At 43.0% G+C, this 57,671-nt stretch carries 45 protein-coding genes, 1 tRNA gene and 1 pseudogene (1 of these 47 running past the window's edge); 18 read left to right on the top strand and 29 right to left on the bottom strand.

Going from position 1 to position 57,671, the window contains the following annotated elements; translation table 11 throughout:
- The 3 genes from BTV98_RS07030 to BTV98_RS07020 all read left to right on the top strand — a co-directional run.
- Positions 1–550 carry the 3' portion of a TIGR01777 family oxidoreductase gene (locus BTV98_RS07030; RefSeq protein WP_075103274.1) on the top strand. The gene continues 410 nt to the left of window position 1, outside the view, so only the last 550 of its 960 coding nucleotides appear in the window; its start codon lies off the left edge, out of view; its stop codon occupies positions 548–550.
- A gap of 202 nt (positions 551–752) precedes the next feature.
- Positions 753–1,829, top strand: coding sequence for a metallophosphoesterase (locus BTV98_RS07025; RefSeq protein ID WP_058369785.1), 1,077 nt, complete (start codon positions 753–755; stop codon positions 1,827–1,829).
- Positions 1,830–1,977: 148 nt separating this feature from the next.
- Positions 1,978–3,105, top strand: coding sequence for a metallophosphoesterase (locus BTV98_RS07020; RefSeq protein WP_058369784.1), 1,128 nt, complete (start codon positions 1,978–1,980; stop codon positions 3,103–3,105).
- Here BTV98_RS07020 and BTV98_RS07015 read toward each other — a convergent pair.
- Complete coding sequence (locus BTV98_RS07015) at positions 3,082–4,488, bottom strand: alpha/beta hydrolase (protein ID WP_075103273.1); 1,407 nt, start codon at positions 4,486–4,488, stop codon at positions 3,082–3,084. The genes BTV98_RS07020 and BTV98_RS07015 overlap by 24 nt on opposite strands.
- A gap of 325 nt (positions 4,489–4,813) precedes the next feature.
- Here BTV98_RS07015 and grpE point away from each other — a divergent pair, with 325 nt between their 5' ends.
- Together grpE and dnaK are read left to right on the top strand one after the other, a co-directional pair.
- The gene (gene grpE, locus BTV98_RS07010) at positions 4,814–5,419 is read left to right on the top strand and encodes a nucleotide exchange factor GrpE (protein WP_058369781.1); all 606 of its coding nucleotides are present in this window, start codon (positions 4,814–4,816) and stop codon (positions 5,417–5,419) included.
- Positions 5,420–5,702: 283 nt separating this feature from the next.
- Positions 5,703–7,643 (top strand): molecular chaperone DnaK, encoded by a 1,941-nt coding sequence (dnaK, locus tag BTV98_RS07005; RefSeq protein ID WP_058369780.1) that lies wholly within the window; start codon positions 5,703–5,705, stop codon positions 7,641–7,643.
- A gap of 217 nt (positions 7,644–7,860) precedes the next feature.
- On the opposite strand, the gene BTV98_RS07000 is transcribed toward dnaK, so the two are convergent.
- Together BTV98_RS07000 and BTV98_RS06995 are read right to left on the bottom strand one after the other, a co-directional pair.
- On the bottom strand, positions 7,861–8,676 hold the full coding sequence (locus BTV98_RS07000; protein WP_058369779.1) for a methyltransferase domain-containing protein: 816 nt from the start codon (positions 8,674–8,676) through the stop codon (positions 7,861–7,863).
- A gap of 165 nt (positions 8,677–8,841) precedes the next feature.
- Positions 8,842–10,074, bottom strand: coding sequence for an 8-amino-7-oxononanoate synthase (locus tag BTV98_RS06995; RefSeq protein ID WP_058369778.1), 1,233 nt, complete (start codon positions 10,072–10,074; stop codon positions 8,842–8,844).
- A gap of 292 nt (positions 10,075–10,366) precedes the next feature.
- Here BTV98_RS06995 and BTV98_RS06990 point away from each other — a divergent pair, with 292 nt between their 5' ends.
- The 3 genes and pseudogenes from BTV98_RS06990 (at position 10,367) to BTV98_RS06980 (ending at position 12,787) form a co-directional block, all read left to right on the top strand.
- A complete protein-coding gene (locus BTV98_RS06990) occupies positions 10,367–10,906 on the top strand; it encodes a porin family protein (protein WP_058369777.1) in 540 nt (179 codons plus the stop codon).
- A gap of 223 nt (positions 10,907–11,129) precedes the next feature.
- Positions 11,130–11,585, top strand: a pseudogene (locus tag BTV98_RS06985) (NfeD family protein); the annotation flags it as partial.
- Between the two features lie 341 nt (positions 11,586–11,926).
- Positions 11,927–12,787, top strand: coding sequence for an SPFH domain-containing protein (locus BTV98_RS06980; protein WP_058369799.1), 861 nt, complete (start codon positions 11,927–11,929; stop codon positions 12,785–12,787).
- A gap of 89 nt (positions 12,788–12,876) precedes the next feature.
- On the opposite strand, the gene hemN is transcribed toward BTV98_RS06980, so the two are convergent.
- Together hemN and BTV98_RS06970 are read right to left on the bottom strand one after the other, a co-directional pair.
- Positions 12,877–14,418 (bottom strand): oxygen-independent coproporphyrinogen III oxidase, encoded by a 1,542-nt coding sequence (hemN, locus tag BTV98_RS06975; RefSeq protein ID WP_058369776.1) that lies wholly within the window; start codon positions 14,416–14,418, stop codon positions 12,877–12,879.
- Between the two features lie 288 nt (positions 14,419–14,706).
- Positions 14,707–17,157, bottom strand: coding sequence for a penicillin acylase family protein (locus BTV98_RS06970; protein ID WP_058369775.1), 2,451 nt, complete (start codon positions 17,155–17,157; stop codon positions 14,707–14,709).
- A 322-nt stretch (positions 17,158–17,479) separates the two neighbouring features.
- On the opposite strand from BTV98_RS06970, the gene BTV98_RS06965 reads away from it, so the two are divergent.
- Positions 17,480–19,066: a YifB family Mg chelatase-like AAA ATPase gene (locus tag BTV98_RS06965; protein ID WP_058369774.1), complete on the top strand. Its 1,587-nt coding sequence runs from the start codon at positions 17,480–17,482 to the stop codon at positions 19,064–19,066.
- 12 nt (positions 19,067–19,078) lie between these two features.
- Here the strand turns inward: BTV98_RS06965 and BTV98_RS06960 are convergent, their stop codons facing one another.
- The 3 genes from BTV98_RS06960 to BTV98_RS06950 form a co-directional block, all read right to left on the bottom strand.
- Positions 19,079–20,788, bottom strand: coding sequence for a formate--tetrahydrofolate ligase (locus BTV98_RS06960; protein ID WP_058369773.1), 1,710 nt, complete (start codon positions 20,786–20,788; stop codon positions 19,079–19,081).
- A 52-nt stretch (positions 20,789–20,840) separates the two neighbouring features.
- Positions 20,841–21,524 (bottom strand): phosphoglycolate phosphatase, encoded by a 684-nt coding sequence (locus BTV98_RS06955; RefSeq protein ID WP_082638081.1) that lies wholly within the window; start codon positions 21,522–21,524, stop codon positions 20,841–20,843.
- Positions 21,525–21,634: 110 nt separating this feature from the next.
- Positions 21,635–22,135: a DUF4385 domain-containing protein gene (locus BTV98_RS06950; protein WP_058369770.1), complete on the bottom strand. Its 501-nt coding sequence runs from the start codon at positions 22,133–22,135 to the stop codon at positions 21,635–21,637.
- 194 nt (positions 22,136–22,329) lie between these two features.
- On the opposite strand from BTV98_RS06950, the gene BTV98_RS06945 reads away from it, so the two are divergent.
- Positions 22,330–22,704 carry a hypothetical protein gene (locus tag BTV98_RS06945; protein WP_058369769.1) on the top strand — a complete coding sequence of 125 codons (375 nt, stop codon included), beginning with the start codon at positions 22,330–22,332 and terminating at the stop codon, positions 22,702–22,704.
- 74 nt (positions 22,705–22,778) lie between these two features.
- On the opposite strand, the gene BTV98_RS06940 is transcribed toward BTV98_RS06945, so the two are convergent.
- Positions 22,779–22,854: transfer RNA gene (locus tag BTV98_RS06940), tRNA-Phe, on the bottom strand.
- 125 nt (positions 22,855–22,979) lie between these two features.
- Positions 22,980–23,402 carry a hypothetical protein gene (locus BTV98_RS06935; RefSeq protein WP_058369768.1) on the bottom strand — a complete coding sequence of 141 codons (423 nt, stop codon included), beginning with the start codon at positions 23,400–23,402 and terminating at the stop codon, positions 22,980–22,982.
- A 300-nt stretch (positions 23,403–23,702) separates the two neighbouring features.
- On the opposite strand from BTV98_RS06935, the gene hisB reads away from it, so the two are divergent.
- The 4 genes from hisB (at position 23,703) to BTV98_RS06915 (ending at position 26,827) form a co-directional block, all read left to right on the top strand.
- The gene (hisB, locus tag BTV98_RS06930; RefSeq protein WP_075103272.1) at positions 23,703–24,329 is read left to right on the top strand and encodes an imidazoleglycerol-phosphate dehydratase HisB; all 627 of its coding nucleotides are present in this window, start codon (positions 23,703–23,705) and stop codon (positions 24,327–24,329) included.
- 79 nt (positions 24,330–24,408) lie between these two features.
- Complete coding sequence (gene hisH, locus BTV98_RS06925) at positions 24,409–25,044, top strand: imidazole glycerol phosphate synthase subunit HisH (RefSeq protein ID WP_058369766.1); 636 nt, start codon at positions 24,409–24,411, stop codon at positions 25,042–25,044.
- 105 nt (positions 25,045–25,149) lie between these two features.
- Positions 25,150–25,527 carry a hypothetical protein gene (locus BTV98_RS06920; protein WP_075103271.1) on the top strand — a complete coding sequence of 126 codons (378 nt, stop codon included), beginning with the start codon at positions 25,150–25,152 and terminating at the stop codon, positions 25,525–25,527.
- 373 nt (positions 25,528–25,900) lie between these two features.
- Positions 25,901–26,827: a DJ-1/PfpI family protein gene (locus BTV98_RS06915; protein WP_227511811.1), complete on the top strand. Its 927-nt coding sequence runs from the start codon at positions 25,901–25,903 to the stop codon at positions 26,825–26,827.
- Between the two features lie 76 nt (positions 26,828–26,903).
- Here the strand turns inward: BTV98_RS06915 and BTV98_RS06910 are convergent, their stop codons facing one another.
- Positions 26,904–28,250 carry a valine--pyruvate transaminase gene (locus BTV98_RS06910; protein ID WP_058369764.1) on the bottom strand — a complete coding sequence of 449 codons (1,347 nt, stop codon included), beginning with the start codon at positions 28,248–28,250 and terminating at the stop codon, positions 26,904–26,906.
- A 371-nt stretch (positions 28,251–28,621) separates the two neighbouring features.
- On the opposite strand from BTV98_RS06910, the gene BTV98_RS06905 reads away from it, so the two are divergent.
- The gene (locus tag BTV98_RS06905; protein WP_058369763.1) at positions 28,622–29,569 is read left to right on the top strand and encodes an NAD(P)-dependent oxidoreductase; all 948 of its coding nucleotides are present in this window, start codon (positions 28,622–28,624) and stop codon (positions 29,567–29,569) included.
- A 507-nt stretch (positions 29,570–30,076) separates the two neighbouring features.
- A complete protein-coding gene (locus BTV98_RS06900) occupies positions 30,077–30,841 on the top strand; it encodes a hypothetical protein (protein WP_075103270.1) in 765 nt (254 codons plus the stop codon).
- 90 nt (positions 30,842–30,931) lie between these two features.
- Here BTV98_RS06900 and BTV98_RS06895 read toward each other — a convergent pair whose 3' ends face one another.
- The 14 genes from BTV98_RS06895 to BTV98_RS06830 form a co-directional block, all read right to left on the bottom strand.
- Positions 30,932–31,645, bottom strand: a complete 714-nt coding sequence (locus tag BTV98_RS06895; RefSeq protein WP_058369761.1) for a hypothetical protein — start codon at positions 31,643–31,645, stop codon at positions 30,932–30,934.
- A 35-nt stretch (positions 31,646–31,680) separates the two neighbouring features.
- Entirely contained in the window at positions 31,681–34,290 is a 2,610-nt protein-coding gene (locus BTV98_RS06890; protein WP_227511810.1) for an ABC transporter permease, read from the bottom strand.
- On the bottom strand, positions 34,268–35,011 hold the full coding sequence (locus BTV98_RS06885; protein ID WP_058369759.1) for an ABC transporter ATP-binding protein: 744 nt from the start codon (positions 35,009–35,011) through the stop codon (positions 34,268–34,270). The genes BTV98_RS06890 and BTV98_RS06885 overlap by 23 nt, the downstream gene beginning before the upstream one ends.
- Before the next feature lie 67 nt (positions 35,012–35,078).
- Complete coding sequence (locus BTV98_RS06880) at positions 35,079–35,894, bottom strand: arylesterase (RefSeq protein WP_075103269.1); 816 nt, start codon at positions 35,892–35,894, stop codon at positions 35,079–35,081.
- A gap of 137 nt (positions 35,895–36,031) precedes the next feature.
- Positions 36,032–37,078 carry an alpha/beta hydrolase gene (locus BTV98_RS06875; protein WP_058369757.1) on the bottom strand — a complete coding sequence of 349 codons (1,047 nt, stop codon included), beginning with the start codon at positions 37,076–37,078 and terminating at the stop codon, positions 36,032–36,034.
- Positions 37,079–37,182: 104 nt separating this feature from the next.
- A complete protein-coding gene (locus tag BTV98_RS06870) occupies positions 37,183–38,439 on the bottom strand; it encodes a CynX/NimT family MFS transporter (protein WP_256713863.1) in 1,257 nt (418 codons plus the stop codon).
- Positions 38,440–38,802: 363 nt separating this feature from the next.
- A complete protein-coding gene (nqrM, locus tag BTV98_RS06865) occupies positions 38,803–39,048 on the bottom strand; it encodes a (Na+)-NQR maturation NqrM (protein WP_075103267.1) in 246 nt (81 codons plus the stop codon).
- A gap of 119 nt (positions 39,049–39,167) precedes the next feature.
- Complete coding sequence (locus BTV98_RS06860; RefSeq protein WP_143505688.1) at positions 39,168–40,262, bottom strand: FAD:protein FMN transferase; 1,095 nt, start codon at positions 40,260–40,262, stop codon at positions 39,168–39,170.
- Positions 40,263–40,470: 208 nt separating this feature from the next.
- Positions 40,471–41,706 (bottom strand): NADH:ubiquinone reductase (Na(+)-transporting) subunit F, encoded by a 1,236-nt coding sequence (gene nqrF, locus BTV98_RS06855; protein ID WP_075103265.1) that lies wholly within the window; start codon positions 41,704–41,706, stop codon positions 40,471–40,473.
- 124 nt (positions 41,707–41,830) lie between these two features.
- Positions 41,831–42,439 carry an NADH:ubiquinone reductase (Na(+)-transporting) subunit E gene (gene nqrE / locus BTV98_RS06850; RefSeq protein WP_058369755.1) on the bottom strand — a complete coding sequence of 203 codons (609 nt, stop codon included), beginning with the start codon at positions 42,437–42,439 and terminating at the stop codon, positions 41,831–41,833.
- The gene (locus BTV98_RS06845; RefSeq protein WP_075103264.1) at positions 42,439–43,110 is read right to left on the bottom strand and encodes an NADH:ubiquinone reductase (Na(+)-transporting) subunit D; all 672 of its coding nucleotides are present in this window, start codon (positions 43,108–43,110) and stop codon (positions 42,439–42,441) included. Before BTV98_RS06845 ends, nqrE begins: the two co-directional genes overlap by 1 nt.
- A gap of 1 nt (position 43,111) precedes the next feature.
- Positions 43,112–44,026 carry a Na(+)-translocating NADH-quinone reductase subunit C gene (locus tag BTV98_RS06840; RefSeq protein WP_075103263.1) on the bottom strand — a complete coding sequence of 305 codons (915 nt, stop codon included), beginning with the start codon at positions 44,024–44,026 and terminating at the stop codon, positions 43,112–43,114.
- Positions 44,007–45,242 carry an NADH:ubiquinone reductase (Na(+)-transporting) subunit B gene (locus tag BTV98_RS06835; RefSeq protein ID WP_075103262.1) on the bottom strand — a complete coding sequence of 412 codons (1,236 nt, stop codon included), beginning with the start codon at positions 45,240–45,242 and terminating at the stop codon, positions 44,007–44,009. Before BTV98_RS06835 ends, BTV98_RS06840 begins: the two co-directional genes overlap by 20 nt.
- Positions 45,243–45,247: 5 nt before the next feature.
- Positions 45,248–46,600, bottom strand: a complete 1,353-nt coding sequence (locus BTV98_RS06830) for a Na(+)-translocating NADH-quinone reductase subunit A (protein WP_075103261.1) — start codon at positions 46,598–46,600, stop codon at positions 45,248–45,250.
- 926 nt (positions 46,601–47,526) lie between these two features.
- Between BTV98_RS06830 and hisA the strand changes: the two genes are divergently transcribed.
- Complete coding sequence (gene hisA / locus BTV98_RS06825) at positions 47,527–48,264, top strand: 1-(5-phosphoribosyl)-5-[(5-phosphoribosylamino)methylideneamino]imidazole-4-carboxamide isomerase (protein ID WP_058369750.1); 738 nt, start codon at positions 47,527–47,529, stop codon at positions 48,262–48,264.
- An 80-nt stretch (positions 48,265–48,344) separates the two neighbouring features.
- Positions 48,345–49,970 (top strand): mechanosensitive ion channel domain-containing protein, encoded by a 1,626-nt coding sequence (locus BTV98_RS06820; RefSeq protein WP_075103260.1) that lies wholly within the window; start codon positions 48,345–48,347, stop codon positions 49,968–49,970.
- A gap of 106 nt (positions 49,971–50,076) precedes the next feature.
- On the opposite strand, the gene rnr is transcribed toward BTV98_RS06820, so the two are convergent.
- From rnr to thrS, 4 genes are all read right to left on the bottom strand, one after another.
- A complete protein-coding gene (gene rnr, locus BTV98_RS06815) occupies positions 50,077–52,344 on the bottom strand; it encodes a ribonuclease R (RefSeq protein ID WP_075103259.1) in 2,268 nt (755 codons plus the stop codon).
- Positions 52,345–52,468: 124 nt separating this feature from the next.
- Complete coding sequence (locus BTV98_RS06810) at positions 52,469–53,713, bottom strand: toxic anion resistance protein (protein ID WP_058369747.1); 1,245 nt, start codon at positions 53,711–53,713, stop codon at positions 52,469–52,471.
- 335 nt (positions 53,714–54,048) lie between these two features.
- Complete coding sequence (infC, locus tag BTV98_RS06805; RefSeq protein WP_178379370.1) at positions 54,049–54,576, bottom strand: translation initiation factor IF-3; 528 nt, start codon at positions 54,574–54,576, stop codon at positions 54,049–54,051.
- Positions 54,576–56,510: a threonine--tRNA ligase gene (gene thrS, locus BTV98_RS06800; RefSeq protein ID WP_058369745.1), complete on the bottom strand. Its 1,935-nt coding sequence runs from the start codon at positions 56,508–56,510 to the stop codon at positions 54,576–54,578. Before thrS ends, infC begins: the two co-directional genes overlap by 1 nt.
- Between the last annotated feature and the right edge of the window lie 1,161 nt (positions 56,511–57,671).

The raw sequence follows: 57,671 nt of genomic DNA, 5'->3' as shown, positions 1-57,671 counted from the left end.
GGATTTTGCTCATAAATTATGTGATGATTGGGAGCAGTTGGCGCTCAAAGCCACTCAATATGGCGTACCGGTAGCTATTGTGCGCACTGGTGTGGTGATCCATCCGGAAGGCGGTATGCTGGGCAAACTTCTAACACCATTTAAGATGGGCGTCGGCGGCCAATTAGGTGATGGTAAGCAAATCATGAGCTGGGTCAGTCGTGAAGACTGGGTGGGGGCTGCGATATTTATTATTGAAAAACATCTTACTGATAATATATCCAGCCAAGATATGCAGGACAATACGTTAAAAACCACAAACGATAAGCCCGCGTTGGTATATAACTTCACAGCGCCTAACCCAGTGACCAATCATACTTTTACCAAAGCGCTTGGATCTTGGTTAAATCGCCCAACGTTTTTTACGTTACCAGAGTTTTTACTAAAGCTTATGTTCGGTGAGATGTCGACATTACTCATTGATGGACAAAAGGTATTGCCGCAAGCTCTACAAAATGCAGGCTATACGTTTAAGCAGCCGACGTTAAAGCAGGCATTAGAAGAGCAATAGTAATAAGATAACAAAAGTCATAAAAAATGGCTTTGTTTCATGTGAAACATAGGGGGGGGTTAAGAGGGCAACTGTCTAAATAGTATGGCTAACCCAAATAAATATGCAAAACCTATGAGATTTAATGAAATAAAATATCTGTATCTAGCGCGTAAGAATACTGGCGTAAGATAGCTTCACCTTTATTTGATCAGATATTACTATGTGGGTTTTCTTTGTTGTTCTCACCCAATTACTAGCGTTAACGACTAGTGTCATCTTATGGTGGCTCATTAAACCAAAACGTTCGATAGTAAAAAAAGCAATTATAGCGTCCGTTTTTATTATTAATAATGTGATGCTTATTTATGGGCTTAGTGATTTTTGGCTTGCCCCTTTTCATGTCTATTTAGTCGTGGGTATTTTGCAAGGCTTTATGATCTATGCTGCGCTGATTACCGTATTTATTGCTCTGATATATGAGAAGTTATTGAACGCTCAGCGCAGGCCTACGCTTATACGTAGCGTTGGGATAATGATATATATTGGCATTGTGAGCTTAGCTGTATTTAATGCCTACTCGCCAGTGGTTCATCAACTGACGGTTACGACGACCAAACCATTAGATGAGTCGATAGATATTGCTTTAGTATCCGACACACACTTAGGTAGATGGTTTGGCAATCGACAGATAGATAAATTGGTCAGTCTCATCGATGCTCAGGATGCTGACATGGTGGTGCTGGCAGGCGACGTGATGAATGATACTACTATCTATTATGACAAAACCAACATGCATGAGCATTTATCAAAACTACGCGCACCGCTTGGCGTGTATGCAGTGTTAGGCAATCATGATTATTTGGGATACGAAGAAGCAATCGCAGAAGCGGTGACAAATGCAGGTATCATCGTACTTGATAATGAGAGTGTGTTGCTTAATGACTCGGTGTGGTTAGTGGGACGTTCAGACGATGTGGATTCGACGCGCTTATCAGCGTCAGAATTACTGACGAAGGTCGATACCGATAAGCCGACTGTGTTTTTAGAGCATCGTCCTACAGCGCTAGAAGAGATTAGTGATTTGCCTGTAGATTTGCACTTATCGGGACATACACATGGCGGACAGATATTTCCGTTGACGCTGTTAAAGCAGTGGTTTCAACCGCTAGTGCACGGCACCAAAAACATAGAGGCTACGCAGTTTTTGGTATCTTCAGGCTATGGGTTTGGTCCTGTACCATTTAGGTTGGGGACACGGTCTGAGATATGGATGATCAGGTTACAATCCGCTCTATAAACTGCTCCAATAAGTGACCTAACGTATATGTTAAAAGCCTCTACTATATAAGCATAGTAGGGGTTTTTTATACGTTACCAAACTTCCGCTTAAACTTCTTTGTCTAGTCTAAATCTCTTTACATACCAAAATCATTCTGGAACTACTCATGCGCAACGCGTTTTTTATCACTATTTTTGTACTGTTGCAGCTTTTTAGTTTAGGAGCGACGCTAAGTTTACAGTGGTGGTTACAGCCGTGGACGACGACCACTATACAAACTGTTGTCATGGTAACTATATTTATCATTACCAATGGTTTGCTGCTGCTGAGTGTCAAAAGAGTGTTTGCCAATAGCTATCGCTGGGTCAGTGGTTGGATGTTGTTCATGCATTTTCTCGTACTTACTGCGTTATTGACCAGCTTGTTATACGGTGGTTATTGGCTAATAGTAACCTTTACTGACTACCGCATTCTTAATCCTTCGGTCGTGGCAACGGGGTGGCGAGCACTTGCTCTGCTTATCTTTATCGGTTTGTTTGTTTATGCTTTATATAGCGCCTACGTACCTGTTGTACGCAAAAAAACGATTTATATCAACAAACCAATGGTAGGGCAATTACGTATCGCGGTCGCCAGTGATTTGCATATTGGTCGACTCTTTGGTAGCGGTGCGATAGATAGGCTACGCCACCTTGTCGTTCAGTCCGAAGCGGATATACTATTGATGCCAGGCGATATTATGGATGATAATACCGACGCATTTATTGCCTACGATATGCAGGCAAACTTAACTGAACTATGTGCTAGCCTGCCTTATGGGGTTTATGCGACGTTAGGTAATCATGATTTGTACGGGCATGAACAGCCCATTAGTCACTCGCTGCGTAGTGCTGGCGTGCATTTATTGAACGATGATGTAGTCTGCTTGACGCATCAAGGGCAACCGATTTGGTTGGTTGGTCGTTTCGATAATCATAAGCGTGAGCGCGTAGCGACGACAAAGCTACTGGCGCAAGTAAATGTAGATGAGCCCATCATATTACTAGACCATCGCCCTAGCGATATCGTTGAGCATAGCCAGTTATCCATTGATTTACAAGTGTCAGGACATACTCATAATGGACAAGTATTTCCCGCCAACTTTATCGTCAATGCGATTAACCGTCTAGGTTACGGTTATGAAGCGATTGGTCGTGGACACTTTGTGGTGTCCTCCGGCTATGGCTTTTGGGGTATCCCTTTTCGCTTGGGTTCGCGTTCAGAGATTTGGTTAATCACTCTTAGCGGTAAGTAGTTGGCGGACAAAGCTGGCAAACTTGTCAATAATATCAGTCGTCTCATGACCAACACCTTTATGAATACTCATTAAATGAATGAAGCCATGCGGCGCGCCTAGCACAGTGTAGGTCTTAGTCGCGATACGACTATCTTGTAATTGGTCAGCGTAAACGAGAGCCTCATCACGTAAGATATCTAATTCAGCCGCTACAATGTAGCTAGGACACATGTGCGCATTGTGACCATGCATGGGTGAAGTAAGCGGATGTGAGCCTGTCAAAGTACTATGTTGCATGTAAGCGGTGTCAAACACTTCGACATCATTGTAATCGAGCAATAACCCTTTACCATATAAGGCCCAGCTAGGGTAATTTGCCTCAATATCGGTGACAGGGTAAAGAGGTAGCTGAGCAAGTGGACGGGGTAAACGTTGCAACTTATTAATGATATCTTCTGCATCTAGCCCTAGATTAAGCCATTGCGTAGCGTCTGGCGCAGTGATCTGCTGGGCGACCAAGATGGCCAAGCAACCACCAGCACTGTCACCTGATAATACAATACGCGATGGCAATGCACCCAAAGTATGGCAGTGCTTAGTTAGCCATTCATAAGCAGCCAAGCAGTCTCTGAGGGCAGTTGGGGCAGCGTGCTCTGGCGCCAAACGATAGTCGACACTCACCACAGGCCAACCTGTTTGTCTGCAGACCGTGTGACAAAACTCATGATGAGTATCAAGGTCGCCAATACAAAACCCGCCGCCATGAAAGAACAGCATGACCGTTTTATCGCGATTAGTTTCATCATTACCTTGCTTATGCTGTTGGTAGCAACGCACCGTCATATCATCGCCTTCAGCGTTCGCTATTATGTCATCTTGCCAGCGAACCGTTGTGCCAGTTTTTGCATTGCGTTGTGTACGAGTTTTTGTGTTGAGCGCAATCGGCAGTCTTGACTGTTTATCTATCTGTTGCCAGACGTCTGGCGCTTGCATAGCGATTGCATCAGCTGCAAATTTATGACGCAGGGACGGCAAGCTATTGAGGCTTAACGGGCGTTTAAGCTTATTATTTAGCGCCATAATCAAACGCATGTGAGCATCAGCATGGGGATATTGCTGATTATCGGCACCATGAAGAAGAATATTTAGCCTCTCAAGTAAAGGCGTAGGTAGTGTCTCGAGGTTTTTTAATACATGATGGAGATGATGCTTTTTATAAGGTGCTGTTATATGACGAAACTCCTTAGGATAATGTTTATTTAGCTGATTGGTGAACAATCGGTTATCCTTTGATGAATGGTGTTCTGACGTGTCACAGCTTGTCCGTTTACGCAAAGACTTAATAGCATTGGTTGCTTTATTTGTCAGCACATTGTTAGATAATTTTGGTAGAACAGTCATAGTATTCCTTAGTAAATTCAATAAAAGAAAGATAGCTTGTAGAAGGCAGATTGGTAAAGGGTAGCGGGCAGTCAACTTGTGGTGCTACGCGCTACTTGTCGTTGGTTTTTGACGTCCTTTATGCTTGTCAGTATCTATGAAAACTCATTATTTCATCAAAAGCCAAAAATTCATCTCATTTAGGCTTGAAATTTGCGCCTAGGGTCTTTATCAAGCAGCTATCAGAACATAATTATACTGAGCGTTTATTTGTAAGAAATCCAAGATTCACGGTTTTATCTTATATTAAGTTTAAGACTCATTACTAAAATCATAAGGAGCTATTATGACTGAACAAGCACCCAATCACGAGTTTGACACCAATGATCCAAAAGCAGCTCAAAGCAATATTGAGCGTGAAGAAAGTCTTTTAGAGGAAACCATGAACGAGTTTGATCCAGAAAATAATTCAGGTTCAGACAATACAGTTAAAAACGATATTGATATCGATGCTTTTCATGCACGTATTGCTGAGCTTGAAGGTGAAGTAAAACAAGCCAAAGAAGGTACGGCTCGTGCCAACGCTGAAGCTTATAATGCGCAAAAGCGTATGGAACAAGAAACTGATAAAAGTAAAAAATTCGCTCTGCAAAAATTTGCCAAAGATCTACTAGAGATCGTTGATAATTTAGAGCGCGCTATCGAGAGCGCTACTGATAACGACCCGGTGACTGAAGGTGTGCAGTTGACTCATAAAGCGCTACTTGCGGTCCTTAATAGACATGGCGTAGAGGTGGTCGATCCACAAGGTGAAAAATTCAATGCAGACTTTCATGAAGCAGTCGGTATAGATGCTGATGCTGAAGCGGATACCGTTGGTACAGTATTGCAAAAAGGCTACAGTTTAAACGGTCGTCTATTGCGTCCAGCTATGGTACGTGTTGGTCAGTAAGTGGAGTAGAAATAGGTATAAGCCTTATTAAAAGTAGGGATATTCACAAAACTACACACAAAACCAAGTTATTGTACTGTCATTGACTTGAAAAACTACAAACACAAACCGATATAAAGCAACAAGTGACCAGTTAAGGTCTGATACCCCAAAACTAGTGGCTTATGTGAGTAACTTGGACTAATACTCAAACCGGTAATATAGTCTTGTTATTTAAACGGCTAGTGTGGGTAAGTAACAATCTTATAATCAGTAATTTAGAATAAATTTGGAGTAATTAATTATGGGTAAAGTAATTGGTATTGATTTAGGTACAACTAACTCATGTGTAGCCGTAATGGAAGGCGATTCAGTTAAAATTATCGAAAACGCTGAGGGTACACGTACAACGCCATCTATCGTCGCTTATAAAGATGACGAAACGCTTGTTGGTCAATCAGCTAAGCGTCAGGCAGTGACCAATCCAAGCAACACTTTGTTTGCAATCAAGCGTTTGATTGGTCGTCGTTTCGATGACAAAGTGGTGCAAAAAGACATCGGTATGGTGCCATACAAAATCGCTAAAGCAGATAATGGCGATGCTTGGGTCGAAGTTAACGGTAAAAAATTAGCGCCGCCACAGGTTTCTGCTGAAATCTTGAAAAAAATGAAAAAAACAGCAGAAGACTATCTTGGTGAGAGCGTGAGTGAAGCAGTTATTACTGTTCCAGCTTACTTTAATGACTCACAGCGCCAAGCAACCAAAGATGCGGGTAAAATCGCTGGTCTTGACGTAAAGCGTATTATCAACGAGCCAACCGCAGCTGCACTTGCTTATGGTATGGATAAAAAACAAGGCGATAGCACAGTTGCTGTTTATGACTTGGGCGGTGGTACCTTTGACGTATCAATCATCGAAATCGCTGATGTCGATGGCGAGCAGCAGTTTGAAGTACTAGCGACCAACGGTGACACATTCCTTGGTGGTGAAGACTTTGACTCAGCCTTGATTGAATACCTAGTTGCTGAATTCAAAAAAGAGCAAGACGTTAACCTAAAAGGTGACTCTCTTGCGATGCAGCGTCTAAAAGAAGCGGCAGAAAAAGCAAAAATTGAACTATCAAGCGCGCAAAGCACTGAAGTGAACTTACCTTACATTACTGCTGATAGTAGCGGTCCTAAGCATTTGGTAGTGACCATCAGTCGCTCAAAACTTGAGAGCCTAACTGAAGACTTGGTTCAGCGTACTATGGGTCCTTGTAAAATTTCTCTTGAAGATGCTGGTATCAAAGTTGGCGATATCGACGATGTAATCTTAGTCGGTGGTCAGACTCGTATGCCACTAGTACAGAAAAAAGTGGAAGAGTTCTTTGGTCAAGAGCCACGTAAAGATGTAAACCCTGATGAAGCGGTAGCCGCAGGAGCTGCTATTCAAGGTGCCGTATTGTCTGGTGACAAAACTGACGTACTACTACTTGATGTAACGCCATTGACACTCGGTATCGAAACGATGGGCGGTGTGATGACCCCAATCATTGAGAAGAACACAATGATTCCGACCAAGAAATCACAAGTATTCTCAACGGCCGAAGACAATCAGCCTGCAGTAACGATTCAGGTTTATCAAGGTGAGCGTAAAATCGCTAACCAAAACAAACAGCTTGGCCGTTTCGATTTGACAGACATTCCACCAGCACCACGTGGTCTGCCACAAATCGAAGTTACCTTTGACATCAACGCTGACGGTATCATGAATATTTCAGCGACTGACAAAGGTACTGGTAAAGCACAAAGCATCCAAATCAAAGCGGATTCTGGTTTGTCGGATGAAGAAGTCGAACAAATGGTGCGTGACGCTGAAGCAAACGCTGCTGAAGATGAGAAGTTTGCCAACTTAGCACAAGTTCGTAACGAAGCTGATGGTCGTATCCATGCGGTTCAAAAAGCCTTGAAAGAAGCAGACGATAAAGTGACTGACGAAGAAAAATCGACAGTAGAGGCTGCTATCTCTGATCTTGAAACAGCGACCAAAGAAGATGATCACGATGACATCAAAGCCAAGCTTGAAGCACTAGACAATGCATTCTTGCCAATCAGCCAAAAGATCTACGCAGATAGTGGCGCAGGCGCTGAAGGTATGGACCCAGGTCAGTTCCAACAAGAGACTGAATCAGCTGATGCCAGCCAAGCGAATGACGATGTAGTCGATGCTGAGTTTACTGAAGTAGACGAAGACAAAAAATAATACCAAACCCAAAAACGCGATTAGCTGTGGCAAACACGCTAAGTCTACTCAATGTAGTACTTATGCTTGTTTTCCTTGCTACTCAAGTTTTTGAAAATGGTAGAATCAATACGAATTGATAAGTAGTTAAATAAAAAAAGTTAAATGAAAAAACGCATCCTTTGGGGTGCGTTTTTTTATGGCCTCAATTTTATCATTACTACTATAGATTATAAGATTAAGGTCTAAAAGCGCTCACTATCAGTACTTCATAAGTCAAGCTGACACAAGCATGACCTTCTTCATCTGTTGCTGAAAAGTGTTGCCAATAGTCTCGCTCAAATTGTTGCAAACGCGCTTTTGTCCATATAAAGGGCTGAGAATTGGCTGATTGCGTTTGCGTTTGCGTTCGATTGGTTGACACTCCTGTGAGTTTCATATGTTTTAATACTGCATAAGGGGTTGCAAACAACAAATCAAAACGCTGAACTGAAAGCTCAATATTTTCAAAGCCAGTACTATCCAACGCTAACTGCCATTTATCATTATCTGGATAGGTAAGTCCTTGACCAGTGAGAGTCTTAATTTGCAAAAAGTTATTGGCGGTAAAAGTGCTAAACAGCAACTGGCCGCCAACTTTTAATCGAGGTGCTGATTGCGAGACAAAGCTCAATGGATTATCGAACCATTGCACCGCATTGGCACTAATTATCAAGCTATGAGCTCCTTCAAAATCTAAGGTTTCGGCATCGCCAATAGCAATCTGAGCGGTGGGTAGGATTAATTGCAAGGTCGCTGTCTGCTCAGTACATAACTCGTTGATTAGCCAATGCTGGCTTTGAATGTAGGCAGCTAGTAGGCGTGTCATTTGGCCAGTACCTGCCCCAATTTCTAACACACTGTCTTGCTTATCATGAGCAATATTAGCCAGTAAAGCTCGGCATGCTTGCTGCTGAATATGAGCATGCTGGTCATAGTCATATGCGTTGCCAAAATGGCGAGCGATGGTTTGTTTTCTGCTGCTAAAACGAGAATGCGTGGCAAGTATTTCCATATGGCTTAGTACATCCAATTTAGTCAATTGTTGCTTGATATAGTCAATCTTATAAAAATCAGCTACGGTTTGAGCATACTTTTACTGGCCTCTCTTGTCATCAAATTATTTTGAACCAGCTGGAGTAGAGGCTCTGTCAAACATCAGTCCTCAGTATCTTCTCAATCATAATTGTTGTATTAGCCGCTCACAGTCTTCACTTGTCAGTTTGGCATTCATAACCAGACGAATACGAGCGGTGTTGGAAGGAACCGTAGGCGGTCTAATAGGCAGCGCATAAAATCCTGCTGCTTGTAACTGCTGTGCTTTGGCAATCGTGCGCGCATTGTCCCCTAATAGGTAAGGCACAATAGGTGACTCATAGGTTACATTTTGACGGATAGGCGTTGTTTGCTGTGACTGATTGATGGCTTGGCTAATTTTTGTAGATAACTTGGTTAAGTGGTTGCGTTGGTCATTAAGTGTTGGCATTTTTGCTAAAATAAAGCGTGTCCATGCATGGTTTATTGGGGGTAGGGCGGTGCTAAATATCAAAGGACGCATATGGTTAATCAGCCATTGTTTGACGACATCATCACACATAATATAAGCTCCGACTGAGGCAAAGGCTTTGCCAAATGTGCCAACCAAGTAATCAATGTCTGCCAACGTCTGTGTCTCTTCTGCCAGCCCTAAGCCCGTCTCACCTAACACACCGATCGCGTGCGCCTCATCGACATACAACTCAATGCGAGCATCTTTAGCCTTTAATTGTACCAACTGAGGCAAATCCGCACGGTCACCATCCATACTAAAAACGCTTTCAGTGACGATAATGATGCGCTCAACAGTAGGCCCTGCTTGCTCAATAAACTTGGCCAGATGCTCATAATCATTGTGACGGTAGCGGCGATAGCTGACAAGTTTGTTTTGGCTTAGGCGTAGACCGTCAATGATACTGGCATGTACCAGTTTGTCTGCCAACACAAGCGTGTTGACTGGTAGAGTGGTCAATGCTGGCAAAATCCCAATATTGGCGTGATAACCACTATTCAATACCAATACAGACTTTGGGGTAGTTATTCCTTGCTGATACACGGCAGTCTGATACCATGCTTGCATTTCAGACTCTAACGCTTGTAACTGGGTATCGTTTCCTGTGAGTAGTCGTGATGAAGTCGCACTCATCCTAGGTAGTTGTGCCGCTGGCAATTGTGCTAGTTGCTCAAAAAATTCAGCTTGCATCTCACTATCACTGCCCAACCCAAGATAGTCATTATTGGCAATATTAAGCAGCGTATGACCATTATGCACCACGTAGCGCCCCTGATGCTCTAGGCTTGGCAGATGTCGATATTGCTGCTGAGACTTTAGATGCGTTAGTGTTTCATGCAGTTGCCCTACGATAGAACTGGTCATATATAGATATTCCTTTACCTTGTTTTTGTTTTTTTGACGTTAAATATGCAATCAATGAGTGGGAAGTATTGCACAAAATCGCTACTTGTAACAAAAAATTTCATATCATGGAGTTTGTAACCCATGTGATGACAAACACTTTCAAATCTTAACTCTCACACCATTAAACACTGACAGAGTGTTCGAAATAGTTTGTTATTATATATTCATCGTTAGCAAACAAGGCGATATGGCTATAACGGCCAACACTAATAACTAACTTGTTTGTCAATTTTGTTTGAAGGAGATAGCAATGAAAACTCTACAAAAAACGTTACTTGCACTAGCAGCTGGTTCTTTATTAAGCGTAAGTGCACAAGCTGCTGTATCATATGGTAATGGTTATACTGGTCAGCCGTATGTCGGTGTAAAAGTTGGTCAATTTGATTTAGACGTTAATGGTGCTGATGATCCTACCGCATATGGTGTCTATGGTGGTTACAACTTCGATCCTAACTTCGGTATTGAAGCTGAGTATGTAGGTTCAGATGACGCTGATTATAGAAATGGCGACATCGATGCCAAAACCTATGGCGCCTATGGTACTTACCGTTATGCTTTCCCAAATACTGCCTTATATGCCAAAGGTAAAGTAGGTATTGCTAAAACAGAAGTGGATCGCGATTACACAACAGCTCTAGGACGCGTTTCTGTTTCAGATGATGATACCAGTCTTGCAGGTGGCGTAGGTTTAGGCTATGCAATCAACCAAGATTTCAACGTTGAAGCTGAATATGCGGTAACTGGTAGCGATGCTGACCTTATGACAGTAGGTGCCCATCTAAAATTCTGAGTTTATTGATAAATAATTTTAGAAAACTAGATACTAAATCTTAGTAGAATAAAAAACGATCACTTTATGTGGTCGTTTTTTTTTGTTTATAGCTTTTAATATAAAATTATGTTTGGCATATAGTAGATAATGAAAACTATTGGTATCATGTTGATTTTTAAGACATTATCTATTGCCAAAATGTGCTACATTAAAAGTTAGAACTGCAAAGGAGGGTACGCTGATGATTGAGACTATTTGGATGATTGAACCTTGGCACTGGCTGGTATTGGGTTTTTTATTAATGATTGCTGAGATATTTATTCCCACCTTTGCAAGCCTTTGGTTTGGGGCTGCTGCCGTTATTGTTGCCGCTATATCATGGCTGCTACCTGTTCCTTTGATATTGCAGGTCGTTATCTGGTTAGCGTTGTCAGTATTGTTCATGTTTGCTTGGGTTAAGTATATAAAACCATTATCGATAGATCGTACCAAAGCTGGATTGGGCGGCGGGGTAATCATCGGTGAAACTGGTATGATTATAGTCAAACCGCAAGCAGGCAAGTTGGGGGTGGTACGATTCAATGTACCAATTGTGGGCGCAGATGAATGGTCGTGCCGAACAAATGATGAAACGGTTGAAGTGGGTGATCGGGTTGTGGTGACAGATATAAGCGGTAATGAGCTAATTGTCGCACCAACTAGGCGTATAGAAGCTCAAGCGATCAATCGTCCCAATATCGCTCCCACTGTTGAGAGTCCTTCTGTTGCAGTTAAAGCAAAGTCTAGCAGACTAAACCTTAATAAACCTGGACTTGATAGAGATCGATTGAAAAAAAAGTTTATGGATAAGTAGTTTAACGGACGATTTGATTATTCATATTCAATTAGTAGCATAGAGTATTATCTCCTTTTTATCATAGTCATTACTTGTCATACCATACGATACATCGGAGTTGTAAATATTAAATAAATAGGACGTTGCTGCTCCATTTATAGCAATGGTTCAAGGAGAGTGTTATGAATAACATCATAAATAGTATGAATGGGCTTAGTATTGTGATGGTGGTATTGATTGCCCTAGTCATTTTTACCGTTTTCAAAAGCGTGTGTATCGTACCGCAAGGGTACAAATGGGTGGTGCAGCGTTTGGGTAAATACCAGCAAACGCTAGAGCCTGGCTTTAGTCTCATTATTCCCTTCGTAGACAGAATTGCTTATAAGGTCACGACCAAAGACATTGTGCTCGATATTCCCTCACAAGAAGTCATTACTCGCGATAACGTGGTCATCATCGCAAACGCGGTGGCCTATATCAATATCATGCGTCCAGACAAGGCAGTCTACGGTATCGAAGATTATGAGCATGGTATCCGTAATTTGGTACAGACTTCCTTGCGTTCGATCATCGGTGAGATGGATTTAGATAATGCGTTATCTAGTCGCGATGAGATCAAAGCACTACTCAAGCAAGCGATCTCAGAAGACATTGCCGACTGGGGTATTACCCTCAAGACAGTTGAGATCCAAGACATCAATCCTTCCTCGACCATGCAAGCATCAATGGAAGAGCAAGCAGCGGCAGAGCGTCTACGCCGTGCAACAGTGACCCGTGCTGATGGTCAAAAGCAAGCAGCTATCCTAGAAGCCGATGGCCGTCTAGAAGCGTCACGCCGTGATGCTGAAGCGCAAGTGGTGCTTGCTAAAGGTTCAGAGGAGTCCATTCGCCTTATTACCGCTGCTATGGGTGACGAAGAGATGCCTATTGTCTACTTACTTGGTGAGCAATATATCAAGTCGATTCGTCAATTGGCTGAATCTGACAACTCAAAAATGGTGGTATTGCCAGCTGATATCTTAAGTACAGTTAAGGGTATGGTTGGTGATAAGTTAAAAGTTTAACAGACGATAGACGACTATGAACGTACACGAAAAAGACCTCAACTGAGGTCTTTTTTTATAACTGATAATTGGCCCTATGTTTCATGAGCCTAGATGACTTTTGAAAAGCGATCTTTATGTTTTGTCTCAAGATACTCATCAAATACCATGGCCACGTTACGCCCTAATAGGCGTCCTTTTGGTAATACACGAATGCCAGCTGCGTCCATATCAACAAGCCTATCTTTTTGCATCTCATCCAATTGTTGAATTTCCTCAATAAAGTAAGTAATAGCATCAATACCAAATTTTTGATTGACGTCTTTAAAGTCAATATAATCGTGACAGAGCAGGTTCATGATGACATACTCACGCAAGCGATCTTTAATAGAAGTCTTGATGACTTTTACCGCTGGCATGATAGCAGGGTTGCTCTGCGCAGCCTCGATACTGGCTTGATAAGCTTGTAGATCGGTATCGTTTTGTAGGATATAGCGGGTATTGGCATTGGCAATTTGACTGATGGATGAGACACCAAAACCTAGTAAATCGCAGTCACCCATGATGGTATACCCTTGGAAGTTACGATGCAGCTTGCCTTCGCGCTGTGCGACAGCCAACTCGTCATCAGGCTTGGCAAAGTGGTCGATACCGATATATTGATAACCCGCTTCGGTCAGCGTATTGATGGTATTGCCAAGCATAGTGAGCTTAGCCGCTGGATCTGGCAGGTCTTCCTCTTTAATTTGACGCTGAGCTTTAAAGCGCTCTGGCAGATGCGCATAGTTAAATACCGACAGACGATCTGGCGACATCTCGATGATACGGCGTACGGTTGTGTCCAAGGTAGCAGGCGTTTGATGTGGCAGACCATAAATTAGATCAATATTAATAGAGTGAAAGCCCAATTCGCGCGCTTCAGTGAGTACGTTTTCAATCAATTCTGCTGAATGCACACGATTGACCGCGATTTGTACAGTCTCGTCTAAATCTTGTACGCCCAAGCTGACTCGGTTAAAGCCAAGGCTGCGCAATACTTTTAAGGTCTCGCCACTTAACTCACGTGGATCAATCTCAATAGAATAATCACCTTCATTTTCAGGCAAAAACTCAAACTGGGTCTGCAAAAACTCCCACAGTTGTACCATCTCTTCATCACTTAGAAATGTTGGCGTGCCACCACCTAAATGTAGCTGCTTGACGAGTGGTTTATCACTACCATCTGGCACCGCTAATAAGCGACGTTTGTGTTTAATCTCTTTGATGAGATATTGTAGATAATCTCCTGAGTCGCTGTTTTTTTTGGTAATTATTTTATTACAGGCGCAGTAGTAGCAAAGGTGACGACAAAATGGAATATGAAAATATAGAGATAATGGAGCGCGAGCTTCACGGTTTTGCAGAATTTTTGTCTCAAGGCCGTCAGGTATAGGGGAAAATTCTAAAGCGGTTGGGTAGGAAGTATAGCGTGGTCCTGAGCGATTGTATTTATTGATAATCGCCTCATCGAATGCGGGTAGCTGCTTGGTCATTATGCTGCCGCGCGTACTGGCATACGGATTGTCTGGCTGCATGACAGGGCGTACTGTAGTCGGCTGCTCGTTAGCACGGTTATAAGGCTGCTGGATGTTTTGTTTTGAATAGTCCGTCATGCGACACTCCTCGTTTTGACCATAATATTGATGGCTGTTACATGGTTAACCGCTAACTATGTACCTATTTTATGCAAGTTTGACGACAGTTAAGAGAGTAGTTATTTATCGCAACGTTTGCATATAAATAAACAGACGTTAGTATAACAAGTCCTTACTCATAGTGGGGACTCGATAAGTTTTTTAATCACTTAAAGATTGCCTATTTTTTTTAATAAAAAAGACCCCAGCGTTTATCTGAGGTCTTATGTATGTCTTTAACAATACTTACTTCAATTTACCTAAGGGCTATTCTCTTAATTGAATCTTATTACCAACTGCTTGATTGGAGATTTCACTAGCGCTAAAAGGCAAACGAATCCAATCTTTATTTGAATAGCGTCGTGTTTGATCACGGTGATAAGGTCGCGTGCTATCTGAAGCTTGTGAATAAGCTAGTAACGCTTCTACGACTGGCCCTTTATCATCGAAGGTAACTGTCTGCATATACGTAGGACCATGAGTGATTGGCCCATATGTGCCATCGTCATTTTGGCTTGAGCTTGCGACATTAAATATGCCTTCACGGCCAAGTCCACCATGCATAGGAATCTTTTCACCATTATTACTAGCGTCGATGACATATTGTAAATCTGCCAATGACGCATCAAGGGCTATGTTTTTGTCATTGAAAAAGACAATAGCATCTCCCAATGCTGTACGTGTATTTTCATCAATGATAAGGCCACGAGGGGTATTGATAGGGTCGTTGATATCGAATTTTACCCTAAACACATCATCAGTGGTTTCATCGAAGTTGACGTTGCGCCAAAACTCTCTAAACACGTGAGCGCCTTTACTATCAAGATTGTCACGGCGATCCCAGTTACTTAGGACAGTACAAGCTTCTGTGCCGTTGATGGTACTCCCATTGGACAGTGACAGTACTGGGTTGGCTGTACAATCTGCCAATACATCATCAAGCACCAGCTCAGCTGCATAGCTGCGATTACCATAGACGACGTCTTGCATATTATCTAAGGTAAAGGTATTGCCGCCTAGACCGTCTGAGTTATCAAGGCGATCTAATATCTGCGTCAGACCCATACGAGAGCGCAGCAGCAGTGGTACGCCATCTACTGCGTTGGCACCTAAGAATGGAGCTAGGCGGCGACGTAGGAGCGGTGAAAACCCTGTCAATGGCTGCTCAGGATTGCTGAGCCAGTAGCTATCATTTGAGTTGGCAACGTAGTCATCACGAATCAAATAAGGTAGGTTTGAGCGTCCAAAAATGCCTGCCTGCGGTGAGTCGGCATCATTGCCCCACTCGCAAGCGGCTGTACTACCATTAAGAGCTGGCAAGTCTGCTGCAATCAAAGCACCAAGGACTGGGCCAAAATTAGCATTGCTACAGGCCTCTAGCTTAGCTTTAGTGACATGCGGTACGGTTGATATATCTGCATATAATGCTTTGCCATGGCGGTCAGTGGCGATGGTATTGACAAACCCAAGACCTAGTATGTCCTGCATTCTATCCTTCAGGTCTTCAACGCTACTCGCTTGGTTCATACTACGCCATTGATTCAATGCACGCGGATTCTCAGAAGCTGCATCACGAATGGTAAAAGCTAGGTTGTTTGCGCCCCATGCTGGCAGTTTGTCGTTCAGTAAGTTTACAGCGAGCATCGGCCCATACTGTGATAAATAGATAGGACGTACCAACGTCTGATCGTCGGGCAACTGAATGGTCACATCAACTTGCTCGATATCACGCTGCTCAAACACACCGTCGCTGTTTTGATAGTGGTACTTCATTGGGTTGTCATTTACCAAACTGAGCTGATAAAGGGTAAAGCGTTTGGCGGTAGAGACCGTATGACTCCAAGCCACATCTTTATTGAAACCAATATTGATGAATGGTTGTCCTTGTTGAGCGGCGCCCATCACATCAAGCTTGCCTGGCATGGTTAAATGAAACTCATAAAAACGCTGCACCCCCTCCCAAGGCTCATGTGGGTTGCCATACAAGATACCACTGTCAGTACCGGTGACCTCACTACCAAATGCATAAGCATTACTGCCGCCTTTCATCGCATTGATCGTAGACGTATCGAACTCAACGTCAGACTCTGGACTGACAGTACGCATTCTGCTACTGCTCATCACAGTATTTGGATCAGGAGGCGCTGCTGCTACGATTGGACCCACGAAGTTAGACAATCCACCTCGTAAGTTGGCTTTACCATAGAGCGCTAATAAATCATCGATTGTGATCTCACGCACCCATTCTGCCCCAGCACAGTCAGGGTCAATATTGTTTTTACCTGTATCGCGTAGATAACGGCTATAACCAGCGGCATAACCAGTCACCGCGTCGATAACTTCTGGATCTTGCGCAGCCAAAAAATTGGCACGCCTATCTGAAGCATTGTACCAAGTATAAAAAACATCGCTTGCTATATCACCTTCTTCACCTAGATACAGCATGCTTTGACCACTAGCCACGACGATTTCACGTGCCAGTGAGCAAATATTGTCTTCTGCAAAAGCATAGCCTACCCCATAACCTAAGCCTTTATAATCTTTGGCAGTGATATGGGGAATACCAAATTCAGTTCGCTGAATATCGGCTGAGTAAGTGAGTTGAGAGTTGACTGAATCATTGTCATTGTCTTTAAAACAACCAGACAGTGCAAGAGAGATTACCACTGCAAGTAGCGCAAGCCTAGGCGTACGCTGATTGAACACATGATTGCTCATAAGCTTATCCATCCATGGTTAACGGGTCTAGTAGAAAACCTTAGTATAAAGTCTCAGTGTCAAGCCTTAGTACAAAACTTTAGAAAAAGAGCCATCAACGAGCTTTATATGATCAATAAAATCCTTTTATTGCCAATACTCTTATTGTTGATAGAGGTCTTGTACCAATCAGACAAAACCAAGCATAAGAGCATCTGCTCATCATATAACAATATTGGTTGTCTACACCAGTATTGGTTATCTACACTAGTGATAAGACACGACATTTGCGCGCTGGTTAATAATACTTTATTATCAATATTCTCTCTATTAGGAAACGCCGATGTCATTTGCTCAAGTCTATACCCGTTCGGTCGTGGGCTTACATGCCCCCAAGGTCATCATCGAAGTGCATTTATCACAAGGCCTGCCAGCATTGACTATCGTAGGTTTGCCAGAAGCTGCTGTACGCGAGAGTAAAGATAGAGTGCGTTCTGCCATCTTAAATTCAGGTTTTCAATTTCCCAATCGCCGTTTGACCATTAATCTTGCGCCAGCAGACCTGCCCAAAGAAGGTGCTAGGCTAGATTTACCGATAGCTATCGGTATCTTGGCAGCCAGTGATCAGATTGATCCGGCGTCATTGACAGGATTTGAGTTTATCGGTGAGCTGGCACTGAATGGTGAGCTTCGGCAGGTGACAGGCAGCTTAGCAGTAGCGCGCGCGATAAAAGCGGAAGCGTTGGCCTTAAAATCGTCAAAAGCATCCAAACCGTCAAAAAATAATGAGCTACCACTGAATGAGCAACGCCAAGAACCACAAACCGTAGAATTGATAGTACCAATGGCTAATGGCGCTGAAGCTAGCCGTGTCGATGGTGTCACGATATTGGCCGCCCAAAACTTAAAGGCTGTCTGTGATCATCTGCAATCGCTAACAGATCCCAGTGCTACAGATACGCATTTAGAGGTGGTCCAGTCCAGTCCGGCACAGCAGCACATTGGCTATTCGGTAGACTTGGCGGATGTCAAAGGTCAGCATCATGCTCGGCGTGCGCTAGAGATTGCCGCAGCTGGTGGTCACTCGCTGTTATTTACAGGGCCACCTGGCTCAGGTAAGACGTTGATGGCATCACGGCTGCCGACTATCATGCCTGATTTGAGTGATGAAGATGCGCTAGAAGTAGCGAGCACTTATTCAGTTGCAGACAGTGACTACGATTATGGCACACGGCCATTTAGACAAGTGCATCACACCATATCAGCGGTGGCGTTGGTCGGTGGAGGTTCTCGCCCCAAACCTGGTGAGATTACGCTTGCCAATAAAGGCGTGTTATTCCTTGACGAATTACCAGAATTTGATCGTACCGTGTTAGAAGTATTGCGTCAGCCGCTAGAAGCCAAGCAAATCACCATTAGCCGTGCCAACTCGCAAATGAGCTTTCCGGCAAACTTTCAATTGGTGGCAGCGATGAATCCTTGCCCGTGCGGCTACGATGGAGACGGATCAGGCCGCTGTCGTTGTCGGCCTGAACAGATTAAGCGCTATCAAGACAAACTATCAGGTCCTCTACTAGATAGGATCGATCTACATATTACCGTGCCAGCGTTACCGATTTCAGACTTGCAAAACGCTCAGGCTGGCGAAACATCTGAGCAGGTACGCACGCGAGTAGTAGCTGCGCATAAGCAGCAATTACAGCGGCAGCAAAAAGTAAATAATGAGCTGAGCCCTAGCGAGATCGATAAATACATTCAGCTAGGAGAGAACGAACAGCAGCTATTACAGATGGCGCAGCAACGCCTAAACTTATCTGCTCGTGGTTATCATCGCGTATTGCGGGTCGCGCGTACCATTGCTGATCTTGCCGATAGTATTGATATTACCAGCGCTCACGTGTCTGAGGCACTAAGCTATCGCGGTAAGTGATTTATTATTAAGTTAAAACAGCCCAATAATATTACCAGCATCATCCAAATCAATATGTTCAGATGAAGGGGTTTTAGGCAGGCCAGGCATTTTCATAATAGGGCCACAGATCACCACAATAAAGCCCGCCCCAGAGGAAATGCTGATATCGCGTACATGGATATCAAAACCTGTAGGTCGACCAAGTCGCTTGGCATTATCACTAAGTGAATACTGGGTTTTGGCGATACAAATCGGCAACTTATCGAGATTGAGGGCTTCTAGGCGGCGTATTTTGACCTCGGCCAGACTGCTAATATCAATATCATCTGCCCCATAGATTCGCTGTGCTATCGTGCGAATTTTCTTTACAATACTCTGGTCACTGTCATAAGCCAAGCGGAATTGGCTGGGTTTATGACGGTTCTTACTGAGCAAATTTAGTAAAGTGTTTGCTAAATCTTCACCGCCAGCACCGCCTTTCTCCCATACTTGTGTTAGCGCAACTTTTACGCCTTTTGCTAGGCAAGCTTGGCGCACAAGCTCAATCTCAGCGTCGGTATCACTGGCAAACTGGTTAATGGCGACGACTACGGGCAGACCGTAGACTTCTTGCATATTTTCGATATGCTTCATAAGATTGGGCAGACCTTGCTCAAGTGCGATTAAGTTTTGATCAGTGAGCTTGTTTTTAGTTACGCCACCATTATATTTTAATGCACGAATGGTGGCGACGATTACGGCTGCATCTGGCGTCAATCCTGACAAGCGACACTTAATATCACAAAACTTTTGCGCCCCAAGGTCAGCGCCAAAGCCTGCTTCGGTGAGTGTATAGTCTGCCAAATGCATAGCAACTCGGGTTGCGATAACGGAGCTACAACCGTGGGCGATATTGGCAAATGGGCCACCGTGGACGATGGCAGGTGTGCCCTCAATCGTCTGTACAAGGTTGGGTTTGATGGCTTCTTTTAGGAGTACTGCCATTGCTCCATGAGCGTTAAGGTCTTTAGCGTAGATGGGCTGTTTGGCTTTGTTATAGGCTATTAGGATATTGCCTAGGCGCTGTTTTAAATCGTTCATATCTGTCGCCAAGCAAAAGATAGCCATGACTTCAGAAGCGACAGTAATATCAAAACCATCTTCACGCATTACGCCATCAGTGGTTTTGCCGATACCGCTGATAATATTGCGCAGTTGACGGTCGTTCATATCTATCGCACGACGCCAAAATACTTGTTTTGGGTCGATATCTAGCTCGTTACCTTGATAAATATGGTTGTCTAATAGTGCCGCCAGCAGGTTATTCGCTGCTCCAATCGCATGAAAGTCGCCGGTAAAGTGTAAGTTAATATCCTCCATCGGTAGTACTTGTGCGTAACCACCGCCAGCTGCGCCGCCTTTAATCCCAAACACGGGACCGATGGATGGCTCACGTATGGCAACCGCCGTTCTCTCACCGCTGTTTTGTTGCTTATGAATGCGGTTTAAGGCATCAGCTAAGCCGATAGTGACCGTAGTTTTACCTTCGCCAGCGGGTGTCGGGTTAATAGCAGTAACCAGTATCAATTTGCTCTGCTGATTTTTAACTGGCATGGCAAACACATCGGCTGAATTTATTTTTGCTTTATCATGGCCGTATGGTTCGATATTAGCAGTGGTTAAACCAAGTTTTTGTGCGATGTCGTTGATAGGTTGTAAGGTAGCATTTTGGGCGATGGCAATATCGCTGGGTACGATCATGTCAAAGGTCTCGTCACAATTTTAAAGGGTAGTGTAGGATAGAGAGGTCTATTTACTTATTTTTTAAAAGGTAATCAACCAAAGCGGCAAAGTCATCAAAAGCTCGAGTAGGATTTAGCTCTCGAATATCTTGCCCATAGTTATAACCATAAGACAGTCCAAGGGTATCCATATTGGCTTTTTGTCCAGCCAATATATCGTTTCTTGAATCACCAATCATAATCGCTTGTTCTGGCGTAGCATCTAGTGCCTCACAGACGTGTAATAATGGCGCAGGATCCGGCTTTTTGAGAGTTAAGCTATCACCACCGAGCACGGCACTAAATAAGTCCTGCCAGCCAAAGGTTTGCAGGATTTTCGGTACAAAACGTACAGGTTTATTGGTCACTAATGCCAACGTATAGCCTGCTGCCTTTAGCTTTTTTAGTCCATTGTCTACATCTGGGTAGGCGACGGTTTTGCTACCGCTAATATCTTTATAAGCGGCAAAAAATACTTCCTCTGCATGATCGGCTTCATCAATCTTCAATTCACCTTCTAATACTTCGATCTTCCCTACCAACGCGCGTTCAACCAACATTCTTGAGCCATTGCCGACCCAATTACGTATGGTGTCGAGAGGGTAGGTTTCTTTGCCAAGCGTAGTCAGCATTGTATTGGTCGCATCAGCCAAATCGGGCACACTATCAATTAAGGTGCCATCAAAATCAAAAATTAGCAGTTGTTTGTCTTGCATAAAATTTTTACTCATCAGTGTATATATAAAATGTCTTTGAATGCGCCTTATCTAGGTCCTAGCCACTAAGCATAGCAAAGATTTAAGATTAGAATATATATTACGCTGACTTATTCAACCTCTTTATAGCGCGCGCAGTGTTCCTTTTTCATCTTTAGATAGGTTTCATTTTTGCGGCATTCATCCCATTTTTGTTTAAAAATACGGGCAGATTCTGCTTTAATTGGATCTTCCTCTTGCCGTGGTAGCTCTTCTCGACCATGGGCCCCGCTTTGACCTTTTTTATCATCAGGTACCGCCCCTTTATACTTTTTGCCGCCTTTATGATTGGCATAGCGGCGGGCGCGGGTATAGCCCATCTGAATAAATTTGCGCGCCATATCCGCACCGACAAAGTCATCGGCAGCCAGATAATCTAAAAACATCTGATAAATAGTCTCGCTGCTTTCAGTTGCAATATCAGGCGTGGCAAAGCGCCAATGGGGTAATATTTCGGACTTATAAGGCTCAACCAATAGGACGCCTTGCTCACCGCGACCAACACGGTATAGCTCAGGATGCGCGCGCAGATCTAGGTTTTTATAGTCCAAATCATAATCAAACTCTCTCATCGTTTTTTCCTATTCGTAGTCATCTTTTTAGTATTTAGCTATCAAATTTATCATTATCAAGACTATCGAGTATACTGAGCACCCCTGTCTAAAAAACAGCACAAAAATGTTATGCAACCGTGACAGTAAGCGTTTAGCATGAGAAGCGTCATTAGTAGAAACAATCATTGAGCAGGTCTGAGTAGGTAGAGATCATGACAGTTAGTAAAAATAGCATAAATAAAATCGGCCTAGCTGGCTCGACTTTCACGATATCATTAAAACGCGCATTCATCATATCAGCGCTGTTACTCACAAGTGTACTAAGCACTAATGCTGCCCATAGCGCTTGGTTTGAGCGTTTGATACCGCAAGACGAGACCTACACAGTACGCGAGATAGATCGCGATCTGGCATTTGTAATTGATGGTTTTATCTACGATGCGCGTACTTCTTGTTTTTTAGCAGTGGGCGATCGGGTAGTATTTTTTGAAGGGCGTCACAGTGTTGATTACCGCGCAACGGTGTATGATTTGGATTCGCGTGAGCGTTGTCAGCTGCTATTACGCGACCGGTTGTATCAAGAATAAATTTAACCAAAAATTAAGCATAAAAAAAGCCCTAAACATTGCTGTTTGGGACTTTTTAGTATTCGATAAACGAATGGTGGCTCGAGGCAGGATCGAACTGCCGACACACGGATTTTCAATCCGTTGCTCTACCTACTGAGCTATCGAGCCGTCTCGTTGAGGTCGCTATTAAACTAAATATACGCGTTGCTGTCAAGCTATTTTTGCATAATAATGAGAAAAGCTCAAAAATAGGCAGATATAATGAGTCAAAATAAGAACAATATTACTTTTGCTCACTCTTTAACACGTAGCAGCTCATACTCGCTCATAATACGATGAATGTCTGTATCAACAGGAACAAACTCACGGACGCCTTTTTTGACCTCAGCATCATAAACCAATTTAATGAACTTGGCATCAATGGCGCGACCTTTGTTTTGTGAGTGTACAGTCAAATACTGCAAGCGTTTGGCGTTGGTTTGCCCGTCATCGAAGCAGGCAACAGCGGCGATGGGTTTGTCATTAAACATACCGACGTATAAATATTGCCCGCGTTTAAAACCTTGCGCAACGATGTTTAATACCTCGAGACCACTAGGCTGTGTATCATCGCTATCATAGAGGGCGTGCAAGCGCTCAGATAGCTCATTGTCGCGGGCAGGTTTTTTGATAAGTGGAGCGTCCAAACTATTGATAGCGATGGCTTCTAAAGGCATGGCAAATTCCTGTTGCTATTGTTTGATACAGCATTGCTTTATAGGGCGTGGGTAATCATGATTGATAAAACTTGATACAGCATTTTAGCAGAATCGGAGGATTTTGTACGTGGTTTAACGCGTGGTCATGGCAGTAAATCGTAGGGTTTGCTATGATAAGGATATTATTCTTTTTTATCGCTATTAATAATAGCTATTAGATTTTTTGGTTATTTATATTTTATCGTTCTCATATTTGGAACACGTCGGGCTTTTGTAAGCCTGTTTTTATTGTTTGCTTTTCATTGATAGAGAGTAGCCATGACAACCGATTCAAACCTAAATTTACACGGCCGCCCAGCACGCACGGCCACCGTTGAGCGCAATACTGCTGAGACGCAAATCACTTGCACAGTCAATCTTGATGGCACCGGACAAGGGATTGTCGATACTGGCGTGCCGTTTTTGGATCATATGATCGATCAGATTAAACGTCACGGCTTGTTTGACCTTGATATCAAATGCACTGGCGATACTTATATCGATGATCACCACAGTGTTGAAGATACTGGCATTACCCTTGGACAAGCCTTTAATAAAGCCCTAGGCGATAAAAAAGGCATCCGTCGTTATGGGCATTTTTATGCGCCACTTGATGAAGCTTTAACGCGCGCAGTCGTTGATCTCTCAGGTCGTCCGGGTTTGCATATGGACATTCCTTTTACCCGTTCACATGTCGGTAAGTTCGATGTCGATTTGTTTAGCGAGTTTTTCTACGGCTTCGTTAACCATTCGTGGATGACCGTGCATTTAGACAATCTCAAAGGCAAAAACAGCCATCACCAAATCGAATCTACCTTTAAAGCCTTTGCTCGTGCGCTGCGTATGGCGTGTGAATATGATGAGCGGGCGTTGAATACCCTGCCGTCGACCAAAGAGGCGTTTTAAGGCGCACTTAAAGCTTTTCTATAGAGTGTCAGCAAAGCTGAGTAGATTATTAAAGCGATTCAAAAATGAGAACCAATTAATGACCAAAGTAGCATTATTAGATTATGGCATGGGCAATTTGCACTCAGCTGGCAAAGCACTATCAGCGGTAGGTGCAGACGTCTCTATCACCAATGACCCAAAAGTCGTCGCTGCTGCCGACAAGATTGTTTTCCCTGGTGTCGGTGCCATGCGCGATTGCATGATCGGTATGCACAAAGCGGGTATTGATGACGTCGTACGTCAGGCGATATTTAATAAGCCTGTGATGGCTATCTGTGTCGGTATGCAGGCATTGTTTGAGCAGTCGGCGGAGAATGGTGGTACGGACTGTTTGGGCATCTTAAATGGCACGGTAGAAGCTTTTGACCCGACATGGAAAGACGAGCAGGGCGCCACGATTAAAGTACCGCACATGGGCTGGAATACCATTAACGGTATGGATTTTGACCATCCGTTGTGGAATGGTATAGGCGACAACGCGCACTTTTACTTTGTACACAGCTACTACTGCGCACCTGCCGATAGCGCACAAGTGGCGGCCGTTTGTGACTATGGCCAGCCGTTTTGCGCCAGCATTATTCAAGACAATCTATTCGCCACCCAATTCCATCCGGAAAAGAGCCACACTGCTGGCTTGCAACTACTAAAGAACTTCGTTGAGTGGGACGTGTAGTCGGACAAAACAGTATATAAGTTTGAGAGGTGAGTTAACGTCAGCGTAGCTCACCTTTTTATTATTGGCCTCAGCTATTGTTAGCTATTATGTACGGAAAACTCAGTGGACTTTACCACCTTTAAACTAAACATCGTTGATATGACAGGCCTCGCGAAAGACGCCTTACATATCTATGTCGGCGTCGGCGTCTATCTGCTTTGCTTGTTTATATTGCGCCCTATCATTAAAAGTCAGAATATCAGAGCCTTTATCGCTCTTATTGTCGTGATCGGTGTTGCCATAGCAGGTGAATATTTAGACAACCGCCATATTATTAGGCCAAGAGGGTTTGTTGCATTAGGAATGATAGACATAAAGGCAAGTCTGCATGATTTGGTCAATACTTGCCTACTGCCTTTTGTGCTGTTTGCGCTTAGTAAATGGACGACCATCTTTCAGGCTACCAATTCACCAAGTAAGCTGTTAAAGAAAACCCGTTAAAAATAGCTAATACTTAACTATAGTCAGCTCGAAATAAAATCGTTACGCTCATACTAACGTGCAACTGGTATAAATTTTCCTTGCTTGCTGTGTCTACGCTGACAGAGGCTGCGCAAAACTCATACCAGCTGCATTGTATCGGTTTTAAAATGAATTAACTATAGCCCTCACTATTCAACCGCTTAGCATTTTCGCAACCCGCGCTTTACAAAGTTTACGAAAGTTAAAAAGTCTTGTCTGTTTAACGCTTCTTCAGTTTGTTACCTTAAAATTAAAGGATAACGTTATTTACTTGTCTCTTTGATTTGTAGATTTTGACTATTGATCAATTCGTTATCCGTACAGCATAACCAATAATATAATAGGAAAAGCTATGAATATTAAAGACTTGAATATCCAAGAAATATTAGACAAAGCCAAAGACACGTTAGGATTAGAGCCACAAGAAACAGAAGCAGGGATTTATATTCCTTCCAAGTCGTCGCTAAAATTGGCAGCGCCAAGCAAAACCAACTACGACAATACCGAGTATGATACGCCGTATACAGGCAATAAAAAAATCCTCATGGTCTGCACTGAAGAGCAATATATGACTATGGAAAACGGCAATAAGTTCGATACTGGTAACCATCCCGTTGAGATGATGGTGCCTCTATTACATTTTAAAAAAGCAGGTTTCGATGTGGATGTTTTTACGTCAACAGGGGAGTCTGTCAAAGTTGAACAGTGGGCGATGCCGGACAACGATGATGACGTTAAACAAATCTATAGCGATTACGAGTCAAAGCTGCAAAACCCAAAAAGTATTGCCGACTTTGTCAAAAATGACATGGCAGATAGTCATGATTATGCAGCGATCTTTATTCCGGGTGGTCATGGCGCAATGTTAGGCTTACCTGAAGACGAAAACCTTGGTGAACTGCTCCGTTGGGGCTATGATACGGATTTATTTACCTTAGCGATTTGCCATGGACCTGCAGCTTTACTGGCTGCTAATTTGCAAAGTCCAGACAGCTCCGATGAAGACAACAACTCTGAGCGCGACTTTATTTTTAGTGGCTACAAGATAGTGGCGTTCCCAACGGGAATGGACAAGCAAATGCCAAAGTTAGGTTATCTGCCTGGCACAATGCCGTGGTACTTCGGTGAGAAACTAGAGGATTTAGGCGTCACTATCGATAATAAACTCGCCTCAGGACAGACGCATCAAGATAGAAAGCTCATCTCAGGTGATGGCCCTCTAGCGGCCAATGAGTTTGGTAAGATGAGTACTAAAGCGTTGCTAAAAGAGCTTAGCTAAAGAGTGTGTAAACATTCACAGCACAAAAAAACGGACTATTAGCTAGTCCGTTTTTTACGTTTAAGGCTAGGGCTTTTTATTTAGCCTTATCATACAGCTCACGCACCACCTCACCAATTACTGCTATACCGTCAGTGAGCGTCTGCTCGTCTGCAGCGATACTCATGCGAATACATTCGTGCGCGTGCCTATAATTATCAACATCTACACCGGGGAAGAAGAACTGACTTGGTACGACGAGCGTGCCTTTTTCTTTGAGACGCTCGTACAGCTCAAGCGTGGTAATCGGCAAGTCTTTAAACCATAACCAAAAGAATATCGCACCCTCAGGCTTATGAATCATCAATGGATAATCACTCAACGCTTCTTTTAAAAGTCTCACGGCCAGTGTTGCTTGCTGCTGATAAAACGGCTTGATGTCGTTATCCGATAGCTGCTTGATACGATCATTCTGCACCAATGGCTTGGCAATGGCGGCACCAAAGCGGGTAGGGGCTAGATTGACCACCGCATTCATGGCGCTGACTGCTGCTATCACTTCAGGATCCGCTACGATGATGCCAGTGCGCACGCCCGGCAAGCCAATCTTGGAGAGACTAAAGCAAAGAATCGTATTGTCATCCCACGTCAGATGCGCATCTGAATAAATGATATTAGGAAACGGCATACCATAAGCATTATCGATAATCAGTGGCACATCATAGCGCCGCGCAATCTCAGCTAAGTGTGCCATTTCATCATCAGTCAACACGTTGCCCGTTGGATTGGTCGGACGCGAACAGCAAATTGCCCCAATACGACCTTCTTTAAGCGCAGGCAAATTCTCTAATGCCTCAAAATCCACGCGATACTTAAAGAAGCCTTCCTCACCATCATGCGTCACTTCATCGATATGCGGTAATACGGCGGTGAAATGCTGACCATCGATGTGCACGTCGCTATAGCCAATGTACTCAGGGGCAAGCGGTAGCAAGATGGATTTGTCTACAGACTGACTTTTTTTCTCTTGACCGTGCTCATCAAGCTTATTATCACTAAAGGCCCCGCCGAATAGATTGAATAAGAAGAAAAACGCATTTTGTGAGCCATTGGTCAGCGCGATATTTTCCGCGCTCAAATTCCAATCATAATGACGGTTAAAAAAGCCAACTAAGGCATCAATAAATTCAGCATCACCTTGCGGGTTAGAGTAATTTGCCATACTAATAATGGCGCTACTATCAGGATCACTAGCGTTACTGTCATTGCCAAGCGCTTGATAGGTCTGCAAAAACACTTCATTGACCGCCGCAATCTTGGCAGGATTGCCGCCGCCAAGCATATTGACTGGCTGATCGCTTTTGAGCGCATCGCCCAAATCATCCATCAATTGCGAGATGCCCGTGGGCTGAATAAACTTTTGACCAAACTTGGAGAATTTCATAAGGGTACCGTGCTGTTTTGGAAGGGGTTATCAGGTTATTTCATAGATAAAGTGGCGCTAGTATAACAAATGCCGACGGTAAGGTGAGTAAACAACCTGGCTTGATACAGCGCTTACTATATAGTCGATACTAAATAAAATAGATACACTGCATTAACACGCTAGACTGGGATAAATTTTTCTTGCGTGCTGAGCCTGCGCAGACAGAGGCTGCAAAAAATTTATCCCAGTCTAACTGTATTCTTTTTATGCTGACCTGACTATACAAGAGCTTGTCCGATACCCAACAAACGCTAACACATCAGCCGCCGCAACCCTTATATAGTAAGTGCTAAATACCAGACCCACTACGATTAAAAAAGGAGTCCTTCATGAAAGCCGTATTACTCGATGAAAAAAGATTTATCGCCGACCTAGAGCGACCTACCCCCGAAAAAATAACCGACTACGTCACCTTTGAAGAAACCCCACAAGACAATAAAACCATCATTGAGCGCTGTCAAGATGCCGACATTATGATGAATGGCTCCCTACGTATCGAGCGTGAAGTTATTGAGGCGCTACCCAATCTCAAGCTCATCCAGCTCCTCTCTGTCGGCTCCAACCACATTGACAAACAAGCCTGCGAAGACAACGACGTCAAAGTCCTTAACGCACCAGATTTTGCCAGCGCCACCGTCGCCGAGCACACCATGATGCTACTACTCAGCGCCATGCGTGCCAGTATCCATTATCACAACAAAGTGAAAAGTGGCGAATGGAAGGATAAGGGGCGAGCCGACATCATCGATGCTGAGGCTATTGATCTCGAGGGTTTAACCATCGGTATGATAGGTATCGGTGATATTGGCAAGCGGATTACCAAGCTTGCCAAAGCCTATGACATGAACGTCCTATGGGCAGAGCGCCAAGGTCGCAAGCCTCGTAATGATGACTACACCGACTTTGAAACCGTTCTGAGCAAGTCTGATGTCATCACTATACATTGCCCGCTCACCGAGGAAACCAAGCATCTCATTAACCAAGACACCCTAAGCAAAATGAGCAAAAAACCGCTACTGGTCAACGTCGCCCGTGGCAAGATTGTCGATAGCGAGGCCTTAGCTAGCGCAGTCAAACAGGAGCAAATACTTGGCTATGCTACCGACGTATTTGAACAAGAACCTGCCGGCGAAAATGACCCGATTGTCCAGCTTGCCAATGAAGGTCATCCTCGCATCATTCTAACCCCGCATATGGGTGCAGGCAGCCGAGCCTCGCAAGTCAAACTATGGAAGATAATCACTCGGCAAATCAATGATTTTATTGAAAACAACTAGAGTTAAAGTGGTTGGGGTTAGAATAACTGAGATGTGAATTGAGAGGGTTTGGTATTTGGGGTTTTAGGGGCTTAATGTTTTGGAGCTAATCTCGCCATCCGTTCATATCTTATATGCCCACTGGCGCGGTGACTAAAGGCTGATAGTGTTCCTATTGCCTCGATATGAGGAGGGAAACAGTAAGTATCTGGAAGACACTTGCCTCGACGCAAGAGAAAATCTATGATTTTCTGGAAAGCCAAGTCCCCGCAGACCAGTGGTCACATAAGTATACCCGCTACTGTCGAGGCTAAACCGCACCCTAAGGCGACTATTGATTAGTTAAGCGAAGTTTTGGTAAGAGTTAGATTTGGTGTAGGGTGGGTTAGACTTTTCAAATTCTCGTAGAAGATGTAGATAAGGCGTAATCCACCGAATAAGCTCTGCTATTATGTTCAGTAAACTTTATGAAAATGCTATGGCAGCGTGCTTCAGATAGAACTATTTTAGATGATAAAAGGAATTACAGTGAATAATGTACAGCAATCACTTGATGAGGTTAACCTCAAAACTAAACCATCAAAAAATAATGGCAACAGTATTGCAGACCAAAATATTCAGCTTAAAGCTACTAAATCGACAGGCTCAAAATATTCTATACCAGATGATATTATCAACGACTGGAAACTAAAAACACAATTTAAAATATATAATCCTAAAGGTGACTTTAGCGTACCTTGTTGCTGCGCTTTCTTTTTATTTGACGATGAGTGGAATGAAGAAGGTCTTAGTGCATTAAAAGAACAGTCAGGTGCAGAATTGTTGATTGGCATAAGAACCAGTTGTAGATTTATGGAAATTAATAATGTCATAGATGGTGTGGTTTGCTGTGAGCTTAAGCAGGTTGATAGGATTGTACATCAGTTCCAAGCTATGTTGAGTGTGCACGGGAGCTATATCGCTATGGATCTGAATGACATTATCAGTTTTTTTAATCAATGCCCATATACTCAATATGCAGAATCAAAATTTTATTTATCAGACGATTTTTTCAAGCAAAATAAACAGGAGGTTGAAGAATTTATAGGTAACCTTCCTATAAAAGACGTTAGAAGTCTATTGCTTTACATCCATACAATTAACCCTGGAAATCTTGAGCAATCTAGTGAAATTATAGAAATGGTTAATCGGAAAATGAATCACTCTGACATGGTGCTTTATGGCATGGCAATGAGTACATTAAATAATGCTTATATCAGTGTAATATACCCCGACGAGCCATCGCAAAATTAACGAATCATGACTCGCTTCAACACATAAAAGGCTATAAAGTTTTTTTTGTTCCAGACAATGCCTATAAGGTAATTGACTAACACTTAATAATTATATGCTCGGCAATATTTCAATAAGTTTTTGTCTTGCTTGCCTTTTCTCATTACTAAATGAACTAGGGTGGTGTATGCGATAACACTGAGCGTCATAATCGGGTAATTTAAAAGCCCATAAATCCTTTGAGGGGTAGCCTTCAATAGCTGTACGTTCTCTCAACTCCGAATTTGGGAAGTATCTACGTCTTGCTGCAATGCCCTGACTGCCTGTAGCGAATATGATGATATCGGGATTTAGTACCTCAATTTGAGCGACAATAATTTTTCTAGAAATAGTTTCTATCTCTTTTATCATGTCCTTATCTTTTATGTGATTGATATGCCCGCCCTTATAGTCAGAGGCATAGATGTTAGCCCATAAAACACCATTATCGCCACTTTTTTTCGCAACATCACGTACAAAATTAAAGAATGATTTACCACGAGTATCTTTTTTCTTTTCTTTTAGCTGGTCTCGTACGAAGTCTTTACTCTCATCCATTGACCGCTTAATTCCATTTTTATCATATTGGAAGTCATTCAAACTCTTTAACCAACCCTTAGTTTCTCTACCAACAATTAGTATTTTATTAGGCGCTTGTTCGTATTCATCAGGTACACTGCCCAAAAGTAGTTTTGCTAAATCGTTATAGGATAAGGACTTTTCTAAAAACTCTTGATGCTCTTCAGCAATACTCATATAACGGTCAAACAGCTTTTCTTGTAACATTTCCTTCTCCTAATAAAAAATATATTCAATAACCTCTAAATCATCGCCCGAACTCTCGCCATAATCCCGCGTCCAATCACCAATCTCACATAAATAATAGCAATAGCAAACAGCAATACAACTAATGCCGCACCACCAATAGCCAAGCTCGTCCACGGCACACTAAACTGTAGATTAAACCATTGCGTGATAGCCGCCCATGCGCCAACGCTGGCGATAACCACCGCAAATGTCGCCGCACTAATACCAAGCACTCCAAGCTCTAAGATATTGAGCATATACAAGTCACGCTTTTGCATACCTAATAGCCTAAACGAAGCGCTTTCTTGCATGCGATCTTGCGAGGTAGAGAGGAGCGAGCTAATCAACACCATGACACCCGTCAGCAATGCCAGTAGCGTAAAGACATAGACCAAGCGGCTCATTTGTACCACCAGCTCTTGGACTTGCTCAGCGATTGCCGTACCGTCGATGGTAGTGACGGCAGGGAATTCGCGTACCAGTTTGCCTTGCAGCTCTGGGATAGCATCTTCTGCCACATGAGCGGTGGCAAATTGGATTTGCGGAGCAGCAGATAGCACCGATGGCTCAAACAAGAAATAAAAATAAGGGCTTGGGCCACGCTCGTAACGTGAGCGAATACTGGTAATTTGACCGACGATTTCGATACCTTGGATATTAAAACGAACCTGATCGCCCATGCCGACATTGAGCATACCTGCCGCGGTATCTAAAATAGACAGAGGTGCAATCTGTGGCGTTTGGCCTTGTTGACCATCAGCTTCGATAGGCGAGTACAGCTCGTTATCTTCTACTGCATCAGTAATAAACTCAGTGTCCATCACCGTATCTGCGTAGCTTAAGTTAAAGACACGAGTAGGCTCATCAAAGCCATCCGCAGGTTCGATATCTTGCGCGGGTACATCATTTGCGGTGACCACACGGGCGCGAATGACCGGATAATAGCTCACTGGCGCGCCAATTAAGGCATCAATATCCTCATGTTGATCGCTTTGTACATCTAATAAAAATAAATTGGGCGCATCTTCAGGATACGCATTAATAAACTGGGCATTGATACTATGATTGAGTGTGGTGATGAGCGTGAGGACAGCCACTGACAGCGATAAGGTGACAAAGAACAGCGCAGACTGGTTACCTTTACGCGCAAGGTTATGAATAGCAATGCGCTTCATCCAACTGATATCAGTATTCATTGCCAATTTGGTCAGCAGCCATAGCCAAGCGCGTGCCAATAGCCAAAATATCGCTACGAAACCAATTAAGCCAGCAAGTAGCTGAGCGCCGAATGTTAATGAGCCAACTTCATAAGCAAAAAACGCATACAGTCCTACCAGCATCAGCCCGTACCATAATAGGGGTAAGCGTCGATACCAAGGCAGGTTTTGTGATTGCTGACTAGCACCTTGATTGAGTAATGTTGCAGGCTTAGTAGTGCTAAGGGTGCTTAAGCCACGCTGGGCAATCAGTAAGGTCAGCACTAGAGCAATGATGATGGTTTTAATTATACTGATAGGGTTGATGGCAAGGCCCACGTCTGCTGGCAGGATGGCAATAAGATACGGCTGACCAATTTGTAGTAAGCCGAAACTCAGTATACTCGCTGCGATACAAGCGATAACTGTGGTCGCTATCAATAGTTGATAATAGCTACGTTTGAGAGATTTAAGAGGCTCACCTAAGGCCAAGCGAATCGCATTATTAGACTGCTGCTTGGTCACAAAAGCCGTGATGACCCCATACATCGCCACCGCAGAGAGTAGCAATACCGCAATGACCAGTAGTTTTAAAAACATCAACACATTGTCAGAGATGCGCGATATCTGCGTGTCCTCTGAATCGATATCAGACAGTCTAATATCAGGGTAGCTGGTCAAGGTCTGCTCTAACTGCTCACGTAGTGGTTCTATGGTTTCAGCGTCTCCTGCCATCTCAATGCGATAACGCACGCGGCTACGTTGACCGAGTAAGTTGGTTGCCTCCAGTGCGTCTGCTTGCATGAGTACATGCCCGCCAAAGTCAAAGGCACTGAGTGGACGATCCGGCTCTTTGGTCAGCACATCGCTGATCGTAAATTGCCCTTCGCCAATGGTAATGCTATCGCCAATACTCGCATTGATGCCTTGCAGGACTTCTGGCGCGACGACCACGGTGTCAGGCTTGAGCTGTTCCCATAACGGTTTGTTTGATGCCGTTTCTGCTGTTCCGTATAGCGGATAAGCCGGCGTAATGCCTTTAACGCGCACCAGCAAGGTTTGCTCGTCAGTGACGACCATAGAGCTGAACTGATGATCGTAGACGATTTGGTCGTCAGGCAGGGTTTGGACTTGCTTTAAAATGTCTGCTGGCCATTCTTGATTACTTTCAAGTATCAGATCACCACCGATTAGCGCGCGCTGATTGTCAGTGATATAGCTATCAACGGACTGCTGGATAGAATCAAGAGTGAGGTAGGTGGCAAGCGATAGCGTGAGCGTCAATAAATACAGCACCGGATATACCCAGCGCCGCCACCAGCTGCGACTTAACGCTTGCGAGCCTAGATCGCGAGTGAAAAGTTGGCGTATCATGCCACCAGAATAATTTGACTCTTTATCCATGTTATCCATTAACTTTCGACCCATCTATCATACCGTCATGCATGGTAATAACGCGATCTGCCATTTCGGCAAGCGCAGGATCATGAGTCACAACCACGAGTGCTGACCCCGTCTGCTGGCGTAAATCTAATAGCAGGTTCATGACTTGATCGGCATTTTGCTCATCAAGGTTGCCCGTTGGCTCATCAGCGAATACAATCTTTGGCTGCGATACCAGTGCCCGCGCCACCGCCGTGCGTTGTTGCTCACCGCCTGATAGTTGATTGGGCAAACTATGACGTCTATGACCCAAATCAACGGCTTCAATCAATTCGTTGACGCGTGTTTTATTCGGACGTCGAGCGATATCAAGCGGGAACGCAATATTTTCCGCCACTGTCAAAGTTGGCAGTAGGTGAAACGATTGAAAGACAAAGCCCATATCACGTTGACGAATCACAGCGAGAGCATCTTCATCAAGACTGCTTAATGTCTGTCCAGCCAGCTCAACCGAGCCGCTATCGGGATAATCTAGCGCTGCCAGTAAACCAAGCAAAGTTGATTTACCCGAGCCAGACTTACCCATAATGACCACGAATTCGCCAGCATCGACATGAATACTGACGTTCTTGATAATAGACAGTGATTGCTCACCGACTTGCACGGTTTTATTGAGATGTGAGGCGGTAAGTAGGGCTTGCTGTGTAGAATTCGATGTTGATTCTGATGCTGGTGTCGATGATAGTACAGTCGGATTTGATGTCATTACAGGGTCTCAGTTGACGTAGTGTCTGTTACTTGCGCTGGCTCGTTAGGTATTTTAATCAGTCGAATCAGTTATTTTCAGTCTCTACCATTGCTTCAAGCTTGGGCGCTAAGATGGGCAAAATATTATCATTAACGATAATTGTGTAGCCATCTTTGGTTGGATGAATGGCATCGGCTTGGTTGAGCTCAGGGTCTCCGCCCACACCATTTAAAAAGAACGGAATCAGCGTGACGTTCATATCTTTAGCGACGCGAGGATAAATCGCGGCAAACGACTCTACATAGTCAGAGCCAAGATTGTCATAAATCTGCATGCCGCCCAAGATGACTTCACTGCCGTTGTCTTGCAAGTGTTTAACCGCGGTACGGATGTTATCTTCAACGGTTGCGACGTCAATACCACGGATAGCGTCATTAGCGCCAATAGACAGTATGGTAATATCAGGCTTGGTTTGTGCCACCCAGTCCAAACGATTGACGAGGCCTGTACTGGTCTCACCGCTAAGACCTGAATTAACGACTTTGACATTGCTATAACCCATCTCTTTGAGCGTTACTTCCAATTGGGCAGGGTAATTGTCATCAGGGTTTACGCCCAAGCCTTCGGTCAGAGAGTCGCCAAGTGCTAAAATAGTAATAGGTTGCTCAATCGCCACGACATTATCTTGTTCATTCACTGTTTCACGTGAAACCTCGTTAGTAGTATTGTTAATGGCTTCTGTTTGAGGCGCATCTGTTATAGGCTCGTTCGCGTTAGCACTAGTAGTATCAGCATCATCGGCTGGACTACAAGCTACCAGTGCTAAGCTGGTCAGTAGCGCCAAGCTAAGTTTCTTTGATAAAAATTTAGATAAATAAGGCTTTATTAAAGGCAATGGCATAGTGGTTCCGTTACATATTTATTGGCATTATTTGCTTTATATTAGGGCAGGCTTAATATTCACAAGTAGCTGATACTATGATCAAAAAATACCTTAACAACTTTGAGAGCTGCTGGCTTGCCTGAGATTGGTTAGCATTATTCAGAACTTTTGCTAGCTAAAAATGCATTTATCGCCTGATAGGTTTGCTTGCAGATGTCAGGATTGAGATTTTCCATATTAAGGTAAGCATGAATGACCTTATCAAAAGTCAAGTGCTGCGTATTGACACCAGCTTCGCTAAGTTTGGCAGCATAAGCGACACCTTCATCATATAAAGGATCAACCGCTGCATTGATAATAAGAACAGGTGGCTGATGCGCCAGCTCGTCTAAACTAGCGAACAGAGCAGATTTTGACTTTCTGTCTTCACCGTGCTGAAAGTACTGGTCAAAATACCAGTTAATGCGCGCTTGGCTGAGTAGATACCCATTGGCGTATTTATTAATAGAAGGGCAGCTCATGGTAAAGTCGACGCTTGGATATATCAGTACTTGCGCGCTGATGTCACAGCTCACCTCAGATTGTTTTATCCTAGGGTCACGCAGTAGATTGGTAACTAATGCCCCACCATGACTGTCTCCTGCTACTACGAGCTTATTCGTGCTGATGTGACGGCGGGCGAGTAGTTTATTTAAGCCAAGCAAAGCAGTGCAAGCATCGTTTTGAGCACAAGGATAAGGGTTTTCTGGTGCAAGACGGTATTCTGGGGCAACCACAATGTGCCCTGTAAGCTTCGCTAAACGGCATAAAATTTGATGATAAACAGAGACACTACCCGCTGTACCACCGCCACCATGAAAGTACAGCATCACGGGTAGTGGTGTCTGCTCAGTCTGCTCTATTGAAGCATCCGGCAAGCTCGGATAAAAAAGGCGCACCGGCACATGATAAGCATCTTTAGTTGACGCATCACCTTCAATGATATCATCGACTATTAGCGCCACATTCACGGTCTCGGTGACAAAGGTATGGGTTAAATTTGCTAGGCCATCTCTAGCATTGATAGCATTAAGGATACTACCTGTTTGCACGAAGGCAGGAAGCAGTTGTTCATTTAATACCTTTAGATAATTAGCAACAGCAGGTAATAAATCGACTTTGTTTTCAGCATCAGCTTTGTTGGATTTGATAGAGTCGTTCATCTTCATTCCTCTGTATTTATCAGTATTAAAACGCGTTTAATAAATGACAAGTCGGTATTGCTAGTGGCTGCTGATAGCTAAAAACACATCAAACAGGCTTTAAGCTAAGCAGGGCGACCATCGACCATCACCGGACGACTGACCATCCAAGCAATCACGACGTTGATAATCATCAAGATTAACATAATAAAAAGCGGCAAATCCCAATTACCAGTCGCTTCGTGTAGCCAGCCGGTCCCTAATGGACCAAAAAACGCTATCAAATAACCAACGAATTGAGCCATGCCAGACAGCTCGCTAGATTGATTGGTCGTATAAGTTCGTAGCGAGAACAACATCATGCACAAAGTAAAAATCGCAGAGCAGCCGATACCCATCAGTCCTGACCATAACCAAGCAAGATCAGTAGAAAAATAACTGACCCCTAAAATACCAATCACATTTAAAGAGGCAGCAACCACAGCCAGCGCCTGAATAGGACGGCCACGGTTGACTAGCCACGTCAAACTTAAGATAGAAATAGGTGCCATAAATTGAAACACCGAACCCATCTGTCCCGCTTTAACGGCTGATAGTCCCTGACTTACCCAAATAGACGGTAAAAAACTGGCAACGGTATAAAACAGCAATGACTGTAAGCCCATAAAGACAGCGATTTGCCAAGCAAAAGACGTCCGCCACATAGAGATCTCTGAAGATCCTGACGTGGGTAGGGCGGCCGTTTGATGGCTAGATGAGCCAAGGCGCAAGCGTAAAAATATCCAAATAACAATCGCAAAGATACCTAATAGCGACCAACCGCCAAGCGCCCATTGCCAGCCTACCTGCTCAGATAGTGGTAATACAACTCCTGCTACAATACCCGCCGACACCGTCATCGTCAGGCTAAATAGACCAGTAATCAGTGGAATATGATTGGGTGTACGCTGTTTTATCACTGGTGCCGCTAGCGTATTGGCAAAGCCGATGGCTAACGTTAATAATAACGTACCACTTAAAAACCCAATCCAAGTGGGTATAACAGTACGAATAATCATACCCGCTGTTAATAGTGCAATCATCGCAATCAATGTATTTTCAAGTCCAAAACGCTTACCAATCGCTGGCGAGATAAGCGCGCCCACTGCAAAAGTTAGCATAGGCACAGCGCCCAACCAACCAATCTGAGTTTCAGAAATATTTAAAGCATCCTGTACCACTGGCGCAATAGAACCAAGTGCCACGATTGGTGCACGCATATTGGTGGCGAGCAAAACCATGGCACATAGTACGAGCCAAAAGGTAAAACGTGAGGAGGGCAACTTAGATGCGGGCGAAGTATCTAAATGAGACTTTGATTGCAAATTGGATGAAGTAGACATAGCAGCACGACTATCATTAGAATAAGAAAAAAGACACGTCATTGAACAGCGCCGATAGAGTCGTCGCTTGCACATAACACCGAAGAAAACGCACCTTGAGGATGGCTAAAATCGTCAATCAGAACTTAAGAAATACTTGCAGAATGCAAGACACGCGAGCTTATTACCCTGATAGACAGGATAAGTACAATATGCGAGTAATGAACTCGAAAAGTTAATGATAAGTCATTCTTATACAAAATGACTCATAAAAATTTGATAGCACAACTAAAAATAGCGTTCGATCATATTTAAATGACCGAACGCTATTATAGGAACAAATGATGAGTAAATACTACCAGCGTATGGTAACAAGCTTATAATTTATACCGATTTACCCAATTGAGCCGCTTTTAGTGCATTTTCTTGTTGTTCCGCGATAATGGAGTCACACTTGTTAGGATCATTGCCACAAAACGAGCAGTTTTCATCACCCATTAATTTAGCAACGCCACCGCAAGAGCCTCTGAGTGGTTTTTTCTTGACCATATAACCAATACCCATAAATACAAAAAACAGTATAAATACAGTAAAGGTAATAGCGAGCATAGGAAGCAGTTGGCTAAGCATAGAGGAGACCTCAAGTTTAGAAAATAGAGTCATCTTTAGTGATAACTATCTAATAGTATAGCAAATTTTTACGCTTTGCGTTTGTTGTTAATACATTCTCAAAACACTACAAACAAAACTTAAGGTTGCTTATCAGCACGTAATGCTTGCATCGCAGGAGTCTGGACTACTTGCCAATCATCGACATTGTCTAGAGAGTCATTGATCTGTACACCATCGGCCAATACGACAAACAATGCTGCTAAATTTTGCTTTTCAGCAAGTTTTAATGCTTTTTGATAAGGCATGGCAGTCAGCGCAGTTGCCCATGCATCTGCTAGTGCTACCGAGTCTGCTGCTACTGTCACCGAAGGGGCGCCACCGATAATAGGTTTGCCGGTCGTAGGGTCAATAGTATGACTATAGTGCTTACCATCAAATATGACAGAGTTACGATAATTTCCTGAAGTTGCTAGATGCATTTGATTATCAGTTTTTATCGGTTGTCGAATAGCTGTAATTGTCTGACGTTCGCTAACAGTGCTGCCTTCAATAGGCGCATCAATGGCAATCTGCCACGGCTGCTGCTTATTATTAACTCCCGAGGTCGCAATCTCACCGCCGATCTCAACCATATAGTTACGAATGTTGTAACGATCTTTGAGGACATCAGCGATGACATCGACACCGTAGCCTTTCGCTACTGCCGAAAAATCCAGACCAATACCATCTTTGGTCTTATAGAGAGTTTGGTCTTGCTTTACGACGCTATCAAAATCTACCAATGCTTGCGCTTTTGCAATTTCAGTTGCACTTGGTGGGCTTTGTAAGCGTTCGACAGTCATGGTACTACCAAACCCCCAAGTATTAATAAGCGGTATAACAGTTGGATCAAAGGCTCCGCCAGACTGTGCATAGACTTGTCTTGAGATATCGAGTACGTGACTAAAGTCAGCATCGATCGTAATAGGTGTGTCTTTGCCCAACTGATTAAACTTGGAAATAGTAGAAACACTTTGATAAGTCGACATGCTGTCATTGATTTGCTGTAAACGCTCATCAATTGCAGCTTGGACATCTGCCTCAGTTACCTTTTCTGGTAATTGATAACTGATATGATAGCTGGTACCCATCGTCTCACCGATCAAATAATTATAATCAGGCGGCTGTTGACAGGCGGTTAAACCAGCTAAACTAAATGCTGATACCGTAAATAATAGAGTGTTACCTGCCATCTTTCGTCTATCTTGAGACTTAATAGCAAAAAAACGTGTTTGAAGTTTATTTTTATTAAACATTATGAATTTATCCAACAGCGAAAATGGATTAAAAAAAAGAGCGCCACTGTTGACGCTCTTTTTTATGTTTTCATGTTGACCGTCAAAATAAACGTTAGTCAAAATAAAAAATTATTTGTTCAACTAACTATGGTTGCTAACCAATTTAACCACCGAAATCATCAAGCATGATGTTCTCATCTTCCACGCCAAGGCTATGTAGCATGTCGATAACCGCCGCGTTCATCATCGGTGGCCCGCACATATAATATTCACAGTCTTCTGGGTTTGGATGGTCTTTTAAGTAATTCTCTAGTAGCACGTTATGGATAAAGCCGGTCGGACCGTCCCAGTTATCTTCTGGTAATGGATCAGACAGCGCCACATGCCACTCAAAGTTATCAAACTCTTCTTCTAGCTGGTCGTAATCTTCGACATAGAACATCTCACGAATCGAGCGCGCACCGTACCAAAAGCTAATCTTACGCTTAGAGTTTAGACGTTTAAGCTGATCGAAGATGTGCGAGCGCATTGGTGCCATACCAGCACCGCCCCCAACAAAGATCATCTCAGCTTCGGTATCTTTGGCAAAGAATTCACCATACGGGCCTGATACAGTCACTTTATCACCTGGTTTTAGGCTAAATACCCAGGACGACATCTTACCCGGTGGTATACCTTCAGGGCCACGCGGCGGTGGACTTGCGATACGGATGTTAAACTTGATGATACCTTTTTCTTCTGGGTAGTTGGCCATCGAGTACGCACGAATGACAGGCTCATCGACTTTTGAGACGTATTTGAAGACGCCGAATTTTTCCCAGTCTTCGCGGTACTCTTCATCGATATCGAAGTCTTTGTAATGTACTTCATGCGGCGGTGCTTCTAGCTGCACATAACCACCAGCGCGGAAATTGACTTCCTCACCTTCTGGAATTTTAAGCACCAGCTCTTTAATAAAGGTTGCGACGTTATCGTTAGAGACAACTTCACATTCCCACTTTTGCACATCAAAAAACTCAGGATCAATCTCGATTTGCATGTCTTGCTTAACAGATACCTGACAAGCCAAGCGCATATGATTACGGATTTCACCTTGAGTAAAATAGCCTTCTTCGGTGGGCAGGATAGAACCGCCACCTTCAATAACACGGCAGCGACATTGAGCACACGTACCACCACCACCACATGCAGAAGATAAAAATATACCTTCACTAGCAAGGGTTTGCAGTAGTTTTCCGCCTGCTGGAGTCACCACATCATTATCGGGATTATCATTGATATGAATAGTAACATCGCCTGAACTGACCAGTCTTGAGCGTGCTGCCAAAATAATGGCAACAAGACCCATGATGATCAAGGTAAACATAGCAACGCCACCAATCGCCGTAGCATAATCCATGATATGTATCCTTAATCTATGGGGTAGGGGTGCGGGCGCATAAATTTATTGCTGTACCCGAACACCTACCGAATAAATGAATTAAATATGTCAAATCGCTAAATAAGTGTCTAAGCTTAGCGGTTTAAATGGACATGCCACCGAACGACATAAAGCCGAGAGACATAAGGCCAACCGTAATAAAGGTAATACCAAGACCACGTAGCGGTCCTGGAATATCTGAATACTTAAGCTTTTCGCGAATACCTGCTAGCGCAGTGATCGCAACTGCCCAACCAAAACCTGCACCAACGCCATATACTACTGACTCGCTAAAGTTGTAGTCACGCTCAACCATGAACAAGACGCCACCTAAGATTGCGCAGTTTACCGTAATTAGCGGTAAGAATACGCCAAGCGCGTTATATAGAGCTGGGACAAACTTGTCCAAAAACATCTCTAGAATCTGTACAGTCGCAGCAATAAGACCGATATAGCTTAGTAGACCTAGGAAACTAAGGTCGATATTAGGAAAGCCTGCCCATGCTAGTGCACCATTTTTCAGAATGAACTGGAACAGCAGGTTGTTGAGTGGCACAGTAATCGCCATCACGACAATAACAGCAACCCCAAGACCTATGGCAGTTGAGACTTTTTTGGATACAGCCAAAAAGGTACACATACCTAAGAAATAGGCAAGCGCCATATTCTCAATAAAGACTGAGGTTATAAATAAACTAATATAATGTCCCATTAGTGACCGCCTCCATGTGCCATGCCTTTAGACTGCGGCTTCATTACAAACTCGGCTTCTTCAATCTGTTCTGGCTTCCAAAGACGAACGATGGCGATAAATAAACCAATAATGAAGAACGCTGATGGTGGCAACAACAATAGACCATTTGGTAGATACCAACCGCCATCAGTAACTGGTTGTAAGATAGTGATACCAAACCACGTACCTGAACCTAGTAATTCACGAATAGTCGCAACGAACAGTAATACTGCAGAGTAACCAAGACCATTACCAATACCATCTAAAAAGCTTGGTACTGGTGGATTGCTCATAGCAAATGCCTCAGCACGACCCATAACGATACAGTTGGTAATAATCAAACCAACGAATACTGATAAGCCTTTACTCACATCATAAGCGACGGCTTTTAGCACCTGGTCGACCAAAATAACCAACGAAGCAATAATTGTCATCTGTACAATAATACGAATACTTGATGGAATTTGCTTACGAATAATTGAAATAAAGAAACTAGAAAAAGCGGTTACCAATGTCAATGCCACACACATTACCAAGGCATTCGACATACTCGTCGTTACCGCTAACGCCGAGCAGATACCTAATATCTGTAAGGCGATAGGGTTATTATCAAAAATAGGCGAGGTTAAAATACTTTTTGTGTCAGCCATGTTATGCCTCCTTGCCGTTTGCTACTGGTAGCGCTGCTGCCAGTTCGGTTGTAGGTTGAGCTGTCTGGTTGTCTGGTTGTGTTAACTGACTAGCCTGTGTATCAGCATTATCAATCGTTTTACCGCTCTCTTCACGTAGCGCGTCTAAGTAAGGTTTATAGCCTTGCTCACCCAACCAAAACTGAATCATATTGCTTACACCGCGACCAGTAAGCGTCGCACCACTGATACCATCGACCCAGTTTTCTTTTGGGTTACCAGCTTTGGTCACACCAGTAGCAACATCACCATTTTCATCATAAGAATGGATACCGCTCCACTTTGCGCGCCACTCTGGCTCTTCGATACGAGCGCCAAGACCTGGGGTCTCTTTGTGCTCATAAAAACTGATACCTTTAATGGTATTCATATCACTTTCAAGCGTCAAGAAACCGTAGATAGTACCCCATAATCCATAACCTTGAATCGGTAGGACCACCATCTCAGGCTGTCCGGCGTCATCACTTTTAACATAGACCTTTGCGTACTTAGGCACACGACCAATACCAGCAGGATCGTTATCACCTAAATCCTCACTCAATGCTTGATTCTTAGTTGCTTGACTGGCGTCATAAGCATTGCGATCAGGAATACCAGCCTCGTTTAAGGCATCATCATCAAGATAGTTACCTTTGCTTAAGTCAACAATTTTTACTTCAAAATCTTTAAAACGTTCGGCAACATCTTTAGGAGTATCAGACTCAGCATCATACATGCCAGCTGCTACTAGGATGTTTTTATTACGATCTAAGCGTGCATTTTCAATTTGTGATGGTTTAAGACCGACCGCAACTGCTGATACCAATACGGAACACACCAAGCATAGCGTCAATGCCACACTGATGGTTTTTGTATTATTACTTTTGGGCTTGGACATAACGAACCCTCCGAGCTGTTTGGCGTTTGATATTTGCTTGAGTCACAAAATAATCAAACAATGGAGCGAATAAGTTGGCAAATAAAATAGCGAGCATGATGCCTTCTGGGAAAGCTGGGTTGACTACTCGAATCAGTACTGTCATAAAGCCAATCAAAATACCATAAGCCCAGCGGCCTTTATTAGTATGCGCAGCTGAGACTGGATCGGTCGCCATAAAGACGGCACCAAAAGCAAAACCGCCGATCACTAAATGCCAATAAAACGGCAAGTTCATCATGAGGTTATCGTCAGAGCCAATCATATTAAAGATAAGAGACGTAGCAATCAGACCCACCACACAACCTGCCATGATGCGCCAAGATGCAATACGCGTCCATAATAGAACTGCTGCACCCATTAAAATGGCAAGCGTAGAGACTTCACCGATACTGCCTTGCATGTTGCCTAAGAATGCATCACTCCACGTAATGGCATTGCCGTAGACATCGACGAAGTCCTGTGGAACCACGCCAAGTGCTGCAAGGCCAAGTGGTGTTGCACCTGAAAAACCATCAACTGCCGTCCATACTGAGTCACCAGACATATACGCTGGATAAGCAAAGTATAAGAACGCACGGCCAGATAGGGCAGGGTTAAGGAAGTTTTTACCAGTACCGCCAAAGACTTCTTTTGCAACGACCACCCCAAAGATAATACCTAAAGCAACTTGCCATAAAGGAATATCAGGCGGTAGACATAGTGCATAAAGAACGGAGGTCACAAAGAAACCTTCGTTGACTTCGTGGCCACGCACGACTGCAAAGATAATTTCACAGAGAATACCCACGGCGAAGGTGACTATATAAATCGGTAAAAACTGCATCGCTCCATAGACAAAGCTTGCCCAGATACTATCTGGATTATAGCCTACCATACTAGTGATAATCGTACGCCAGCCTTCTGGTTGTAGGCCAAGTTGAGCAATAGCAGTTAAAGCTTGATGGCCGATATTGTACATACCCCAAAACATCGCTGGGAACGTACACATCCATACTGTGATCATGATGCGTTTGAGGTCAATACCGTCACGTACATGCGATGACGCATAAGTCGTCGTACCTGGCTGACGTAAAAACGTATCAAACATCTCAAAAATGGCGTAATACTTTTCGTGTTTGCCACCCTTGGTAAAAGACGGCTCCATACGATCGAACATATTGTGTAAAAATTTCATCGTGGTTAGCCCTCCAGCTCAATGCGCGTTAAGTTATCACGCAAGATATCACCAAATTCATATTTGCCAGGAGATACGAAGGTGCATAATGCAACATCTTCTTCATCCAGTTCAAGCACGCCCAAATCCACCGCAGAGACAATGTCTTCAACGATTAAAGCGCGTAATAACTGTGTTGGCAAATAGTCTTGTGGCATGACCTCTTCATACACCCCGATAGGTACCATAGCTCGCGGTGAACCATTACTGGTAGTGGTGAAGTTGTATTTTTTACCACCAAAAAACTGTGAAATATAGATAGGCAGTTTAGAAAAGCGGTTTTTACCTAGTGTAAAGAAGTGGAACGCTGGACGTTCACGGCCTTCAGGTAATACACTAACTTGATTGTGAAAGCGACCAAGATAAGCCACATTATCAAACAATTTACGTCCAGAAAGTACCGATCCTGAAATGATACGATTCTCGCCTGCGACCAATTGACCTTTTGTCAGTGCTGTCATATCGGCACCGCGTTCAGTCGCCACCAAGTGTGGGTCCTTAACTCCAGGACCTGCAAGGCTTAACAGACGACGCGTGTATAAGCGTCCAGTCGTAAAGAGCTTACCAATCGCAATCACGTCTTGATAACCAATCGTCCACACAGTCACGCCGCGGCTGATCGGGTGTAAAAAGTGAATATGCGTACCAGCAAGACCAGCTGGATGCTTGCCTGCAAAGCTATGATATTCAGTGACATTGTTAGCCGCAGTCTTTGCAACTGGTGACAGCTTAGCGTCACCATGATGACAGACAAAGGTTTTTGGGCTGAGTGTAGACAATACAGCCAGTCCGTCATTGAACGCTTGCAGCTCTTTATTGATCAGCAGCATTGGGTCGAACGCTAATGGATTGGTATCCATTGCAGTAACAAAGATAGCGTGCGGACGTGCACCGATTTCTGGAGCACGGCTATAGGGACGTGTGCGAAATGCAGTCCATTCACCAGAAGCAAGCAATTGGGTTTCAACAGCTTCAGAGTCTAAGTCAGCAAGTTGCTGGGAGTCATAGCGCTGAAACTCTACTTCTTCACCGTTTGGGTCAACCTCAATGACAAGACTTTCAAAGACACGACGCTCGCCACGTTTAATGGCAATAACTTTACCAGCTGCAGGGGCCGTGTATATAACACCAACTCGTTTTTTGTCTTCAAAAACAGGTTGACCTTTAGCTACAACGTCACCTTCTGTGACGTTCATCGTAGGTTTCATGCCTACATAATCGTAACCAATAAGTGCCACATGTGCTGGTCTGTGCTCTGATATCTCGCGGGAGGGCTCACCTGTGATGGGCAAATCCAAACCTTTCTTGATGGTAATCATAAGCGAAAACTTAGTCCATAGTCTAAAACGATACCAGACGTCCTGTTTGGTACGACAGCAGTATTCCAAAAGCATTATGACAGACCATCAAGCAGCAGCAGCCTAGGGCGGAGCTGTGATTGAGTGCCTTAAACATAACGCTTAAGTATTACTGCAAGTAAGAGTATTAACGCTGACCTTAGACTCCTTAACAACACGTTAACGTCTTATTCGAATTACCAAAGTGGCGACCGGCTACCAAGATGCATAATAAGCCTACCAAACCAGAGTGAATCTCTAAAACCAACCGCTTAGAGTAAACACTTTAAGTCATAGATGGGCCTACAATACGTTTTATTGAAATTTATAACATTGTCATACTAGTATCATGTAAATGGGTTCTGCGACAATCAAAAGACTGTCAGACGCAATATATGATAATTTGATTAAAGACAAACCAATTAATTAAATAAGGTACAATTCTAAATCGTACCAATCTACTCGTGATCAATCTGTCAAAATGATAGACAAGGGTTACGGTGCATACTCTACCGTCCTGTTGTCTGTTTTTTGTCATATCTTTATAACTGAGCAGTATTATAGCCAAACATGATCAATCAATGTAAAAGCTTAATGTGCATCGCTAAGATATAGAAACAAATACAAATTTACCTAGGATTATACGCTAAATTAACCTAAAATTGCCAGTTAGTAATTGAATTTATCTAATTGTAGTACCTAACTTAGAGGCTGAAACTTATAGTTATCAATCATCAGAACAGCTCAGATGGTTATAATGGCTCTAATCCAAAATATAAACTTAAGTTGTTTTTAAATACTAATATTTAGTGAAGTGCATACTTTATAGTATTTTCTTTCCATTTTTCAATTATTGATGATTCTGTTGTACTTTCGCTATCCATAAAACGTTTTATAAGGAGTGCTATATGTGTGCTGCGCCTGTGATTATTCCCGCTATCGATCTAAAAGATGGCAAATGTGTACGCTTAAAACAAGGTCGTATGGAGGATGATACTGTATTCTCTAACGATCCTGTCGCAGTAGCAGGACGCTGGGTAAAAGAGGGCGCGAGGCGTTTGCATTTGGTTGATCTCAATGGCGCATTTGACGGGGTGCCAGTCCATAGATCGGTAGTCAATGATATTGCCAAAGCCTATCCAAACTTGCCTATCCAATTAGGCGGTGGCGTGCGTAATATGAACACCATCGAGCAATATATTACAGCAGGACTTACCTATATTATCATTGGCACCAAAGCGGTTGAAGATCCCAATTTTGTCACTGAGGCTTGCCGTGAGTTTGCTGGACACATCATCGTTGGTATTGATGCTAAAGACGGTATGGTAGCCACCCATGGCTGGGCGAATGTCACGGACACCAAAGCGACTGAGCTTGCCAAGCGCTTCGCTGATGTCGGAGTGTCGTCCATCGTTTATACCGATATCGCCCGTGATGGCATGATGCAAGGCGTCAACATCGAGCAAACGGTCAGTCTTGCGCGTGAAGGCGGTTTGCCCGTCATAGCGTCAGGCGGGGTAACTGATATGCAAGATATCGAGCTCCTAAAGCCTTATGGTGATTGTATTGAAGGTATCATTACAGGACGTGCTATTTACGAGGGCACGTTGGATCTTGGAGAAGCACAAAGTTACCTAGACAGTTAACCGATTGTATAGCTGTATATAGGGTTGTCTGGATTGTTTATAAAGACAATGGTTGCTCACTACCTTAATCAAGGATACTTATGATAGCTGTTTTTGACTATTTACCTTTACGCAGATATTTGCCAGTTCTAGGTCAGCTATTATTATCAATAAGTATCTTTTATAGCTTGCCTACTTATGCTGCTGGCGAAGAGTTGACAAGTATTGTAGCTGCAACAGATATAGATAGTGGCGCCTTGACGAGTTCAGAAGCAGAGTCAGGTATAGAGCCTGAGGTAGAAGCGGAAAGTGGTACGCTACCGACAGCGCCAACACCGATAGAAGCACCTCCGGTTATCAGTGGTGAAAGTACCAATAATGCTCAAATTGAAACCAAGCCTACTTTGCAAAAAGACAATGATATCCGTCAACGTATCAGCGGTATTTTCTCCGAAATTGATGGCTTACAGGCAGTCAATGTAACGGTTACTCAAGGTGTCGTTACGCTAAGCGGAGAGACACCAAACGAAAAAAAAGCGCAGCAGGCGATTAATCTAACCAATCGCTTAACAGATGTAGTAACAGTTGAAGATAACATTAATCGAACGCTTGATGTGCAAGACAATGTCTCAACAGTATATCAAGGACTTAAGGCCCAAGGTACAAATCTAATCAAAGCCATGCCACTATTGTTAGTCGGCATTGTTTTGTTTGGCTTGGTAGCTTGGTTTGGTAGCTGGTTATCCAAACGTCAGGGCATATGGCAACGTCTAACTCCCAATCCTTTTGTAGCCGAGCTGTTATCGCAAACGATCAAAGTGATCTTTATTATCTTTGGTCTAATTTTAGCGTTAAGTTTAATAGGTGCAGAAACTATTTTGGGTACATTGCTTGGCGGTGCAGGGGTGATTGGTATTGCTGTTGGTTTTGCCGTAAAAGACTCTATCGAAAACTATATAGCGTCACTTATGCTTAGTATTCGTCAGCCATTTCGTGCCCGCGATCAGGTAAAAATCAATGAGCATGAAGGCATTGTAGTACGCTTGACCTCACGGGCGACGATTTTGATGACGTTGGATGGCAATCAATTACGTATCCCTAATGCTGAGGTTTTTAAAGGTATTATCTTGAACTACACAAAAAATCCTGAGCGCCGTTTTACATTTGAATTGGGTGTCGATGCCAATGATGATCCGTTAGCGGCAATCAAAGTCGGTTTAGACGCGATAGGTACGTTAGATTTTGTTTTAGATGAACCCAAGGCCATCGCTATCATTACTCATGTTGGCGATTCCAACATCGTGCTTGAGTTTCAAGTATGGGTAGATCAATCAGAGACTGATTTTGCCAAAGCACGCAGTATCGCCATTCGCGCAACTAAACATGCGTTAGAAAACCAAGGCTTTAGCTTGCCTGAGCCTATTTATCGTTTACGCTTCAACGATAAGTTAGAAACCGCTTTTGAGCATATGCAAGAAGGTAAGGGTAATACTAGTTCTGAAATGACGGTCACACCGATGACTCCTAGCGCAGAAAATAAGCAGACCACAGATGATAAGGATAAACAGCAAGCGAAGGCACGAGCAAAGCAAATTTTGAATGCAAATAACAGTGAGGATATATTTGATGCCCGACCTGATGAGAAGCTGATGGAAAAGGTTGAACAGGAGATTGCAGAGAATTCTGATGAGACTGACTTATTAGATAGAAATAGTCCACAAGAATAAGCTTTTTTTATGTAAACCTATCTTAGAACGGAACATAAATATAAGTATAAACATAAAAAAAGGCTAAAGTTAACTTTAGCCTTTTTTATTATTTCTAACGTCTTATTTAGCTCTTCTTGCTTGAACCTTTATTGCTTCGGCCACTATTTTTTTTAGCCGAGCTCTTTTTTGTCTGATCTTTCTTTGTTTGGTTCATTTGACTGGCTTGCAACTTTGCTTTTAAGTCAAAATCAATCTGAAGCAAATCCATATTCACGCCAGCAACTTGCACTTTAACCAAGTCGCCAAGTCCAAACAAAGTCCCTTTGTCTTTACCAATGAGCTGCTGCTGATTCTCATCATAAACAAAGAAATCATCACCGACGTTTGAGATATGGACCAGACCATCAATATATAGGTCAGTCAACGTCACAAATAATCCAAAGTTCGTTACTGTCGTGACCACGCCATTAAACTCTTCGCCAACGTGATCTTTCATATAGTGACACTTCAGCCAAGACTCGACAAAACGTGAAGCCTTTTCAGCACGGCGTTCGGTATCTGAGGTTTGGGTACCTGCCTCATCCAAAGAAAAGTCCATAACAGGCTGCTTACTATTGGTCACCTTAGCTTTAATCGCGCGATGTAACATAAGATCAGGGTAACGACGAATCGGTGAGGTAAAGTGACTATACTCATCGTAAGCTAAACCAAAGTGACCGATATTGTCAGGTGCATAGTTAGCCTGCATCATGGAGCGCAGCAGCATACTATGGATGCTGATTGCATCTGGACGATCTTTTGTCGCATCAATAATACGCTGATAATCGGCTTGCGTAGGGTTCTCTTCAGGGAAGCTTAAACCGAAATTCTTCGCATATTCGTGAATACGCATTGATTTTTCGCTATCAGGCTTATCATGATTACGGTACAAAACTGGCAGCTCATGTTTTAGCGCAAAGTTTGCTGCACAAGTATTGGCAAGCAGCATACACTCTTCAATGAGCTTATGAGCATCACCGCGTGTACGTGGTAATATGTCCGCAATACCGCCTTCTTCATTGAACTTTATATAAGTCTCAACCGTTTCAAACTCCATTGCGTGGCGATCTTCACGCTTTTTGATAAGCAGTTCATATAGTTGATGAAGTGTATCGACAGACTTTTTGACATCTTTATTACCTGTTAAAGATTCTGGCACGCTTTTATCTTTAGGATTAGCAAAGTAGTCATTTACTTGGTTATAGGTTAAGCGTGCTTGTGAATGCATAACACCAGGATAAAACTCGTAACCTGTTACCTTGCCTGCACGTGATATTTTAATATCAGCAACCATACATAGGCGATCAACTGAAGGGTTTAATGAACACAAGCCATTTGACAACACTTCAGGTAGCATTGGAATTACACGATGTGGAAAATAAACAGACGTGCCACGCTCATAAGCGTCTTGATCAAGTGGAGAGTTTGGCGTGACATAGTGACTGACATCAGCAATAGCAACCAACACTCGATAGTTACCACCAGAGCGTTTTTCAGCAAACACAGCATCATCGAAGTCGCGCGCATCTTCCCCATCAATAGTAATTAACGGCAAGTCACGTAAGTCCGTACGACCTTTAAAGTCTTTTTTGCTAGGTTCCCTATAATCGTTGGCTTGTTTAAGGGCTGCTGCACTAAATTCAGACGGTATATCGTAATTGAGCAGGGTAGTCTCAATAATAAGTTCACGGTCATTGTCGTCGTTTAGTACTTCTGTAATCTTACCAGTAGCAAACTCATGCTGATTAGGCCAGTCGATCACATCGACTTTGACTGGATCACCCAGCTTAGCACTTACCGCTTGTACATTATCATCAGTGACTGTAATCGGTTGATGGTTATTAGGACTACTAAGCTCAACACAGTAGCCATCTTCATCGCGAGCAAGCGTACCAATAAACTGGTTTTGATGACGTTCAGTCACATCAACAATACGACCTTCTGTACGCCCACGATTATCGGTCGTAGTACCCACAGCATTGACCATATCACCATTAAACACCCAGCGCATTTGTTTTTCATGCAAAAACAGGTCTGGCATATCTTCTAATACGACAAAGCCAAAGCCTTTAGGATGGGCGGATACTGTGCCAGTGACCACATCTTGTTGCGTGACTGCACGAAAGCGATAAGGGCGACCTTCGCGGTTTACTTGTCCATCACGGGCCATAGCTTTTAGACGGTTACCCAAGGCGTCAAATTGCTCTGGATCTTCAATCTTAAAGATCTGCGCCAGCTGCTGGTGTGTCGCTTCACCGTGTTCAGCGATCGTCTGTAGTATCAGCTCGCGACTCGGGATGGGATTCTCATATTTTTGTGCCTCACTTGAGGCGTTTGGATCATTCCAACTCATAAATTACCGTATCTATTTTTAAAATTATTAATAATGGCTATCTTAACACGAACGACGCTTCAATACCCGACGTCAATGAGGTTATATATATTCGATAGCTGACTGTTTTGGATAGACTGTTTAATCAAATATCGATATCAGTAGTGCTAGATTTGTCTGTAATCTTTTTACTATCTAGCTCTTTTGATACTTCAAGGACAGTCGTTTGGTTAGATTTGTCTAAATACTTTTGAGCTTTATCTACTTCGCTCGTTAGAGTATTGACCGTCTGCTTCATATTTTCTAAGGCTTCAACTTTATAATTACTAATCATATCCATCGTATCATAGACATTATTGAAGGCGTTTTGTAGTTTATCAAGCTCAATAGTACTACTGGTTGCTTGCTCATGGATTTCACCAGATTGACGTTTGAGCATCGCGGAGGTTGATTCAATCAAACTACTGGTGGTTTTATTTAATGCAGTAATCTGATCTAGGACCAGTTTTTGATTTGTCATGGCTTGTGCAACCACCACTGCTGTCCGTAATGCTGAGATGGTAGTTGTGGTCGCACGATCCACACCTTTGATAAGCTCCAAATTATTTTTGCGAATGGTATCTAATGCTAAATAACCTTGTACGTTGACAGCCAACTGAGTCAAAAAGTCAGTGTTTTTTTGGCGTACGTAAAACAGCATCTCTTCTTTAATAATACGTGCCTTTTCAGGATCGGTCGCTTCTAAAGAATAGACTTTTTGCTCAAGTTGCTCATCAATCTTTTTGCCGACATATATGTACTGGCGAATGGATTGCATCAAATCCCACATGTTGACTTTTTCTTGCTCAATCATCGCGTTGTCTTTGAGCAGCTCATCCTTACCATTATAAAGACTGGTCACCACCGCGTTGATATGCGATTGTGCAGATTCATATTGACGAAAATAATCTTGGACTTTGTTGCCAAATGGTATGATGCCAAACAACTTACGTGAATTGGTTAGCTCTTTTTTGCTTGGATCCAAGTCCTCTACAATACCGCGCAATTCTGTCAATGACTTGGCAATTGGTGAATTATCAAATAAGCTATCATTGATGCTTTTAGCAGGAAGTTCTAACATTCGGTTAGTTACTTGAGCTGACTCACGAATCTCTTTAGTACCTAGGTTATGAATCGACTGTAGGTTTTCTTGAAAGTCAGGACCATTTACTGGATTGGTAATGACGTGATCCACAAAAGCATCAACTTTAGCGTCAAGCTCTGGGATCTGACTTTTATCCAGCTTAACCATCTGGTCCGCTTCGCTTTTTTCTATCTCTTTTACAGGGTCAGGCGGTGTCAAAGATATACTTGGTGTGTTTGTATTTTCTGGCGGTGTAAGTTCTTGCATAAGTATTCCTGTCGATAAATGATAGATTAAAATGTTTGGGTTATTCAATAATGTTAGTTAACGTCCAGTCTGCTAGTTCAAGCAAGTGCCATAATCGCTAAAAATCTATTAATTGACTTACGGTTATTAAATTATCATTAATAGGAAATGCAAAGTAGATTTTAAGATTACCGTGTAATCAGGAGGTCATAAAGACTGACCTTGTAAAACTATATGGTGGTTGGCATCGCAAAATTACAATAACTAATAGTAAAAAACCATCAATACCCCGCAGCATATTGATGGTCAAAAACAAAGATAAGTAAATATGACAAATTTAAGGGTTTACGGTCCAATTATTTTTTCTTAGTAGGACCAAGCAACATACCCATTTGTCGACCTTCCATCTTTGGATGCTGCTCGACGTTGGATATTTCAGCCGTATCTTCGATGATACGCTCAAGTTGCTTACGGCCAATTTCTTGGTGTGCCATTTCACGACCACGAAAACGGATGCTGACTTTAACTTTGTCTTGATCTTCTAAAAAGCTGACGATTTTTTTCAATTTTACCTGATAATCGGCTTCTTCAGTACTAGGACGTAGTTTCATCTCTTTAAGCTGGGTTTGCTTTTGGTTCTTCTTGGCCTCTTTTGCCTTTTGCTTTTGATCATAAAGGAAATGCTTGTAATCCATGATCTTACATACTGGCGGTTTGGCATCGGGCACTAATTCAACTAAGTCTAGGTTTTCATCACGCGCCGCTTTCATCGCGGTATCGATATCGACCACGCCCATTTGTTCGCCGTCTTCTCTGACAAGACGAACTTCTTTAACACTGATATCTTCATTGGTGTTTAGACGGTTTGACTGTTTAATAGGTATTACTCCTGATCTGTTTTTTGATTCTGACGGCCTTTTTTGGCAACGGCAGTCTGTACTAAGGTTATAAATTCAGAGACAGTCATCACGCCTAGGTTTTCACCTTCACGGGTGCGGACGTTGACACTGCCTGTTTCAACTTCTTTATCCCCTAATACTAGCATATAGGGAATACGTTCTAATGTTTTCTCTCGTATCTTAAATCCAATCTTTTCGTTACGCAAGTCACTAACTGCACGTAAACCTGCATTTTTTAGCTCGGTGACGACGTTTTGGCAGTTTTCTGCTTGTTTATCGGTGATATTCATGACAACTACTTGTTGCGGCGCAAGCCAAACAGGCATCCAACCAGCATAGTGCTCAATTAATATACCTATGAAACGCTCAAACGATCCCAAGATTGCACGGTGGAGCATAATAGGTATGTCACGCTCGTTTTGCTCATTGACAAACTCAGCATCGAGACGCTCAGGCATGTTTGGGTCAACCTGAATGGTGCCACACTGCCAAATGCGTCCTAGCGAGTCTTTAAGACTAAATTCAATTTTAGGACCATAAAATGCGCCTTCGCCTGGCAAGTAATCCCAATCAAGACCTGAGCTGTCAAGTGCATCAGCCAAAGCTTTTTCTGCAAAATCCCATGATTCATCACTACCGACACGTTTTTCAGGGCGAGTCGAGAGCTTCATAATGATATTATCAAAACCAAAGTCTTCATAAACAGCCAAAGTCAGCTTGATAAAGTCCGCGACTTCTTGCTGAATCTGCGCGGGCGTACAAAAGATGTGTGCGTCATCTTGGGTAAAGCCACGGACACGCATCAAGCCATGTAGCGACCCTGAAGGCTCATTACGATGACATGAGCCAAACTCAGCCATACGCAGTGGTAAGTCACGATAGGACTTTAAGCCTTGGTTAAATACTTGTACGTGACATGGGCAGTTCATTGGTTTTACCGCATAATCACGGTTTTCGCTCGATGTAGTAAACATATTGGTTGCATAATTACCCCAATGGCCTGAACGTTCCCACAAGCTGCGATCGACAATTTGCGGCGTTTTGATTTCTTCGTAGCCATTATCATATTGTACCTTACGCATATACTGCTCGAGCACTTGATAAATCGTCCAACCATTGGCATGCCAGAACACCATACCTGGTGCTTGCTCCTGCATATGAAATAAGTTGAGCGCTTTACCAATTTTACGATGATCACGTTTTTCAGCTTCTTCAATACGTTGTATATAGGCTTTTAGCTGTTTTTTATCTGCCCAAGCCGTACCATAAATACGCTGTAGCTGTTCATTCTTGGCATCACCGCGCCAGTAAGCACCTGACATTTTAGTCAATTTAAATACTTTTAAGAAGCGCGTATTTGGCACATGCGGACCACGGCACATATCGACATATTCTTGATGATGATACAGACCAAAAGCCTCTTCGCCTGGCATGTCATTAATCAGTTTCAGCTTATAATCTTCACCGCGTTCTTCAAATATCTTGATGACTTCATCACGTGGCGTCATTTTTTTGATAACGTCATAATCTTGCTTAATCAGCTCCATCATACGCTTTTCTATAGCTTCCATATGCTCAGGTGTAAATGGCGTCTCACTATAGATATCATAATAGAAACCGTCATCAATGACAGGCCCAATAACCATTTTTACGTCAGGATAAAGTTGCTTAACCGCATGACCAAGCAGATGTGCGCATGAATGACGAATAATATCGACACCATCATCATCTTTTGGGGTAACAATCTCGACCTTTGCATCATGGGCGATAGGATCATAAGCATCGACCAAATGACCGTCTACACGTCCAGCGACCGTAGCCTTAGCAAGACCCGCCCCAATGCTCTGCGCCACTTCCATGACTGTAGTATTGCCTTCGAAGTCTTTTATGCTTCCATCGGGCAAAGTAATCGCTACCATAATTTGTTCACCTGTTGTAGGTCCGTTAGCAGTGATGATTGCAACTATCAATCATATGACCGTAAGACCAAATAAATTATATACGTTAGATGTGATACATCAAAAGAGATAGGCATTACTCAAACATACTTAGCATATGAACGATCATCTAATTATGAAATCTACTACTTATATTGGAAGTAGATCGATAATACATCAGCGAACATAGCAAAGTACCTCTTACATAGCGCTGACTAACAACCTAAGATAAGTAATGCCATAAAGGCAACTACTATAACAAAAACCGTCTACAAACACTAGATAGCAAGGGGTAACAACATATCTTACATAAACATATATTCAAAAAAACACCAAACTATGTCAAAGACCATAAGTCATTTATGTTCTACGGTAATAGATTTTTGATCTAAATGTCTTCATGGATGATACCTACTATAATAGTGCTACTATATTATAAGCAGTATCCATATATAAGGACTACTTGTACCAATATCAATAGTACAATCTTCAGAGTGAATAGACAGACAAAGAGACTTAAAGGCATTAAAACCAGAAAAGAGATAAAGCCTTAAACATAATGATTTGACTATCCTTTGATAACTACCAACCTTTTCTTATGCTATGTAAAAATTATAAAACTTTCCTAGTTATTTAACTTATTGAAAAGTATATCTTATTTACGATCCTTTATAATTAATTTAAAAACATCTAGAAAAACAGTTGACACTGAATGTAAAGGGTCTATAATACGCCCCACAGCAAAGGAAGCGCAGCGTAAATAGTGGAAATATTTACTAATAACGAAGCAGCTAACTTACTGAAATATTAGCAAATAAAAGCTTGACACAGTGTCAACTAATGATACAATAGATAGCTTACCAATTAGAAGAAGCAAATTAGCTTAGTTATGATTGGTTAAAAATTTGCATAACCCAATACTGGACGACAGTATAGGGCATTATTTAAAAGCAAAACTAAAGAACAACTTGTGTGGATTTTTGCTGAGAGAGAATGCTAAAAATAAAGTTGGTTTTGACTTCGTTTCGGGGTCAGTTCTAACTATAAAAATTATCATTTAATCAGCAAAAAAACTCAAAGTTAATTCATTACGAACATATACGAAGAGCGTAATTGCCAGATTAGATGAGTCAAGATTAGAAG

It is taken from the genome of Psychrobacter sp. Cmf 22.2, from assembly GCF_001921745.1.
Taxonomy (GTDB): domain Bacteria; phylum Pseudomonadota; class Gammaproteobacteria; order Pseudomonadales; family Moraxellaceae; genus Psychrobacter.
Note: the sequence above shows the minus strand (reverse complement) of the source record. Positions and strands in the feature narration are given on the sequence as shown.

What these genes read in the sequence shown, in the direction of transcription:
- BTV98_RS07025 (WP_058369785.1), top strand. Translation starts at nt 753, where the DNA reads ATGTGGGTTTTCTTTGTTGTTCTCACCCAATTACTAGCGTTAACGACT.
- BTV98_RS07020 (WP_058369784.1), top strand. Translation starts at nt 1,978, where the DNA reads ATGCGCAACGCGTTTTTTATCACTATTTTTGTACTGTTGCAGCTTTTT.
- BTV98_RS07015 (WP_075103273.1), bottom strand. Translation starts at nt 4,488, where the DNA reads ATGACTGTTCTACCAAAATTATCTAACAATGTGCTGACAAATAAAGCA.
- grpE (WP_058369781.1), top strand. Translation starts at nt 4,814, where the DNA reads ATGACTGAACAAGCACCCAATCACGAGTTTGACACCAATGATCCAAAA.
- dnaK (WP_058369780.1), top strand. Translation starts at nt 5,703, where the DNA reads ATGGGTAAAGTAATTGGTATTGATTTAGGTACAACTAACTCATGTGTA.
- BTV98_RS07000 (WP_058369779.1), bottom strand. Translation starts at nt 8,676, where the DNA reads ATGGAAATACTTGCCACGCATTCTCGTTTTAGCAGCAGAAAACAAACC.
- BTV98_RS06995 (WP_058369778.1), bottom strand. Translation starts at nt 10,074, where the DNA reads ATGACCAGTTCTATCGTAGGGCAACTGCATGAAACACTAACGCATCTA.
- BTV98_RS06990 (WP_058369777.1), top strand. Translation starts at nt 10,367, where the DNA reads ATGAAAACTCTACAAAAAACGTTACTTGCACTAGCAGCTGGTTCTTTA.
- BTV98_RS06980 (WP_058369799.1), top strand. Translation starts at nt 11,927, where the DNA reads ATGAATGGGCTTAGTATTGTGATGGTGGTATTGATTGCCCTAGTCATT.
- hemN (WP_058369776.1), bottom strand. Translation starts at nt 14,418, where the DNA reads ATGACGGACTATTCAAAACAAAACATCCAGCAGCCTTATAACCGTGCT.
- BTV98_RS06970 (WP_058369775.1), bottom strand. Translation starts at nt 17,157, where the DNA reads ATGAGCAATCATGTGTTCAATCAGCGTACGCCTAGGCTTGCGCTACTT.
- BTV98_RS06965 (WP_058369774.1), top strand. Translation starts at nt 17,480, where the DNA reads ATGTCATTTGCTCAAGTCTATACCCGTTCGGTCGTGGGCTTACATGCC.
- BTV98_RS06960 (WP_058369773.1), bottom strand. Translation starts at nt 20,788, where the DNA reads ATGATCGTACCCAGCGATATTGCCATCGCCCAAAATGCTACCTTACAA.
- BTV98_RS06955 (WP_082638081.1), bottom strand. Translation starts at nt 21,524, where the DNA reads ATGCAAGACAAACAACTGCTAATTTTTGATTTTGATGGCACCTTAATT.
- BTV98_RS06950 (WP_058369770.1), bottom strand. Translation starts at nt 22,135, where the DNA reads ATGAGAGAGTTTGATTATGATTTGGACTATAAAAACCTAGATCTGCGC.
- BTV98_RS06945 (WP_058369769.1), top strand. Translation starts at nt 22,330, where the DNA reads ATGACAGTTAGTAAAAATAGCATAAATAAAATCGGCCTAGCTGGCTCG.
- BTV98_RS06935 (WP_058369768.1), bottom strand. Translation starts at nt 23,402, where the DNA reads ATGCCTTTAGAAGCCATCGCTATCAATAGTTTGGACGCTCCACTTATC.
- hisB (WP_075103272.1), top strand. Translation starts at nt 23,703, where the DNA reads ATGACAACCGATTCAAACCTAAATTTACACGGCCGCCCAGCACGCACG.
- hisH (WP_058369766.1), top strand. Translation starts at nt 24,409, where the DNA reads ATGACCAAAGTAGCATTATTAGATTATGGCATGGGCAATTTGCACTCA.
- BTV98_RS06915 (WP_227511811.1), top strand. Translation starts at nt 25,901, where the DNA reads ATGAATATTAAAGACTTGAATATCCAAGAAATATTAGACAAAGCCAAA.
- BTV98_RS06910 (WP_058369764.1), bottom strand. Translation starts at nt 28,250, where the DNA reads ATGAAATTCTCCAAGTTTGGTCAAAAGTTTATTCAGCCCACGGGCATC.
- BTV98_RS06905 (WP_058369763.1), top strand. Translation starts at nt 28,622, where the DNA reads ATGAAAGCCGTATTACTCGATGAAAAAAGATTTATCGCCGACCTAGAG.
- BTV98_RS06895 (WP_058369761.1), bottom strand. Translation starts at nt 31,645, where the DNA reads ATGTTACAAGAAAAGCTGTTTGACCGTTATATGAGTATTGCTGAAGAG.
- BTV98_RS06890 (WP_227511810.1), bottom strand. Translation starts at nt 34,290, where the DNA reads ATGGGTCGAAAGTTAATGGATAACATGGATAAAGAGTCAAATTATTCT.
- BTV98_RS06885 (WP_058369759.1), bottom strand. Translation starts at nt 35,011, where the DNA reads ATGACATCAAATCCGACTGTACTATCATCGACACCAGCATCAGAATCA.
- BTV98_RS06880 (WP_075103269.1), bottom strand. Translation starts at nt 35,894, where the DNA reads ATGCCATTGCCTTTAATAAAGCCTTATTTATCTAAATTTTTATCAAAG.
- BTV98_RS06875 (WP_058369757.1), bottom strand. Translation starts at nt 37,078, where the DNA reads ATGAACGACTCTATCAAATCCAACAAAGCTGATGCTGAAAACAAAGTC.
- BTV98_RS06870 (WP_256713863.1), bottom strand. Translation starts at nt 38,439, where the DNA reads ATGTCTACTTCATCCAATTTGCAATCAAAGTCTCATTTAGATACTTCG.
- nqrM (WP_075103267.1), bottom strand. Translation starts at nt 39,048, where the DNA reads ATGCTTAGCCAACTGCTTCCTATGCTCGCTATTACCTTTACTGTATTT.
- BTV98_RS06860 (WP_143505688.1), bottom strand. Translation starts at nt 40,262, where the DNA reads ATGGCAGGTAACACTCTATTATTTACGGTATCAGCATTTAGTTTAGCT.
- nqrF (WP_075103265.1), bottom strand. Translation starts at nt 41,706, where the DNA reads ATGGATTATGCTACGGCGATTGGTGGCGTTGCTATGTTTACCTTGATC.
- nqrE (WP_058369755.1), bottom strand. Translation starts at nt 42,439, where the DNA reads ATGGGACATTATATTAGTTTATTTATAACCTCAGTCTTTATTGAGAAT.
- BTV98_RS06845 (WP_075103264.1), bottom strand. Translation starts at nt 43,110, where the DNA reads ATGGCTGACACAAAAAGTATTTTAACCTCGCCTATTTTTGATAATAAC.
- BTV98_RS06840 (WP_075103263.1), bottom strand. Translation starts at nt 44,026, where the DNA reads ATGTCCAAGCCCAAAAGTAATAATACAAAAACCATCAGTGTGGCATTG.
- BTV98_RS06835 (WP_075103262.1), bottom strand. Translation starts at nt 45,242, where the DNA reads ATGAAATTTTTACACAATATGTTCGATCGTATGGAGCCGTCTTTTACC.
- BTV98_RS06830 (WP_075103261.1), bottom strand. Translation starts at nt 46,600, where the DNA reads ATGATTACCATCAAGAAAGGTTTGGATTTGCCCATCACAGGTGAGCCC.
- hisA (WP_058369750.1), top strand. Translation starts at nt 47,527, where the DNA reads ATGTGTGCTGCGCCTGTGATTATTCCCGCTATCGATCTAAAAGATGGC.
- BTV98_RS06820 (WP_075103260.1), top strand. Translation starts at nt 48,345, where the DNA reads ATGATAGCTGTTTTTGACTATTTACCTTTACGCAGATATTTGCCAGTT.
- rnr (WP_075103259.1), bottom strand. Translation starts at nt 52,344, where the DNA reads ATGAGTTGGAATGATCCAAACGCCTCAAGTGAGGCACAAAAATATGAG.
- BTV98_RS06810 (WP_058369747.1), bottom strand. Translation starts at nt 53,713, where the DNA reads ATGCAAGAACTTACACCGCCAGAAAATACAAACACACCAAGTATATCT.
- thrS (WP_058369745.1), bottom strand. Translation starts at nt 56,510, where the DNA reads ATGGTAGCGATTACTTTGCCCGATGGAAGCATAAAAGACTTCGAAGGC.